Origin of the sequence: uncultured Alistipes sp., from assembly GCF_949296715.1 — a bacterium.
Classification (GTDB): Bacteria; Bacteroidota; Bacteroidia; order Bacteroidales; family Rikenellaceae; genus Alistipes.
In genome coordinates this window covers 1-53,169 of record NZ_CASFQD010000046.1, presented here as the reverse complement: position 1 = coordinate 53,169, position 53,169 = coordinate 1, and the positions used below count along the sequence as shown (strand labels likewise).

The window sequence follows — 53,169 nt, the reverse complement described above, 5'->3', positions numbered from 1 at the left end:
TCGTTTTTTTCGTTTTTTTGACATAAAAACAGAGATTAGTAGAAACCGGTTTCTACTAATCTCTGTTTTATCCTCCTAACTGCCAAATATTAAGTCGGTTACATTTTATATCTCCAACCAATTTTGGCATCATTACCAAAAAACAGGCCCCGGAACCGCGATTCCGGGGCACGACATAGACGGGGTGGGAGAGTGATGCGGCTACTCCTCGTCGTCGTAGAGGACCGCCTCCATCAGGTCGTCCAGCTCGCGGCGCTCCTTCTTCGTCGGGCGCCCCGTGCCGCGGTCGCGGAAGACGAAGATCGTCTCGCGCGGCACGTTGAGCTTGTCGAGCTCCTCCTGCGGCGTGATGTCGAGGCAGTAGGCCGGGACGTTTTTGGCCGGCTGGCGGCTCGACACCAGGTCGAGCACCTTGTAGGAGTAGGTCACCGCCTGCCGGCGCACGCTGATGCGGTCGCCGATCTTCACCTCGCGCGAGGGCTTGGCGTAGGAGTCGTTGACCGTGACCTTGTTGTTGCGGATGGCCTCCGCGGCGTCGCTGCGGGTCTTGAACACCCGCACGGCCCAGAGGTATTTGTCGAGTCTTACTTCGTCCATAAAGCGTCTATTTTTCGTACAACGATTCGCTGCGGGGCCGGTCGTGCGACTGCTCGTCGTTCTGGCGGCTGACACCCAGAATCATGCCCAGCGCCACGGAGGTGAAGAGCACCGAGGAGCCGCCGCGCGAGATGAGCGGCAGGGTCTGCCCCGTCTCGGGGATGAGGTTTACGGTGACCATGATGTGCAGCAGCGCCTGACAGGTGATGAGCAGCGCAAGCCCCAGCACCAGCAGCCCCGGGAAGGCCGTGCCGCAGCGGCGGAAAATCTCGATCGCCCGGAAGAAGATCCACAGGTAGAGCACCAGCAGCACCACGGCCAGCACGATGCCGTACTCCTCAACGAAGAAGGCATAGGCATAGTCGCTCTCGGGGTGGATCATCTCCACGCGCATGGCGCTCTGTCCGGCCCCTTCGCCGAGCAGACCGCCGTTGTGGATGGCGATCATCGAACGTTCGGTGTCGGAGAGGTGTTCGACGGGCTTGTCGCGCTGCGACTGGGTCCAGAGGTGTATCCAGGTCGCCATACGTCCCTCGGCCGTCTCGCTGCGCCCGAGGTTGAGGGTCACGATGAGCACGACGCCCGCAGCGGCCAGCCCCAGGAGTTTCATCAGCTCGCGGAACCGCACGCGCCCGATGAGCATCATGACCCACGAGGCGGCGAAGACCAGCACGGCCGACGAGGTGTGGGCCGGGAAGATCACCAGACAGGAGGCGATCATCGGCATAAGGATGGGCCACGTGCCCTCGCGCCAGATGCGCCGCTGCTCGGGCGACGAGCGCCACGTCCAGAAGCGCAGCGAGGGGACGATGCGGATGCGGTCGATCTTCGACTGGCGTCCGGCGAGCTGCTGCGCAAGGAAGAGCACCGTGGCGACCTTCAGCGCCTCGGAGGGCTGGAACTGGAAGGGGCCGAGGGGTATCCAGCGCGCCGCGCCGTTGGTCGTGGCGCCGATGAAGTAGACGGCCACGGTGAGCAGCAGCGAGAGGAAGTAGACCGGGCGGGTGAAGTAGTTGTAGATGCGGCAGTCGATCTTGTGCACGAAGACCATGATGCCGAGGCTCACGACGAGGATCATCACCTGCTGCTGGAGGAAATGGGAGGTCGACCGCACGGTGTGGGCGTCGTAGGCCATCTTGGCCGTCGACGAGTAGACCACCAGCACGGAGATCACCGACAGCACGACGATGATGATCCACAGCACGCGGTCGCCCGAGAAGAGCCGCCGGTGCGGATGCGTGGCGTCGGCCCCGGGCGCCTGCGTCCGGGCCGCATCGAAGGCTCCGGTGCGCAACGTGCGCGTGCGGCGGGTTCCGGCTGCAGCCGCATCGTCCGTCCGATCCGCCCCTTCGGCACGGGGGTATGTACGCGGGTCGTCGTTCATCGCATCACGCCTTTTCCGTTACCCACGCCTTGAAGAGTTCGCCGCGGTTCTCGTAGTTGCGGAAGAGGTCGAAGCTCGCGCAGGCGGGCGACAGCAGCACGGCGTCGCCGCTGCGGGCCGCCCGTTTGGCCGCCGTCATCGCCTCGTCAAGCGACGAGGTCGACACGACCTCGGGCACCACGCCCGTGAACTCGCGCACGAGCTTCTCGTTGTCGAGCCCCATGCAGACCAGCGTATGGACCTTCGCCCGGGCGAACTCCTTGAGCGGCGTGTAGTCGTTGCCCTTGTCCGTGCCGCCGGCGATCCACACCACGGGGCGCGTCATGCTCTCCAACGCATAGTAGACCGAATCGACGTTCGTCGCCTTCGAGTCGTTGATCCACAGCACGCCGCCGCGCTCGGCGACGGGTTCGAGGCGGTGCTCCACCGGCGCGAAGCCGTAGAGCGAGCGGCGCACCGATTCGGGGTCGACACCCGCGGCGAGGGTTGCCAGCGCCGCCGCCATGGCGTTGTAGGCGTTATGCAGCCCCTTGATTTGCAGTTTCGACGTGTCGATCTCAACCGAGCGGTCGCCCACGGCCGCCGTGAAGCTCCCGTCCAGCAGGAAGGCGTCGCCCGCGGCGCTCGCCACGGCGTTCTTCGCCGCGAAGGGCAGCTGCCGCACCCGCAGGTCGTATTTGGGCAGCTCGCGCCAGATCACCTCGTCGTCGCCCGAGTAGACGAACCAGTCGCGCGAGGTCTGGTTCTGCGTGATGCGCATCTTGGCGTCGACGTAGTTCTGGAAGCAGTGGTCGTAGCGGTCCAGGTGGTCGGGCGTGATGTTCATCAGCACGCCGATGTGGGCCCGGAAGCGGAACATGCCGTCGAGTTGGAACGAGCTCAACTCGAGCACGTACCAGTCGTAGTCGCCCGTGGCGACGCTGTAGGCGAAGCTCTCGCCGATGTTGCCGCCCAGGGCGACGTTCATCCCGGCGTCGCGCATGATCTTGTAGATGAGCGACGTCGTGGTGGTCTTGCCGTTCGAGCCGGTGATGCAGATGCAGCGCGCACGGCCCATGTAGCGGCCCGCGAACTCCATTTCGGAGATCACCGGAATGCCCCGCTCGCGGATGCGCCGCACGATGGGCGCCGTGTCGGGAATGCCGGGCGACTTGATGACCTCCGAGGCCTGCAGGATGCGCTCCTCGCTGTGGCCGCCCTCCTCGTAGGGGACCTGCCACTCGTCGAGACGCGCGCGGAAGCGCTCGGCAATGTGTCCCGCATCGGAGAGCAGGACGTCAAAACCCTTCTTTTTGGCGAGGATCGCGGAGCCGTAGCCGCTGATTCCGCCGCCCAGTACGACGATCTTTTTCATACGTGTATCTCCCTTTTATCGTATCTTCAGCGTGACGAGCGTGATGGCTGCCAGCAGCAGCGAAATGATCCAGAAGCGCGTGACGATCTTCGTCTCGAAGAGGCCCTTCTTCTGGTAGTGGTGGTGCACCGGGGCCATGAGCAGCAGGCGCCGCCCCTCGCCGTACTTGCGGCGCGTGTACTTGAAGTAGCTGACCTGCAGCATCACCGAGCAGCTCTCGTAGAGGAAGACGCCGCAGAGCAGCGGCAGCAGCAGCTCCTTGCGGATGCAGAGGGCGAAGACGGCTATCACGCCGCCGATGGCCAGCGAGCCCGTGTCGCCCATGAATATCTGCGCCGGGAAGGAGTTGTACCAGAGGAAGCCGACGAGGGCCCCGACGAACGCCGCGGCAAAGACGACCAGTTCGCCGCTCTGCGGGATGTACATGATGTTGAGGTAGTCGGCGTAGACGATGTGTCCCGAGAGGTAGGCCAGCACGCCCAGCACGGCGACAATCGGCACCGAGACGCCCGTGGCCAGGCCGTCGAGGCCGTCCGTGAGGTTGGCGCCGTTCGACACGGCCGTGACGACGAAGATCGCCACCAGCACGTAGAGCAGCCACATCAGGATGTTGTCGCCGCCCGTGAGCCAGCCGTAGTCGAACTCGTTGTTCTTGACGAAGGGGATGGTCGTCTTGGTGGTCTTCGTGCTCTCGGAGTCGATCAGCACGTTGCGCTGCACGGTCTGCACGACCGTGCCGTCGGCGTCGTAGTAGACCGTCTCGACGGGCTGCGTGGTCTTCTCGCGCACGACGATGTCGCCCGAGAGCCACATCGTCGTGCCGACGATGATGCCCAGGCCGACCTGCCCGACGATCTTGAAGCGTCCCTTGAGCCCCTCCTTGCGGTGGCGGAAGACCTTGATGTAGTCGTCCAGCCCGCCGATCAGCCCCAGCCAGACGGTCGAGACGAGCATCAGCTGCACGTAGACGTTGTCCAGGCGCCCGAACAGCAGCGTCGGGATGAGAATGGCAATCAGGATGATGACGCCGCCCATCGTCGGGGTGCCGCGCTTCTGCAGCTGCCCCTCGAGGCCGAGGTCGCGGATCTCCTCGCCGATCTGCTTGCGGCGCAGGAAGTCGATGATCGTGCGGCCGAAGATGATGACGATCAGCAGCGCGAGGATGATCGCCGCCGCCGCACGGAACGAGATGTACTGGAACATGCCCGACCCGGGAAAGTCGTAGGCCTCGTCCAGATAACGGAAAAGATGATACAACATGGATGTCTATCGTTTGTTTTCAATGTAGGATTCGAAATTGCGGCGCACCTCCTCGCGGTCGTCGAAGTGGTGCTTCACGTCACCGACGATCTGGTAGGTCTCGTGCCCTTTGCCGGCGATGAGGATCACGTCGCCGGGCCGTGCGAGCAGGACGGCCGTGCGGATCGCCTCGGCGCGGTCGGCCAGGCGCAGGTAGCGCGCCCCGGGCTCCAGCCCGGCGACCATCTCGTCGAGGATCGCCTCGGGATTCTCGTGGCGCGGGTTGTCCGAGGTGAAGATCGCCGTCGCGGCGTACTTCACGGCGATCTGCGCCATCTCGGGGCGCTTCGTGCGGTCGCGGTCGCCGCCGCAGCCGCACACCACCAGCAGCTGTTGCTGCGGCGTGCGCAGCTCCTCGATCGTCTGGATGACGTTCTCCAGCGCATCGGGCGTATGGGCGTAGTCCACCACGGCCGTCGTGCCGTTCGACGCACGGATGACCTCGAAGCGGCCGCTCACGGCGTGCAGCGTGCTCAATACGCGCAGCACCTCGTCGCGGTCGAGCCCCAGCAGTACGGCGGCGCCGTAGACGGCCGTCAGGTTGTAGGCGTTGAAGCGCCCGAGCAGCCCGACCCACAGCTCGCGCCCGTCGAGGCGCAGCAGCATGCCGTCGAGGTGCATCTCGACGATCCGGCAGCGGAAGTCGGCCATCGCACGCAGCGAGTAGGTGTGCACCTCGGCGCGGGTGTTCTGCACCATGACGCGGCCGTTGCGGTCGTCCGTGTTCGTCAGCGCGAAGGCCCCGGCGGGCAGGTGGTCGAAGAAGAGCTTTTTGGCCCGGATGTACTCGGCAAAGGTCTTGTGGTAGTCGAGGTGGTCGTGCGTGATGTTCGAGAAGATGCCGCCCGCGAAGTCGAGGCCCCGCGTGCGCTCCTGCACGATGGCGTGCGACGAGCACTCCATGAAGCAGTATTCGCACCCGGCGTCGGCCATCTCGCGCATCAGGGCGTTCAGGCGGATCGAGTCGGGCGTCGTGTGGGTCGCCGGCAGCGTGCGCTCCTCGATGCGGTAGACCACCGTCGAGATGAGCCCCGCACGGTAGCCCATCGCCCGCACCAGGTCGAAGAGCAGCGTCACGGTCGTGGTCTTGCCGTTCGTACCAGTGATGCCGACGAGCTTCAGCTCGCGGCTCGGATGGTCGTAGAAGGCCGCGGCCATGTCGGCCATCGCCCCCTGCGAATCCTTCACGACGACAAAGGTCACCCCCGCAGGGCGCTCCTCGGGCAGGCGCTCGCAGACCACCGCCGCGGCTCCCGCCGTGACGGCCGCGGAGATGAAGGCGTGGCCGTCGCACTGCGTGCCCGGCACGGCGAAGAAGCAGCAGCCCGCCGCCGCGGCCCGCGAATCGTAGACGAGCGACCCGACGGCGACCTGCGTATCGCCCCATGTCGCCTCGACGGGCGTATTTTCGAGAAGTTCGGATAACTTTTTCATTCTCTGTCAATTCAATGTTATGCTGACCGTCGCTCCGGGCGAGATGCGCTGCCCGGCGGCGATACTCTGTCTTGTTACGGCCCCCTCGCCCGTGAAGCGGACATGCAGCCCGCGGCTCTCGAGCAGGAAGAGGGCATCCTTCAGCCCCATGCCCCGCACGTCGGGCATCACGTCCCGCCGGTCGGGCAGCGAGGCGATCGTCACCTCGGAGAGGCTGTCCACCGTCACGCGGCCCCAGCCCGTGCGCTCGTCGTAGCTGACGTCGGGCGAGAAGCGTCCCGCCACACGGCGTATCTGGGCGATCTCTCCGCCCTTGATCCGTTCGGGGTAGCGGCGCGGGCCCTGCTGTTCGACACGCCCGTACCACTCCTGCCCGCAATTGTAGATGTAGTCCACCACACGCTTGACGACCGGCCCCGCCAGCGGACCGCCGTAGTAGGCCTTGCCGGCCTGCGCGCGCGTCTCGATGGTGGTCAGTACCGTATAGCGGGGTTCGTCGGCCGGGAAGAAGGCGATCATCGAACCCAGATAGTGGCGCCCGGGCTCCTTGCGCGGCTCGGTGATCTGCGCCGTACCGGTCTTCGCGGCGACGCGCACGTGCGTCGTGTCGCGGAAGAAGGCGCTCGCCGTACCCCGCGTGCAGACCGCCTGGAGGCAGCGGGTCACCTCGCGCAGCGTCGACCGCGAGCAGATCGACGAGGCGATCGTGCGGCTCTCGAAACGCTCCTCGACGCGGTCGCCGCGCCGCAGTTCGCGGATCAGCACCGGCGAGATCATCCGCCCGCCGTTGGCGATGGCGTTGTAGAAGGTGATCATCTGGATCGGCGCCAGCTTCACGCGGTAGCCGTAGGCCATCTTCACGAGCATCACGCCGGGGTCGGCGACCTTCCAGTCGCGGGTGATCTCGGGCGCCCGCTCGCCGAGGCGCTCCAGCCCGACGGTCTCGCCCAGGTGGAGCTGCTCGTGCAGGAAGCGGCTGTAGTCGAACTTCCTGCCCGTGGCGCCGTAGCGGTCCCAGACCGCCTCGGCAAAGTAGACGTTCGACGAGGCGGCCACGGCCTGCCGGAAGTCGATGACGTGGTCGCCGCGGTGCGAGTCGCGGATGTTCGTCGCGGGACCGATCTTGACCGGGTCGCCGTTGTGCACGTCGTAGGTCGTCTCGGGCGACATGTGCGCGTCGTCGAGCAGCAGCAGCATCGACGCCAGCTTGAAGGTCGAACCCGGCTCCATGCAGCGGCCCAGCGCGTAGTTCTCGCGTTCGGAGTAGCTGCCGTCGCCGTTGCGCCCGAGGTTCGCCAGGGCGAGAATCTCGCCCGTGCGGGTCTCCATGACGATGGTCGTGCCCCACGTGGCGTTCTGCCGCTCGAGCTGGCTCCGCAGCGCCCTGTCGGCCACATCCTGAATATCCAGGTCGAGCGTCGTCACCACGTTCAGCCCGTCCTCGGGCTCCTCGTGCCCGGCCCCGGCCACCCGGCCGTAGAAGCCGCGGGCGATGCGCTGCCGCACGGCGAAGCCGTCGCGTCCGGAGAGTTCGCGGCGGTAGCTGTCCTCGATGCCGTAGTTGCCGAAGAGCGTGTCGCCCTTGCTGTCGGGACGTCCGTAATAGCCCTTGTCGCCGATCGTGCGGCGCGCCAGCCCGCCCTGCGGATAGACGCGGTCGTCGCGCTCGACAAGGCGGTAGACCATGCCCATGTTCCAGTTCAGCAGCGGATAGCGGCGCAGCGTCTGCCACTCGGCATAGTCCACCTCGCGGGGAAAGATGTTGACGAGCCGGTGGTCGCGGATCGTGTCGTAGATGCGTTTGGTGACGGTCGCATCGCCGCGGATCCAGTCCACAAGCCGTGCGAAAAGCCCCTCCGACCGGTAGAAGGTCGTGTCGCGTTCGTTGGTCAGGCGGTAGGTGTTGCGGGCGTGGCTCTGCTTCTCCCGGAAAAACCGGGCGTACTCCGCGGCGGAACGGTCCTTGAAGTAGGCCGAAAGGAGCTTGGCGAGCGAGTCGCTCTGCTCGCGAAACCGCTTCGTGTCGGCCAGGCCGTCGGACGCGAAGTCGAAGGCCGCCTGGTAGCGGAAGATCGAGACGGCGAGCGGTTCGCCGTCTCGCGAGAGGATCGCGCCCCGGCGCGCGGGGATCACCTCCTCAGTGAAGATGCGGTTCGAGAGGCGCGCGGCGTTGTAGGCCACTTCGCCGCTGAAGAGCTGCACCCACACCAGCCGCAGGAGCACGACGCCGCCCGCGAGGATGAACAGCACGTAAAGCAGCCGCACCCGCAGCAGGATGTCGCTCTTGATCTTCGAAGGTTCGCGTTTCATGTTCAGTTGTCGATGATTTCACCCGGGGCGGGCGGATCGATGAGTTCGATGCCACGGCGGCGCAGCTCCTCGACGACGGCCGAATGGGTCGTGCGGTCGAAACGCTGCTCCTCAAGGCGGATCGAGCGCTCGCGCAGCACCTGCACCTCGCGTTCGAGCCGCGCGTACTTCATGTCCAGATGCAGCGACCAGAACATCGCCATGATGCTCAACAGGAACATCCCGGCGATGCAGCCCATGTAGGGGTAGTACTGCGAGACACCCCGGCGCAGCAGAATCGTACCCGAGACCAGCTGCCAGAGGGTGCTCGACGCGCGGCGTTCGGCCTTGCGGCGGCGCTCCTCCTCGGCTTCGCGTTCGGCGGCCTCCCACTCCTCGTCCTCGCGCAGGTCGTCGTCGGCCTCGCCCCGCTCCATGCGGCGCACCTCGCGCCGGATGCGGCGGGCCAGTTCGGCCTCGGCCTCACGCCGCGCCTGCTCCTCGGGGGAGACGGGATCGAATTCGTGGTCGGGCAGCATGATCATCCGTTTTTCAGTGCGGCGCGCAGCCTGGCCGAGCGCGACCGGGGGTTGCGCTCCAGCTCTTCGGCCGCGGGAACCACGGCCTTGCGCGTCAATATCGTGAACGGCTCCTGTGTCCGTCCATAAAAATCCTTCTCTACCACCCCGGTGAAGTTGCCGCTGCGCAGAAAGTTCTTCACCAGCCGGTCCTCGAGCGAGTGGTAGGAGATGACCACCAGCCGCCCGCCGGGCCGCAGCACCTTGAGGCTCTGCTCGAGGGCCATCTTCAGCGCCTCCATCTCGCCGTTGACCTCGATGCGCAGCGCCTGGAAGAGCTTGGTCAGGAACTTCGCTCCATCGCGTTTCGGCGTGCAGGGCTGCACGGCGGCAACCAGCTGCGCCGTCGTCGTGATCGGCGCCGCGGCGCGCGCCCGCACGAGGCATCCGGCCACCTTCCACGGGGTCTCCACCTCGCCCCAGTCGCCCACGACGCGCGTCAACTCCTCGGCCGTGTAACCGTTGACCACGTCGGCGGCCGTCAGCCGTCCGCGCCGGTTCATGCGCATGTCGAGCGGCGCCTCGCCGCGGAACGAGAAGCCCCGCTCCACGGCGTCGAAGTGGTGCGACGAGACACCCAGATCGGCCAGAATGCCGTCCACCTGCCGCACGCCCCGCAGGCGCAGCGCCCCGCGCAGAAAGCGGAAATTGCTCTCCACGTAACAGAAACGGGGGTCGTCGGGACAGTTCGCGCGCGTATCGGCATCCTGGTCGAAGCCGTAGAGACGCCCTTCGGGACCGAGCAGCGAGAGAATCCGCCGCGAGTGGCCGCCGCCGCCGAACGTCAGGTCGGCGTAGACCCCGTCGGGACGCACTCCCAGCAGCTCCACGGACTCCCCGAGCAGGACGGGAACATGGTATTCGGGTGCTGTCATTCGGATAAAGTCGATTTGGGCGTAAAGTTAGCGTTTTTTCGAAAAAGAATACCTATATTTGTCGTTATAAATTTTTTTCCGCACGTTCCCATGCCCCAGATAGACATCGGCGCCGTACTGAAAGCCAAGGCACCCCGACTGGCCCGCTGGATTCCCCGGCCGGCGGTAGGGTGGCTGCGCCGCACGATCCACGAAAAGGAGATCAACTACATCCTGCAACACTACTGGTCGCTCCCGCCGCAGGAGTTCATCCGCGCCTGCTTCAGCCAGTGGCAGGTGAGCTACTCGATCGAGGGGCTCGAGGGGCTCGACCCCGCGGGCCGCTACCTCTTCGTCTCGAACCACCCCTTCGGCGGCATGGACGGCATGATGCTGGCCGACAAGCTCATCGACCGCTTCGGCGACGTGCGCGTGGTAGTCAACGACCTGCTGATGTACGTCGAACCGCTCCAGCCGCTCTGGATTCCGGTCAACAAGCACGGTGCGCAGAACGCGGCCTACGCCCGCAAGATGGAGGACGAGTTTTTCGGCGAACGGCAGATCCTGACCTTCCCGGCCGGGCTCTGCTCGCGCCGCATCGACGGCCGCGTGACCGACCCCGAGTGGAAGATCAACTTCCTGAAAAAAGCCTACGCCTCGCAGCGGCAGATCGTCCCGGTTTTCGTCGAGGGGCGGCTCTCGAACTTTTTTTACCGGGTGGACCGGTTGCGAAAGGCCCTGGGCATCAAGTTCAACATCGAGATGCTGTGGCTTCCCGACGAGATGTTCTCGCAGAAGGGCAAGCATTTCCGCATCATCGTCGGCGACCCGATCCCGGTTGCGGAGCTCCAGGCGAGCGGTTCGCTGCGCGAGCAGGCCGAATATGTACGCAAAAAGGCCTATTTTTTGGAAAAAAAGCTCTCCGACAGGACAAAAAAGCGCTAAAAAAGCCCTATTTTTGTCTCAAGAGACATGCAAGCTACCGTTATGAAACCCATCATCCCGCCCGTTGACAGGGAACTGCTCCGTGCGGAACTCACACCCGAGCGCAAGGTCCGCGATACGAACAAGGCCGGCAACGAAATCTACGTCTTCTCGGCGGCGGAATGCCCGTCGCTCATGCGCGAGGTGGGCCGCCTACGCGAGGAGGCCTTCCGCGGCGCCGGAGGCGGCACGGGCGAAGAGGTCGACATCGACGAAGAGGATACGGCCGGCGACGGCTACTACCAGCTCATCGTCTGGGACCCCGCCGCCGAACAGATCGTGGGCGGCTACCGGTTCATCGTCTGCACGACACCGAACCCGCGCCACCTCTCGACCGAGCACTACTTCCGCTTCAGCGACCGTTTCCGCCGCAAATACCTGCCCCATACGATCGAACTGGGCCGCTCGTTCGTGCAGCGCGCCTACCAGGCCCGCGGCAACGTCAAGAGCATCTATGCGCTCGACAACCTCTGGGACGGCATCGGCGCCCTAATCGTGTTGAGCCCCCGCTCGAAATACCTCTTCGGCAAGGTCACCATGTACACGACCTACAAGTCCGTGGCGCGCAACGCCCTGATCTGGTTCCTGCGCCGCTACTTCCCCGACCGCGAGGGGCTGGTCGAGGGCATCCGTCCGCTGCAGCTCGATCTGGACGACCCCTACTACGAGGAGCTCTTCAACGGCGAAACCTACATGGACAACTACCATATCCTGATCCAGAAGATCCGGGAGTTCAACGAGAACATCCCGCCGCTGATCAACGCCTACATGAACCTCTCGCCCACGATGCGGGTCTTCGACACCGTTTCGAACCCCGATTTCGGCGGGGTGGAGGAGACGGGCATCCTGGTGACGATCCGCGACATCTATCCCGAGAAACGGCAGCGCTACACCCGCTGGAAAGGGTGGCGTGCCAACCTCAAGCACCGCCGCGAAGAGTTCGGCGAGCGGCTGCGCGAACACCTCGAACGGATCAAGAGCGAACGCAGCATGAAACGCAGGGAACGGCCGTAGACCGTTCCTTTTTTTTGCCCGCCCGCGAAGCACGTGCCGCGCAGGCCGGACGACGGAAGCCGGACGGCGGGGGCACAAAAAAACTCCGCACGGGGCGGAGTCCAGGCAAACAATTGTTTAACTAAAAAATCACCGACGGTGACCGGCGGAACGTCATTCGTCCGTCTGTTGCGTCGTATCAGAAGAGGAGGAGTCGGCCGTGCCGCACTTCTCATCGGTGCAATCTCCCTTGCTTTCACCATCCTTTCCGGCCTTCTCCTCCTTTGTCGTTTCATCCGATGCCGCTTCGGGCGCCTGTACGGAAACCTCCTGTCCGGCCGGTTCCGTCGTCTCGGGCTGCTGGGCATATGTCATACCTCCTGCCATCATCATCAGCGCCGCCATCATCACAACTCTCTTTTTCATGGCTTTCAAATTTTAAGGTTAAACATCCTTTTTTCGGAGCCGGTCACTTTCGCAACCGCCTTCGCTTCCTGAAAGTCCAAGCCTTGTGCCACAGCGGCAGAATTATGACAATATGCTGTCTGTCAAAGCAATATATACGAAACCCGTAATCCGGCACCTTGTGGAAAAGTGTGGAACGACAGTGTGGAATGTGGATTTTTTCCACACCGGTCCGTCTATTCGATGCCGTAGAGGTGCAGCTTGTTGTAGAGCGTCTTGCGGTCGATGCCGAGCAGTTTCGCGGCCTGCGACTTGTTGCCGCCCGCCGCGGCGAGGGCACGGCGTATCTGCTCCTCCTCGCCGGCGGGGTCGCGCAGCGAGAGGGTGGAGGGTGCAGTGTTTCCGGCGATCTCGGCCGGAAGTTCGCGGCAGGTGACGTATTCGTCCTGCGCAAGGAGCGTCGCCGACATGACGACATTTTTCAGCTGGCGCAGGTTGCCCGGCCAGTCGTAGCGCGTGAGGGCTGCGGCGGCCGCGGCGTCGAAGCCCACGAGGTGCTTGTCCAGCTCGCGGTTGGCCTGGTCGAGGAAGAAGTCGGCAAAGAGCAGGATATCCTCGGGCATCTCGCGCAGGCAGGGCATGCGCAGGGTGAACTCGTTGATCCGGTGGTAGAGGTCGGCGCGGAACGTGCCGCGGGCGATGGCGGCCTCGAGGTCCTCGTTCGTCGCCGCCACGAGGCGGATGTCGACCGGAATCTCGCGCGTGCTGCCCACGGGGCGGATGCGCCGCTCCTGCAGGGCGCGCAGCAGCTGCACCTGCGTCTCATAGGTGAGGTTGCCCACCTCGTCCAGGAAGAGCGTACCGCCGTTCGCGGCCTCGAAGGCGCCCGTCTTGTCGCTCAACGCCCCGGTGAAGGAGCCCTTGACATGGCCGAAGAACTCCGATGCGGCCAGCTCGCGCGGAATAGCCCCGCAGTCGACCGCCACAAAGGGCTTGCCGGCCCGCTTGCTGCTGCGGTGGATGAGCTGCGCGACATGCTCCTTGCCCGTGCCGCTGGCGCCGTTGACCAGCACCGACATGTTGGTCGGCGCCACGAGCCGCACGTATTCATACAGCCGCCGCGACACGTCGCTGTGGCCTTCGATATAATTGGGTATCTCCGTTCCGGCCTTTGCGCTCCGGGAGTTTTTCTTCTCCGCGGGAGCGGATGCCGCCGGGGCTCCGGCGGCCGCTTCGGGCGAGTCGATCGCCTCGCGGATCTTCTTGAGCAGTTCGTCGGGATTGACCGGCTTGGCCACGTAGTCGCAGGCCCCGAGCTTCATGCTGCGCACGGCATTCTGAATCTCGGCGTAACCCGTCATGACGATCACCCGCTCGCGCCGCCCGCGGCCGACAAGCCACTGGAGCAGGGCGATGCCGTCCTCGTCCGGAAGGCGCATGTCGCTCAACACGAGGGCATACTCCTGCTTCTCGAGCGCCGTGCGGGCAGCACCCACGCTGCCGACCGTCGCCACGTCGAAGCCCCGTTTCGAAAGCCACGTGCGCAGCATCAACGCGAAGGTGATGTCGTCGTCTACGATCAGTATCCGTTCCATAACGTCACAAAGATAGGAAAAGCCGTCGGCATATCCAAGTCCGAGGGAAAAAGGCGCTTCACGGCGCACCCGGGCGGGATCAGCAGCTGCTGCGGGCGGCGGCGGCGATTCCGTCGATGCGTTCGAGCGCCGCACGGAGCTCCTGCCTCAACAGGTCGTCCGGCACTCCGTCGAAACGCTCGGCCCGCCGCAGCACGGCGGCGACCTCCGCGGCGCCGATCATCGTGAAGATGGGCAACATCTTGTGCGCCACGGCCTTCAGGGCGGCGGCATCGTCCGTCTCGAGGGCCCGGCGCAGCGCCCCGGCATTGGCTTCGGTCTGCTCGGCAAAGGAGACGAGAATATCCCGCGCCGCCTCCGGATCGTCGCCCGCATAGGCCGTCAGGGCGCCGAAATCGACCCCTTCTCCGCCGGACGCGGGGCTGTCGGGCACCGTTTCCCGGGCATCGGAGGGCGACTCCTCCGCCCCGACACTGCCATCGCCCGTCGCCGCACGGATCGCGGCAAGCAGTTCGCCGCAGGTAAAAGGCTTGCGCAGGCAGGCCGCAAAGCCCCGAGCGGCAAAGTCGGCGGGCTGCATCTCCCCGCGGGCCGAGACCGCGACGACGGGCAGCGACGCATCGACCCGGTGTACGGCGTCCAGCACGCTGAACCCGTCGGCCGAGGGCATCTGAATGTCGGTCAGCACCAGATCGAAGCGGCTCTCCGCCACGATCCGCCCCGCATATTCGGGATAGGCGCAGCTCTCGGTCTCGATACCCGCCCGGCGGCACATCGCCGCCGTCATGTCGAGCTGCAGGGGATCGTCGTCGACAAGCAGCACGCGCAGCCCCGCCCGCACATCGGTGAGGGGCTCGGCCCGGGGCTGCTCCGCCCCGGCATCGTCCGCCGCACCGACCGGCACCGAGACGATGAAGCGGCTCCCCTCGCCGAGGCGGCTTTCGAGTGAAATCCTGCCTCCGAGCAGTTTGACAAGCCGGTCGACGATCGACAGTCCGAGACCGAAGCCGTCGACACCCTGTGCCGAGCGCAGCCGCACAAACTCCTCGAAAATCCGCTCCTTCTCCTCGCGGCCGATGCCGCGGCCGGTGTCGCGCACGGAGAAGATCAGCAGCCCGTCGTCCAGATCGACATGCACCGTCACCGAACCCCGGTCGGTAAATTTCAGGGCGTTGGAGATCAGGTTCTCGGCAATCTGCCGGATGCGCACCGCGTCGCCCGTCACGCCGGCGGAGGCCGACTTTTCGACGTCGAGATGCAGTCCGAGCCCCTTGGCGGCCGCCTGCGCGGCGAATCCCGAGAGGATCGTCTCGAAGAGCTGCGCGGAGTTGAACGCCACGGCATTGACCTCCATCTTGTTGATGTCGAGCCGGTAGAAGTCCAGCAGGCTGTTGACCAGCCGCAAGAGGTGTTCCGACGACTCCTTCATGTTGCGCAGGTAGAGCTCCTCGCGCTTGCCGTCGGTCAGGCGCGAAAGCAGGTCGATGTAGCCCATTACGGAGCCGAGCGGCGCCTTGATGTCGTGCGTGATGGCCAGCATGAGCTTTTCGCGCGCGGCCAGCAGCGCCTCGTTGTCGCGGTTGGCGCGCTCCAGCTCGCGGCGGTAGCGGTTGCTGCGGTTGATGTCGCGCCACAGCACCGCCACGAAGACGAGCATGAGCAGCACGGCCGCCGTGGCTATGCCGCCCAGCACCTGCGACGAGCGCTGCCGCAGCGCGGCGTTGCGTTCGATGCGCCGCAGGAGGAAATCCGTCTCCTCGGCCTCGTAGTCCATGATCAGGCGGTAGATCTTGGCATTGACCAGTTCGTTGTTGTAGCGCAGCAACTGACCCTGCCGCCACGCCTCGTCGTAGATGCCGATGCGCTCGCTCGTGACGCTGTCCTGCAGGGCGCGCAACACCACGGCAATCGTATCCTTGACGGCCTGCGGCGAGACCGCACCGACAAATTCCCGCCGGGAGATCACGATGCTCGAATCCTCCTCACGCGGGCTGAACAGGTCGGCCAGCCGCCGGAAGAAACGGCGCTTGCTCCGCGGCACGGAGACCGTGTCGGAGTGCACGACGCTGCGCATGACGACCGCCGTGTCGGCATCGCCGGCCGAATCGGCCGATTCGAGCAGCTGGCGGATGTTCTTGTCGAGCAGGCTGGCCGTGCCGCCCGAACGGATCGAACGCCACAGGCTCATCGTGCGCTGCTCCTTGTCGGCGATCAGGCGCACGATGCTGTCCAGACGCAGGGTCTGGATCGAATCGGCATCCCCGGAGAGGGCCCGCAGCGAGTCGATGCAGGCGCCGACGGTCCGCAGCTCGCGTTTGTAGCGCGCCTCGTAGGACTGGTAGCCGGCAATCATCAGCTGGCCGAAGCTCTCGGCCTGGTAGAGATGGTAGAGGGTCTGGTTCACGGCGCGGCGCTTGACCTGCAACAGGGCATAGTTCTCGTCCGGCGTCGAAAAACGGACCACCGACCGGTAGACGTAGCCCACCGAAAGGATGCAGACGACGACCAGGATCGCGTAGCCTGCCACGATCTTCGTCTTGACGAATTTCGACTCTTTCCTGCGTGTATTCACCCTCCAAAGATACGAAAAGTAAGCGCCGGGACAAACAAATAATCCCGTTTTCGGGGTTCGGACCGCATCCCACCGGCTGCAAGCGGCGCAAAAGGACGATCCGCGGACCCCTTCCGACGGCAGGGATACAGACAGGAAGGCACCCTTTTTACGAAGGGTGCCTTCCTGTTTTCCGCAACCGGCGTTCCTACTGCAACTCCAGCTTGCAGGGCGAATACATCAGCACACCCTGCAGGCGCGTGGCTTCGCGCACCCGGTTGTACTCCTTCATCATGTCGCCCAACTCGGAACGCAGGAACGAGGTGCGGATGCTTGCGCTCAACGACGAGAAGAGGGCCGCAAATCCCGTCGGAGTCTCCAGCACCTCGGTGATGCGGTAGTTGTCGCCCAGCCCGGCCTTGTCCACGGCCTGTGCGATGGCCATCTTCAGGCCGCCGCAGGCATCCACGAGACCGATTTCGAGGGCATCCTCGCCCGACCATACGCGGCCGCCGGCAATCTCGAGCACACGGTCGATCGGAAGGTTGCGTCCCTCGGCCACGTTGTTCGTGAAGGTCGCATAGACCTTGTCCACGCCGCGCATGATCGTAGCCCGTTCGGTCGGCGTCAGGGGAGCCAGCTGTCCCATGCCGGCCGAGGTGTTGCTCTTCACGCCGTCGAGCGTGATGCCCAGTTTGTTCTTCAGCGCGTCGCGCGTATCGAGGTACATGCCGAAAACTCCGATCGAACCAGTCAGCGTCAGCCGGTCGGCGACGATCACGTCGGCCGGGCAGGAGATGTAGTACCCGCCGCTGGCGGCGTAGGAGCCCATTGACACGATGACGGGTTTCTCGGCCCGCAGCAGCTCGATCTCGCGCCAGATCACATCCGACGCCAGGGCACTGCCGCCCGGCGAGTTGACGCGCAGCACGACGGCCTTGACCTTCTCGTCGGCACGCACGCCGGCAATCGTCCGTGCGAGCGAATTGCCGTAAATCTCCATGCCGTAGCCCTCGCCGTCGACGATCTGCCCCTCGGCATAGACGATGGCCACCTGGTCGGCCGAGAGGTTCTTCAGGTCGGCACCCACCTGCGAGGCGTACTCGCCCAGCGTCACGAAGCGGTACTCGCCCTGCGCATCGGCCTCGACACCCAGTTCGGCGAAGACATCGTTCATCTGGTCCTCATAGAGCAGCCCGTCCACGAAGCGGTTTTCCAGCGCCTCCTCGGGCAGCGAGACCTCCAGCCGGTCGGTCAGCCGGTTCAGCTGCGCCAGGTCGATACCCCGGGCTTCGGCCACCGTCGAGGCGATCGTCCCCCACATCGAGTTGACCAGCTCCTGCATCTGCTCGCGGTTGGCGTCCGACATCCGGTTGAGAATATAGGGCTCCACGGCGCTCTTGTACCTGCAGACCGTCGGGCGGAAGACCTCGGCCCTGATGTCGAGCTTGTCGAGCAGCCCCTTGTAGAACATCAGGTTAAAGGAGAGTCCCGACCAGTCGATCATGCCTTCGGGCTGCATGTAGATGCGGTCGGCCGCCGTAGCCAGGTAGTACTGACCCTGCGAATAGACCTCGTTGTAGGAGACGACGAACTTGCCGCTCTGCCTGAAATCCTCGATCGCCGCGCGCAGCTCCTCGAGCAGCGCCGTACCCGTGACGCCGCCGCGGCCGTTCATGCGCAGGTAGATACCCTTGATGCGGGGATCGGCCGCAGCCGTCTCGATGGTCCGCAGCACGCGGAAGAGCGGGAGTTGCGGCGTGGACTCCATCGTCGTGAAGTCGATGCCCGCAAAGGGGTTCGACGAGGGGGAGTCGGTGATCAGCTCCGAAAAGTCGATCTTCAGCACCGTCTCCGGCAGGACCGTCACGGGCTTCTCCATCGAGAGCGATCCGATGATCCCCAGAATGGCGAAGAGCCAGAGGAAAAATACCACGACCGACCCCACGACGAAGGCGAGCAGTCCGGCAAGAAAAGTCTTGATGAAATTCATAACAGTAGCTATTTTATGCGTTAATTGGTCACTCGGATGTACAAAGATAATCATATTTCTTGAAAAACAAATAAAATTTATCGTTTTACGATAAAATAATTTGAGAAATTCTATGGAATCGTTGAAAATAACGTTATCTTTGCCGAAGACAAACCTTTAATCGTATGGAAGAGCATATCAAACGGCTGCTCGGACAGGTCGTCCACCCCGAAACGGGCGAAGATATCATAACGAGCGGTTTCGTGGAGCATATCGGGGCCGCCGACGGCAAGGCGACCGTCGTGCTGCGCTTCGCCAAGAGCCGCGACCCCTTCGCGGTCAAGATCAAGAACCAGGTCGAGAGCCTGTTGCGGGAGGCTTTCCCGGGTGCCGAGGTGCTCGTCGTCGTCAAGGAGGGCGGGCAGCCCCCGCGTCCGGAGCCCAAGCTGAAAACCGCGACCGGAGCCATTGCCAAGATCATCGCCGTCGCCTCGGGCAAGGGCGGCGTGGGCAAGTCGACCGTCACGGCCAACCTGGCCGTCGCCCTGCGCAACATGGGCTTCCGTGTCGGCGTGCTCGATGCCGACATCTACGGCCCCTCGCAGCCCAGGATGTTCGGCGTGGAGGGCTATCTGCCCGACGCCGTCGAGGAGGAGGGCGTCGACCGCATCATCCCGGCCGTGGCCGGCGACATCCGCCTCATGTCGATCGGCTTCTTCATCAAGCCGACCGACGCGCTGCTGTGGCGCGGCGCCATGGCGACCAATGCCCTCAAGCAGCTGATCCACCAGACGAAGTGGGGCACGCTGGACTTCCTGCTGCTCGACCTGCCTCCCGGCACGGGCGACGTGCACCTGTCGATCATCAACGAACTGAAGATCGACGCCGCGGTGATCGTCTCGACGCCGCAGCAAATCGCTGTGGCCGACGTGCTGCGCGGCGTGGAGATGTTCCGCAACCCCAACGTGCAGATTCCCGTGGCGGGCATCATCGAGAACATGGCGTGGTTCACGCCCGAGGAGTTGCCCGACAACCGCTACTACCTCTTCGGACGGGGCGGCGCACGCCGCTTTGCCGAGGAGTACGGCGTGGACTTCCTGGGCGAGGTGCCCATCGTACAGTCGATCATGGAGGGTAGCGAGGAGGGACGTCCCGCGGCCGGCATCGACCCGCGCGTGGAGAAGTGGTACCGCGAGATTGCCGATAAGGTTGTCGGCAAGGTGATGAAAAGTTGATGACAACCTGTTCGGAACCCTGTTGAAAAGTGACGATAAAAAATGAAAAATCCGGGGTCCGGAAATTTGCATTTTCCGAAAAGGAGCGGGTATATGCAAAATTTCCGCGCTTCCAAAAAAAGTTTTCACATTTTACCGTCCGGCGAAACGGGGCCGAAAGTGGACGGAATGTTGAGAAAGAAATGCTGTCGATATGTTGAAAACAGTTTTCACCAATTGTCGATTTCTTATTTTTTCTTTTGACTTTCAGAAAAATAAAAGAAAATAATATCAAAAGAGGAACGACAGTCTGTTGAAAAGAAAAAAACAAAAAAGTTGTGCACACTGTCAACAGCCTTTATTTCTTTTCTTATTTCATTATTAAAATTAAATTGAATTAAAAAATAAAAAGAAAAGCAAACGATGAAGGTCGATAACTCCGCGGAGCTCCGCAGCCGCATCGAAGCGCTCAAGCGCGAAAAGCGCGCCGTGATCCTGGCGCACTACTACACGACGCCCGAAGTGCAGCAGATCGCCGACTTCCTCGGCGACTCGCTGGCCCTCTCGGTCAAGGCTCAGTCGGTCGATGCCGACATCATCCTCTTCGCCGGCGTGCACTTCATGGCCGAGACGGCCAAGGTGCTCTGCCCCGACAAGAAGGTGCTCATCCCCTGCCCCGAGGCGGGGTGCTCGCTCGCCGAGTCGTGCGACGCAAAGGATTTTGCCGCCTTCAAGAGCCGCTACCCCGGCCACAAGGTGGTCTCCTATGTCAATACGACGGTCGGTGTCAAGGCCCTGACGGATGTCTGCTGCACCTCGTCGAACGCCCTGAAGGTCGTCGAGTCGATCCCCGCCGACGTGCCCGTCATCTTCGCCCCGGACCGCAACCTCGGCTCCTATATACAGAAGTTGACCGGACGGCAGAACATGGTGCTGTGGAACGGCGCCTGCCACGTGCACGAGGAGTTCTCGCTCGAGAAGTTGCTGGCGCTCAAGCGCGGGCACCCGGCGGCAAAGGTCGTCGTGCACCCCGAGTGCCGCTCCTACATCGTCGAAGTGGCCGACTTCGTAGGTTCCACGGCCGCGATTCTCGACTACTGCGGCGCGTGCGGCGCCGACGAGTTCATCGTCGTGACCGAGTCGGGCATCCTTGCCGAGATGAAGAAGCGCTACCCCGGCAAAAACTTCATCCCGGCGCCTCCCGACGACGAGAGCTGCGCCTGCAACAACTGCAAGTACATGAAGATGGTGACGTTGGAGAACATCGCCGCGTGCCTCGAGAACGAGGCGCCGGAGATCACGCTCGACGAGGAGGTGCGGCGTGCGGCCGAGCGTTCGATCCTCAACATGATCGCTATCCGCTAAATCCCTATATTCTACAGGTTCAGCAAAACAAAAACAACAAATTTTACTGACATGAAGAGACTTGTTTTACTTTTGGCTGCGGCGTGCATGACCCTGACGGCCGCGGCGGACGAGGGCATGTGGCTGCTGCCCTACCTGCAGCGCATGAACATCAAGCAGATGAAGGAGCGCGGCTGCAAACTCTCGGCCGAGGAGATCTACAGCGTCAACCACTCCTCGCTCAAGGATGCCGTCGTCATCTTCGGCGGCGGATGCACGGGCGAGATCGTCTCGCCCGAGGGACTGCTCTTTACGAACCACCACTGCGGCTACGCCTCGATCCAGAGCCTCTCGTCGGTCGAGCACGACTACCTGAAGTACGGTTTCTGGGCGATGTCGAATGCCGAGGAGCTGCCCGCTCCGGGGCTGGAGGTGCGCTTCGTGCGCCATATCGCCGATGTGACGGCCGACATCGTGGGCAACGTCCCCTCGACGGCCGGTGAAGAGGAGTACGACCGCATCACCGGGGAGAACATTGCTGCGCTGAAGGAGCGCCTGCAGGAGGAGAACCCCGGCATGGAGATCGAAATCGAATCCTTCTTCGGCGGCAACCAGTTCTTCGCGTTCGTCATGGAGGTCTACACGGATGTCCGCCTGGTGGGCACGCCCCCTTCGTCGATCGGCAAGTTCGGCGGGGATACCGACAACTGGATGTGGCCGCGCCATACGGGCGATTTTTCGATCTTCCGCGTCTATGCCGGACCGGACAACCGTCCGGCGGACTATTCGCCCGAAAACCGCCCCTACAGGGCCGAGAAATACCTGAAGGTCTCGCTCGACGGATACGACCGCGGCGACTTCGCCATGGTGATGGGCTTCCCCGGCTCGACCGAGCGCTACATGACCTCCTACGAGATCGACAACCTGCTCGGGTCGGAGAACCCGCAGCGCATCTTCATCCGCGGCGAGCGGCAGGCGATCCTCTGGGAGGACATGATGGCCGACGATGCCGTGCGCATCCAGTATGCCTCGAAATACGCCCGTTCGTCGAACTACTGGAAGAATTCGATCGGCATGTCGCGCGGACTGGAGAAACTCGGCGTAAAGGCCCGGAAGCAGGCGCAGGAGGCTTCGTTCCAGGCATGGGCCGAAAAGAATACGCTGCCCGAGGAGGGATACATCGACGCGCTGGAGAAGATCCGCCGCGCCGAGGAGGCCGGAGGTCCGGTCTATGCCGGCGTGCAGTACCTCACGGAGGCGTTTCTCGGGGCTGTTGAGCTGCTGTCGCCCGTCCGACAGTTCATCGACATGGAGAAGCTGGCCGTGAAGGAGCACATCGAGAATCCCGATGCGGTGAAGGCGCGGCTTGCTGACTGGTACAAGGACTACAATCCGGCTACGGACCGCAAGGTGGCCAGGCGCATGCTGACGATTGCCCGCGAGCAGATGAAGGAGCTGCCGTCGTTCTATGCGGATATAATCGACAAGGAGTTCGGCGGTGACATCAATGCCTATGTGGATTATCTCTACGACCATTCGCTCTTTGCCTCCGGGGAGCAGGTGCTGGCGCTCATTGACGACTATGCCCCCGGGAAGATCGCCGACGATCCGGCTGTGGCGCTGGCTGCTTCGGTCTGGGCGAAGTACCTCGAACTTGGCAAGGCCTACCGCGAGGCTCACAAGGGATATGCCGAGGGCAAGCGCAAGTACATTGCCGGTCTGATGCTGCAGCAGCCCCGCAAGGCGTGGGCGCCGGATGCGAACTTCACGATCCGCCTGACCTACGGCAACGTGCTGCCCTACTCGCCCGCCGACGGCATCGAGTACAGCTACTATACGACGCTCAAGGGCGTGATGGAGAAGGAGGACCCGAAGAACCCCGCCGAGTTCACCGTGCCCGAACGGCTGAAGGAGCTCTACGCGGCGCGTGATTTCGGCCCCTATGCCAATGCGAAGGGCGAGATGCCCGTGGCCTTCCTCTCGAACCTCGACATTACGGGCGGCAACTCCGGATCGCCCGTGCTGAATGCCCGCGGCGAGCTGATCGGCCTGGCCTTCGACGGTAACTGGGAGGCGATGTCGGGCGACGTGGCCTTCGAACCCGACCTGCAGCGCATGATCGCCGTGGATGTGCGCTACGTGCTCTTCATCATCGACAAGTTCGCCGACGCAGGCTGGCTCCTCGACGAGATGGAGATCGTCGGCCGCTGATTCCGCCTCCCCATCAGTCAAAAAGACCCGCAACATCCGGTTGCGGGTCTTTTTTTGCCGCGTGTTTCCGCGTGCGGAGTACGGCGCATGCCGGGTCTCTTCATATTCGTTAACAAAAACGGCGCTTTGCTTTTCGTTTCGGACAAAAATTACTAATTTTGACAGAAATTAGTAAGATTGCATCTGTAATATATGGCAAAAGAGTTCAAACGTTATCTTGTCACTTCGGCACTCCCCTATGCCAACGGTCCGGTGCACATCGGCCACCTGGCGGGAGTCTACATACCTTCGGACATCTATACGCGCTACCTGCGGCTGCGCGGGCGCGACGTCATTTCGGTCTGCGGGTCGGACGAGCACGGCGTGCCCATCACGATCAAGGCCCGCAAGGAGGGCGTCACGCCGCAGGAGATTGTCGACCGCTACCATACCCTCATCAAGCGTTCGTTCGAGCGGCTGGGCATGTCGTTCGACATCTATTCGCGCACGTCTTCGAAAACGCACGCCGTGACGGCTTCGGATTTCTTCCGCAAGCTCTACGACGAGGGCAAGTTCATCGAGCGCACTTCGATGCAGTACTACGACGAGGAGGCGCAGACGTTCCTCGCCGACCGCTACATCGTCGGCACGTGCCCCAAGTGCGGCAACGACCGCGCCTATGGTGACCAGTGCGAGAAATGCGGCTCGACGCTCTCGCCCGACGAACTGATTGAGCCGCACAGCGCCGTGTCGGGATCGGTACCCGTGAAGCGCGAGACGAAACACTGGTATCTGCCGCTGGATCAGTACGAAGGATTCCTCCGCGAGTGGATTTTGGAGGGGCACAGGGAGTGGAAGTCGAACGTCTACGGGCAGTGCAAGAGCTGGCTCGACGGCGGCCTGCAGCCGCGTGCCGTGAGCCGCGACCTGGACTGGGGCATCCCCGTTCCGGTCGAGGGGGCCGAGGGCAAGGTGCTCTACGTCTGGTTCGACGCGCCGATCGGCTACATCTCCGCCACGAAGGACCTGACGCCCGACTGGGAGAAGTACTGGAAGTCGGAGGATACGAAGATGGTCCACTTCATCGGCAAGGACAACATCGTCTTCCACTGCATCGTCTTCCCGTCGATGCTCAAGGCCCACGGCGGCTACATCCTGCCCGAGAATGTCCCGGCCAACGAGTTCCTGAACCTCGAGGGCGACAAGATTTCGACCTCGCGCAACTGGGCCGTCTGGCTGCACGAATACCTCGACGAGTTCCCCGGCAAGGAGGATGTGCTGCGCTATGTGCTCTGCGCCAATGCCCCCGAGACGAAGGACAATGACTTCACGTGGAAGGATTTTCAGGCCCGCAACAACAACGAACTGGTCGCCGTGCTGGGCAACTTCGTCAACCGGGCCCTCGTGCTGACGAAGAAATACTACGGCGGCAAGGTGCCCGCCTGCGGTGATCTGAACGACTACGACCGTGCCACGATCGCCGAAATGGCCGCCGTGCGCGGGTCGCTCGAGAGCAATATCGAGAACTACCACTTCCGCGAGGCGCTGAAGGATGCCATGAACATCGCCCGCATCGGAAACAAATACCTCGCCGACACCGAGCCGTGGAAAGTCGTCAAGAGCGATCCCGCCCGTGTGGAGACGATTCTCAATGTGGCGCTCCAGATCACGGCCAACACGGCAATCGCCATCGAGCCCTTCATGCCCTTCTCCGCGGAGAAGATTCTCCGGATGCTGGCCGTGGAGAAGTTCGGCTGGGAGCGTCTCGGTGCCATGGACCTCGTCGAGGCGGGCCACGAAATCGGTGAACCCGCGCTGCTCTTCGAGAAGATCGAGGACGACGTGATCCAGCGTCAGTTGGACAAACTGGCTGCCACGAAGGAGGCCAATCAGGCTGCGGAAGCTGCGCAAAATGTTGAACCACAGAAAGATACCATACAGTTCGACGATTTTCAGAAGATGGATATCCGCGTCTCGACGATCCTTTCGGCCGAGAAGGTGGCCAAGACGAAGAAGCTGTTGAAACTGAAGGTCGACACGGGTATCGACCAGCGCGAAATCGTCTCGGGCATTGCCGAGCACTTCATACCCGAGGAGCTGGTCGGCCGTCAGGTACTGGTGCTCGTCAATCTGGCACCCCGTGAACTGAAAGGCACCCTTTCGCGCGGCATGATCCTCATGGCCGAGGATGCTTCGGGCAAGCTGCGGCTGCTCGAACCCAACGAAAAAACCAACAACGGCGCCATCGTCGGATGACCCACCGGGACTGCGGATCGCACGATCTGCCGTCCCTTTTTTCCGGGTACGAAGCCGGAAACATGAAAATGAACAACACCTTAAAACAGATCGTATATGGAAAACATGGATTGGAGTGCCCTGGGCTTTAACTACTACAAGACCGACTGGAATGTCCGTTTTTACTACACGGACGGCAAGTGGAGCGAAATGGAGGTCACCGATGACGAGTACATCAAGATGCACATGTCGGCATCGTGCCTGCACTATGGTATCGAATTGTTCGAGGGTCTCAAGGCCTTCCGCGGTGTCGACGGCAAGGTACGCCTTTTCCGTGTCGATGAGAATGCGCGGCGTCTGCAGTCTTCGGCCGAGCGCCTCTGCCTGCCGGTTCCGAGCCTCGAGATGATTATCGACGCCTGCGTCGAGGTGGTCCGCCGCAACGAGCGTTTCATCCCGCCCTACGGCACGGGAGCTTCGCTGTATCTGCGTCCCGTGATGTTCGGCACGACGGCCGGTCTGGGTGTGAAGCCTGCGAAGGATGCCCTGCTGATCGTCTACTGCTCGCCCGTCGGCGCCTACTTCAAGTCGGGTATCAAGCCGATTCTGGTCGCTATTGACCGTGAACAGGACCGCGCTGCTCCACGTGGAACAGGCGACGTGAAGGTCGGCGGAAACTATGCTGCCAGCCTCTTCTCGGGCGAAAAGGCCCATACGCTGGGTTACTCGAACGTCATGTACCTCGATGCTGCCGAGCACAAGTATATCGAGGAGTGCGGCGCCGCCAACTTCTTCGGCATCAAGGAGGGCAAGTACATCACGCCGAAATCGCCCTCGGTGCTGCCGTCGATCACGAACAAGAGCCTGCGTCAACTGGCTGCCGACATGGGGCTGGTTGTCGAGGAGCGTCGGATTCCCGTCGAGGAGCTTTCGACTTTTGAGGAGTGCGGTGCCTGCGGTACGGCTGCCGTCATCTCCCCTATCGGAAAGATTTTCGACATGCAGACCAATGACGTTTATGAATACGGTTCGGAAGTCGGCATGGTTTCGCTCGAACTCTACAACCGCCTGCAGGATATCCAGTACGGACGTGCCGAAGATAAGTACGGCTGGTGCACCTTTGTAGAGTAAAGTTATCTGTATATGAAAAGAGAGAGTGGATAGATTTCTATCCACTCTCTCTTTTTTGTTGTATGTTTTTTTGTAAATTTCTCCTGTTTTTTACCTTTTACCTTTCACCTTTCACTTTAATTATGTTCCACGTGGAACACTCTTTAGAATGTTTGTTGTGATAGGATGGCTTACCTTCCGAATTTAACCAACAACACATTGACGTCCGCGGGTGACACGCCCGGAATGCGCGATGCCTGTCCAATGGTCTGCGGGTGGATGCGCGTGAGCTTCTGCCGCGCTTCGATCGTCAAGGCGTTCATCGAATGGTAGTCGAAGTCCTCGGGAATACGGATATTCTCCAATCGGTGCAGTTTCTCCGCAATAAACTTCTCTCGTTCGATATATCCCCGGTATTTGATCTGAATTTCCGCTTCTTCGATTGCTTCCGCGTCAATTTTGTTCGATTCGATGAATTTTCGCAGTTTCGGCAATACCTCCATCAGCGAAACGAAGGTAACGTTGTTGCGCATGAGGATGTCATACAGCTTTCTCCCCTGCGTCAACGGCTCTGATCCGACCGATTTCAAATAATCGCAAATTTCGTCTGCCTTGATGCTCTGCCGGTGCGCATAGGCTACAAGCGATTCTACGGCTGATTTTTTTTGGAGAAATTCCTCGTATCTTTTCTTCGTTACGAGCCCGATTTCATAGCCGAGCGGAGTGAGCCGCAGGTCGGCATTGTCCTGCCGGAGCAGAATGCGGTACTCGGCGCGCGAGGTAAACATGCGGTAGGGTTCATCGACCCCCTTCGTTACGAGGTCGTCGATCAGCACGCCGATGTAGGCTTCGTCGCGCGACAGAACGACCGGCTCCTCCCCTTTCAGCTTGCGGTGGGCATTGATGCCTGCCATGAGCCCCTGGGCGGCCGCCTCCTCGTATCCGGTCGTGCCGTTGACCTGCCCGGCGAAGAAAAGTCCCGAAACAAGCTTCGTTTCGAGCGAGTGGTGCAGCTGCGTCGGCGGAAAATAGTCGTATTCGATGGCGTAGCCCGGGCGGTAGATGTGCACGTCCTCCAGACCCCGGATCTGTCGCAGCGCCCGCCACTGCACCTCCCAGGGCAGCGACGAGGAGAAGCCGTTGAGGTAGTATTCGTTTGTGGTGCGTCCTTCGGGTTCGAGGAAGAGCTGATGCTGATCCTTGTCGGCAAAGGTCCTCAACTTGTCTTCGATCGAGGGGCAGTAACGCGGGCCGATTCCCTTGATCGTGCCGTTGAAAAGCGGCGAAAGGGCGAATCCGCTGCGCAGGGTTTCGTGTACGGCCTCTGAAGTGTAGACCAGAAAACAGGGGAGTTGGTCCTTAACAGCTTGTGTGTCAGAGGAGAAGGAAAATTTGGCGGGATTTTCGTCTCCGTATTGCGGTTCGAGGGCTTCGAAATTGATCGTGCGGGCATCGAGGCGCGCCGGGGTGCCGGTCTTCATACGGCCAGACTCGAATCCGATCCGCTGCAGGCACTCCGTGATGCCGTGCGAGGCGGCGTCCCCTGCCCTGCCACCTTCGGCGTGGGCGGTGCCGCAGTGCATTTCGCCCTCGAGGAAGGTTCCGGCCGTCAGCACCACGGCGCGGCACGTGAACTCCACCCCCATGCGGGTGCGGACGCCCCGCACGGCCGGTGTCTCGTCGAAGAGCAGCTCTGTGGCGGCGTCCTGCCAGATGTAGAGGTGGCGCGTGTTTTCGAGTGTGCGGCGCCACTCCTCCGAGAAGCGCGTCTTGTCGCATTGTGCCCGCGGGCTCCACATTGCGGCTCCTTTCGAGCGGTTGAGCATCCGGAACTGCACGGTCGTGAGGTCCGTGATACGTCCCATCTGACCGCCTAAAGCATCTATCTCTCTGACAATCTGTCCTTTGGCTACTCCTCCGACAGCCGGGTTGCACGACATGGAGGCCATTTTCGTCATGTCCATCGTCAGGAGCAGGGTCCGTGAGCCGAGCCGTGCAGCCGCGGCGGCGGCCTCGCATCCGGCATGTCCCCCGCCGATGACGATAATATCGTAGTCGAGCGTCATGGTTCTGCGACAGGTGATTTCGTGGTGTTTGTCGGTTTGCGGACCTGCGACGTCCGCTTTACTCTCTGTTCTCCCAGAATTTCAGGTATTTGTCCTCCTTGCGGTGCATCTGGGCATTGGTGCGCGGCGTTTTGTCGCCCTGCCCGCAGAGGTGCAGCACGCCGTGGACCACGACCCGCCGCATCTCCTGCAGGCGCGTGGCTCCATATTGGCGGGCATTGTCCGCGACGGTCTCCACGTCGATGAAGATGTCGCCCGCAATCGTGTGCGTGCCGCGGCGGTCGCTGTAGTCGAAGGTGATGACATCCGTGTAGTAATCGTGTCCGAGGTACTGGCGGTTCATCTCGAGCAGCCGCGCTGCGGAGCAGAAGATGTAGCTCACCTCGCCGAGGGCGTATCCCTCCGCATTGGCCACTTCGCACAGCCACTCCGTCGTCAGCTTCTTTTGCGGCAGGCGGTAGTTGCAGTCGTCGGTATAGTATCGTACAGCCATTTTTCAGCTATTGAACAGTTCTTTTTCGTCTCTCTTTCCGTCCGGCCGGTGCGGATCGTGCAGTGCGAAGGCCTTTTTTGTCCGGTCACTTGCGGCCCTCCCCCGGCTCTTCCGCGCCTGTTTTCGGCCGTTTTCGGCCTTTTCTGCCCCGCTTTTCTCCGGACCGGAACCCTCTGCTGTTGCGGCGGGAAAAAACTCCGGACCGCCTCTTTCCGCGGCTTATTTGCGGAAGCAGTTTTCGGCCCGCAGCTTCTCGTTCGGGTTCGGCGGGTAGATGCCGAAGACGAGTTTGTACTCCGTCTCCATCGTCATGACGTCGAGCGCCGAGCCGATGGTGCCCAACTGCTGGTTGCGCGCCACCTTCTGGTTCTTCTCCACGCAGACCGTCCCCATGTTGGCATAGGAGGTGATGTATTCGCCGTGCGCCACGTAGACGTCGTATTTGCTTGTGATGCGGTTGCGCTTGATGTCGACAACCTTGCCTTCGTAGATCGAGATGACCTGCGCGCCCTTGGGTCCCGTGATCTCGGCGATGTTCTCCTTGTAGCGTTTCACGCGCCCTCCGGCCACGGGCAGGCGCAGTCCCGTCGTCTTGGTCGAGAACGACGCACCGGCCGTGTTGCCCTTCGTGAGCTTGCGCAGCTCGTTGATGGCCACGTCCAGCTGCTGCTCCTGCGAGAGCTTGCGCTGCAGGGCCGACTTCTCCTTTTGCGAGAGCTGCCGGATGCTCGCCCGGGCGTTGCGGGCGTCGCGTTCGAGGCTCTGTTTCTGCGACGCGAGCTTGCGCGTCACCGAGTCGAGCGAGCGGTTGCGCAGGTCGAGCTCCTCCTTTTCGCGCCGTACCCGATCGCTCAGGTCGGCAATCTCGTGCAGCTTGCGTTCGCGCAGAGAGGCCATCTCGCGCAGGGCGGCAATGCGCCGCGCCACGTCGCGGAAGTCGCGCGCCGAGAAGATGTAGGTCAGGTAGTCGTTGTGGCGGTAGTTGCGCCACGCCTCGCGGACCATCGCGGCATACTGGTCGCGGTTGCGGGTGAGCGAAGCGCTCAGATTCCCCGCCACGCTGTCCTTGCGGGCAATCTCCTCGCGAAGCATCCCCGCCTGCTTCTCGGTCTCTTCGAGCAGCTGGTTGCGCGACTCGATCTGCCGGGCCAGCCTTCCGACCCGCTCCTCGGTCGCCGCGCGCCCCTTCTTCAGGCGTGCGATCTCCTGCTCTTCGTTCGCGATCTTCTTTTCGAGGGCCGCGATGACGCGTTTCTGCGCCTCGATCTTGTCGATGTTCTGCGCCGAGGCGCCTGCGGCGGTCAGCAGCAGTACGGAGAGCAGTATGTAGAGCGGTTTCATCATCGCGCGGGCTTTTCGGCCGATGGAGTCGATTCCATGCGGCGGCGGATTTCGGCGGCATCGTACCCCGCATCGAGGGCCTTTTGCCAGTAGAACTCGGCCGAGAAGCGGTCGCCCAGGGCATTGAGGATGTCGCCGTAGTGCGCAAACAGCTCCGGATTGCCGTGTTCGTCGAAGGCCACGGCCTGCTGGATCGCCTGTTTGGCCTCGTCGAGGCGCCCCAGGCGGTAGAGCACCCAGGCATAGGTGTCCAGGTAGGTGGGGTTCTTCTCCGAGGAGGCCATCACGCGTGTCGCCATTTCGAGCGCCCGCTCCAGATCGCGTCCCTCGACGGAGAGGAAGTAGGCGTAGTTGTTCAGCACCAGGGCGTTATCGCGCCAGTAGCCGAGGCTGCGGTCGTAGGCGTCGTAGCACGCCTTCAGGGCCTTGCGCGGCGATTTGCTCCGCGGCCGTTTCACCTTCGCCGAGTCTTTCTTCCCCTCTTCGGCCACCTGGTACCACGTGTCGCCGATCATGCCCCAGATCACGCTGCGCAGCGAGTCCGTTTCGGCGTAGCGGAGCGACTGACGGTAGGTGCGGATCGCCTTTTCGGGCTCCTTGAGCCGGATGAAGGCGTTGCCGCGGGCGAGGTGCAGGTCCAGGTCCCGGGGGAAGAGCTCCAGCGCCCGGCCGACGTAGTGCATCATCGAGTCGGCGTGCTGTTGGTAGCTCTCGATGTCGATGACCGCCTGGAAGAAGGACTTGATGGGCGGTCTGTCCGCCAGGTGCAGCTTGTAGAGCGTCAGTGCCCGCTCCAGCTCGCCCGAGGCGATCAGGTGTCCGGCGTAGAGCTCCACGACGCGCGGATCGTTCGGGTAGCGGATGGCCAGCGTCGAGGCGAGGTCGTTGAGCTGGAAGTAGTACTGGCGGTAGAAGTTGATGTCGGAGGTGAACTGCTCGAAGCGCCGGATCTTCGTCTCGAGCGGCATGTCGTCCGACTCGAAGAGCCGCCGAGTCACCTCGAGCAGCCTGCGGTAGTTGCGCTTCGTGGTGTGGAAGTCGGCCAGCGACATGAGCGTCCGGATATCCGTCGAATCGATCTTCAGGGCGCAGTCGTACTCGGCCAGCGCCAGCGAATCCTTGCCCGAGATGCCGTAGAGTTCGGCCAGCGCCACGTGGTGCGCCGCCTCGTAGGGAACCTCTTCGACCAGTGCGCGCGCCTCGTCGATGGCCTTGTCGGTCTGCCTCGTCGCAATGAGCAGCTGCCGCTTCATCGCACTCAGGTAGGGAATGCGCCCGAAGCGCATCTCGGCCGAGTCGAGCGTCGCGAGCGCCATGTAGGGGTCGTCGTTCTGCTCGTAGAGGGCCGCCAGCAGGCGGTAGTTGTCCGGCTCCTTGGGGTATTCGACCTGAAGACGGCGGTAGACGTCGAGCGCCTCGCGGTAGCGTTCGGCGAGGATGAGCGTCTGTCCGTAGAGCTGGTGGTACCAGCGGTTCGTCGTGTCGATCCGGTAGGCCGTGCGGGCCAGCTCGACCGCCTCGTCGGGCGAGGCGTACATGCCGCTGACCCCCAGTTCGTAGTAGGCCGGGGCGAAGAGCGAATCGTGCCGGATCGCCTCGTGAAAGAGCTCCCGGGCCCGGACCGAATCGCGGGTGATGGCGTTCTGCTTGATTCCCTCGGTGTAGAGGTAGACGCTGCGCAGCGAATCGGGCCATTCGGGCGCCTGCACGCTCCCCTTCCCGGCGACGAAAGCCGTTGAGAAGAGCAGGCAGAGCGCCGTGATCGCCGTGAGCCGTTTCATGCCGCGGTGGGGGTTAGAGTGCCTCGTCGAACTGGTGGAGGAAGCGCACGTCGTTCTCGAAGTAGAGCCGCAGGTCCTTGACGCCGTACTTGAGCATGGCGATGCGCTCGATGCCCATGCCAAAGGCGAATCCGGAGTATTTCTCCGGGTCGATATTGTTGGCCTTCAATACGTTGGGATCGACCATGCCGCATCCCATGATCTCGAGCCATCCCGTCCCCTTGCAGACCGCGCAGCCCTTGCCGCCGCAGAGGTTGCACGAGACGTCGACCTCGGCCGACGGTTCGGTGAAGGGGAAGTAGGAGGGACGCATGCGGATGGCCGTCTGTTCGCCGAAGACCTCCTTGGCGAAGTAGAGCAGCGACTGCTTCATGTCGGCGAACGAGACCCCCTCGTCGACGTAGAGACCCTCGATCTGGTGGAAGATGCAGTGTGCGCGGTAGGAGATCGCCTCGTTGCGGAAGACGCGCCCCGGGCAGATGACGCGGATCGGGGGCTTCTGGCGCTCCATCGTGCGGACCTGGATCGACGAGGTGTGCGTGCGCAGCAGGATGTCGGGATCCTTCTCGATGAAGAAGGTGTCCTGCATGTCGCGCGCCGGATGCTCGGGCGGGAAGTTCAGCGCCGAGAAGACGTGCCAGTCGTCCTCGATCTCGGGACCGTCGGCCACGGTGTAGCCCAGGCGCGAGAAGACCTCGACGATCTGGTTCTTGACGAGCGAGATGGGGTGGCGCGAGCCGAGGTGCTCGGCCGTGCCGGGACGGGTCATGTCCCCGATGGTCTCGTGACGCTCGGAGGCGGCGTCGCGCAGCTGTTCGCGCAGCGTGTTGATGCGCTCGGTCGCCTCCTGCTTGAGGCGGTTGAGCTGCTGTCCCAGCTCGCGCTTGAGCTCGGGAGCCACCGTCTTGAACTCCTCCATCAGGGCGTTCAGTTCGCCCTTCTTGCCGAGAATCTTGATGCGGAACTCTTCGAGCTCGGCGGCAGCCTGGGGTTTGAATTCCTCCACACGTCGGAGGAGTTCATTGATTTTGTCGATCATATTTTGTCCGTTTTTCTTTTTTGCGTACTTTTGAAAAATACTTTGTAACATGCAAAGTTATAAAAAATTTGAGATATGTTGCGTAAAACCCTCTCATTTGTCCTCTCCGTCTTTCTCTTTGCGACGGCGTCGGCCCAGCGGGTCGGGGTCGTGCTGAGCGGCGGCGGGGCCAAGGGGCTCTACCATATCGGCGTGCTGGAGGCGCTCGAGCAGAACGGCATCCCGATCGACTGCGTGGCCGGCACCTCGATGGGGTCGATCATCGCGGCGATGTACGCCGCCGGGTATTCACCCGCCGAGATGCGCGCCATCGTCTCGTCGGGAGCCGTGCGCGAGTGGGTTTCGGGCCGGATCGACCCGAATGTCTACATGCCCTATTATCGGCAGATCGGCCGGATGCCGGGCTTCCTGAACGTGCGCGTCGACCTGAGCCGCCCCGGCGGCCAGCGCGTCCAGGTGCCGACGAACCTGCTCTCGTCGACGCAGATCGACATGGCGCTCACGGAGCTCTTCGCTCCGGCAACGGCCGCCTCGGGGGGCGATTTCGACCGCCTGATGGTCCCCTTCCTCTGCGTGGCGAGCGACATGAACCACCGCGGACCGGTGGTCATGCGCAGCGGCGATTTGAGCGAGGCGGTCCGGGCGTCGATGTCCATTCCGCTGGTTTTCAAGCCGGTGAAGCTCGACTCGATGCTGCTTTACGACGGCGGCATCTACGACAACTTCCCCTGGCACCCCCTGGACGAGGATTTCCGGCCCGATCTGATCATCGGGTCGATCTGCACGGCCGGCAACGTCCCGCCGAGCGAGCGCACCAGCATCCTCGACCAGGCCTTCATGCTGGCGATGCTCGATACGGACTATACGCTGCCCGGGGAGCGGAGCCTGACGATCCGTCGGGCGGTCGATGCCGGGATGCTCGACTTCGACCGCGCCGTGGAGATCATGGATGCGGGCTATGCCGACGCCATGGCGCAGATGCCGCAGCTGCTCGAAAAGGTGCGCGAGCGCCGCACGCCGGAAGAGTACGAGGCCCGGCGCCGGGCCTTCCGGGCACGCTGCCCGCAGCTCGTGTTCAACGACTACCGGATCGAGGGGCTCGACCCCTCGACGCGCGAGTACCTGCGCGATTACCTCCACCTGGACCGCCGCACGCCGGGCGTGCAGCGTCCGATGCGGTTCGCGGAGTTGCGCGACAACCTCTACAACGTCCTTTCGGGCGGCGATTTCACGATGGAGCTCCCGAAGGCCGTCTACGACAGCACGACGCACCGCTACTCCTTCCGCGCGCACCTCGAGACGAAGCCCAACTTCAAGGTCTCGATCGGCGGCAACGTCTCCTCGACGGTCTTCAACCAGGCCTACATCGGCATCAACTACCAGAAGATCGGCCGCGTGGGCCACAGCCTGGGAGCGGACCTCTACCTCGGCCCGCTCTACACGTGGGGAGCGCTCGGCGGGCGGGCCGATTTCTACCTGCGCGAACCGATCTACCTGGACTATGCCTACAACTTCTCGGTGCGCGACTTCCGGCGCGGGGCCTTCGGCAACGTCACGCGCGTGGACAACACGCTCTACGTGAAGAACAGCGAAAGCTTCTTCACGCTGGGGCTCGGCACGCCGCTGACGCTGCGCAGCGTCGTTGCGCTGCGGGCCAACGCCGGCCACATCAACTACCACTACGGTTCGGACAACCGGCAGGTCGAGGAGGACGACCATACGCGCTTCTCGTTCTTTGCCCTGAAGGCCGAGGTGGCGCGCAACACGCTCGACAAGTTCCTCTACCCGCGGCGCGGTTCGGACCTGCACTTCTCGGCCATCTACGTGACGGGGCGCGACAAGTATGCCCCGGCGGAGGTCGACCGCTTCCTTTCGCGTCGCACGCGCCACTGGTTCGGCGGCCGCTTCACGTGGGACAAGTATTTCGACATTCCGCCCGTCAGCTGGTTTTCGTTCGGATTCAATATCGACGCCGTGCTGACGAACCACCCCGACTTCACGACACCGGGCGCGACGCTCATGTCGATGCCCGTCTACGCGCCCATCCCCCATGCAAAGATGGTCTACATGCCCGATTTTCGGGCCGAACGCTTCGTCGCCGGGGGCGTGATGCCGACCTTCGACCTGATGCCCAACTTCTTCCTGCGCACGGGCTTCTACGCCATGATGCGCAACAAGCGGTCGTTCGTCCCCGTGGCGCTGGCCGACCGTCCCGACCGGCGCTGGCACTATATCGCCGAGGCGCTGCTGGTCTACCACACGCCCATCGGTCCGGTGAGTCTCGCGCTGACGAAATACGACCTCGATTCGTGGCGGAACATGTACCTGACTTTCAATTTCGGCTACACCATCTTCGCCCCGAAGGGCACCTTCTATTGACCGGCTCCGGTCGGGTGGGAGGACGGCGTGATCCGCCGCCCCGTGACGAAAAAAGGGACGACCCTCCAATCGGGGTCGTCCCTTTTCTGCTGCGGGTCCGGTCGGCGGGATACCCTGCCGCCGCAACCGCTCTTACCAGATGATTACGCGCTCCTCAGCCGGCATGAACATCTCGCCGTCGGTGATGCCGAAGGCTTCGTAGAAGCTCTCGAGGTTGCGCAGCGTGGCGTTCACGCGCCACTTGCCCAGCGAGTGCACGTCGAGCTTCGTCAGGCGGGCGATCTCCTCGTCGCGGATGTTCTGCGCCCAGAGCGTGGCGTAGGCCAGGTAGAAGCGCTGTGCATCGGTAAAGCCGTCGATCGGAGCCGGGGCCTGCTTGCCCTCGAGCGAGTTCTGGTAAGCCGTCCAGGCGACGCGCAGGCCGCCCTGATCAGCGATGTTCTCACCCAGCGAGAGGGCGCCGTTGGCGTGGAGCGCCGGCTGGCCGTCCCGGGCGGGCAGCACCTCGATGGCGTCGAACTGCTTGACCAGAATGTCCGTCTTGGCCTTGAAGGCGGCGGCGTCTTCGTCGGTCCACCAGTTGTTCATGTTGCCGTCCTTGTCGAAGTTGCGGCCCTGGTCGTCGAATCCGTGGGTCATCTCGTGGCCGATCACCACGCCGATGGCGCCGTAGTTGACCGCATCGTCGGCATCCGGATTGTAGAAGGGAGGCTGGAGAATGGCGGCCGGGAAGCAGATCTCGTTGGTCGTCGGGTTGTAGTAGGCGTTGACCGTTTGCGGCGACATCTGCCACTTGGCCCGGTCGACGGGCTTGTTCAGCTCGGCGATGTTGTCGGCCGTGTACCAGCGGTTGGCCTCGACGATGTTCTCCCAGTAGCTCTTCAGCGGGTCGATCTCGAGCGTCGAGTAGTCCTTCCACTTGTCGGGATAGCCGATTTTCACGGTGAAGGCGGCGAGCTTCTCCTGGGCCTTGGCCTTCGTGGCGTCCGACATCCAGTCGAGGGCGTCGATGTGCTGCGAGAGGGCCTTCTGCAGGTTCTTCACCAGGGCGAGCATGCGCTCCTTGTCCTTGGCGGGGAAGTACTTGGCGACGTACATCTCGCCCACGGCCTCCGAGAGGGTGCTGTTGGGTACCGACATGGCGCGCTTCCAGCGGGGCTTCTGCTCCTGCGTGCCCGACATCGTCCGGCCGTAGAAGTCGAACGAGGCGTCGATGAAGTCGTCGCTCAGGTACGAGGCGGCGGCGTTGATGTACTGGGCGGCCAGGTAGTAGCGGATGTTCTCCAGCGGGGCCTTCTTCAGAATCTCGTTGGCGTTGGCGACGGCCGACGGCGTGGTGACGATGATCGTCTCGAAGTCACCGATGCCCATCTCTTTGTAGTAGGTTGCCCAGTCGATGGCGTCGTATGCCTTCTCGAAGTCGGCCTTCGACATCGGGTTGTACATCGCCGGGATGTTGCGCAGCTCGACGTTCGACCACGACTTCTCGGCCAGCTGCGTCTCGACCTCCATCACGCCTGCGACGGCCTTCTCGATTTCGGTCTCGGGAACGCCGGCCAGACGGAAGATGCGGCCCAGGTACTCCCTGTAGGCGGTGCGGATGTGCTCGTTCTCGGGCGTGAGGTAGTAGTCGCGGTCACCCATCGCGAGGCCCGACTGCGAGGCGTAGAGGGCGTTCGCGTTGCTGTTCATCAGGTCGGCCTCCACGCCGATGCCGAAGAAGGGGTTGGCGACGGTCATGTGCAGCCGTGCGATGGCTTTGGTGAGCTGCGAGCGGTCGGCAATCGAGAGCAGCTCGTCGACCTTGGCCTTGATCGGGGCGGCGCCCTCGGCATTCAGGCGTGCGGAGTCGAGGCCCATCTTGTAGAGGTCCGAAATCTTCTGCTCGACGCTGCCGGCGGCAGCCTCCATCTTCGTCATCTCCGAGAAGAGGGCGTTGATGCGCTTCTCGTTGTTGTCGCGCAGCACGTCGAACGAGCCGTAGCGCGAATATTCGGGTTTGAGCGGGTTCTTGGCCTGCCAGCCGCCCGTGGCGTACTGGTAGAAATCGGCATTCGGAGCGACCGTGAGGTCGAAGTTCGTCGTGTCGATGGCCGGGGTTTTGGTTGTCGTATTCTGACAGCTTGCCATACAGGCCATGGCGGCGAAAATCAAAATCTTTTTCATGGTTGTTCGGGTTTTATGTGTGAAACAGGGACCTCCGGGGTGCCCGGACGTCCCTGTTTCGGATCGTTGTCTGGTCCGGGCTGCCTACTTGGCGATCGCTTCGACGCCGGGCAGGGTTCCGAACTCGATGTATTCGAGCAGGGCGCCGCCGCCGGTCGAGATGTAGGATACCTGGTCGGCCAGGCCGAACTTGTTGATGCAGGCTACCGAGTCGCCGCCGCCGATGAGCGAGTAGGCGCCGTTCTTCGTAGCCTCGGCGATGGCCAGGGCCACCTCCTTCGAGCCGGTTGCGAACTTGTCGATTTCGAAGACACCCACGGGACCGTTCCAGAGGATGGTCTTGCAGCCGAGGATGTGCTCGCGGAAGCGCTTCTTGCCCTCGTCGGCGATGTCGACACCCTCCCATCCGTCGGGAATGTTGTCGGCCGGAGCCGTCGAGGTGTTGGCGTCGGCCGAGAAGGCGTCGGCAATCAGGGCGTCGGGCGACATGACGAGCTGCACGCCCTTCTGCTTGGCCAGCTCGAGGATTTCGAGGGCCACGGGGAACATGTCGGGCTCGCAGATCGAGTTGCCGACCTTGCCGCCCTGTGCGGCTGCGAAGGTGTAGGTCATGCCGCCGCCGATGATGATCGAGTCAACCTTCTCGATGAGGGCCTTGATGACGCCGATCTTCGACGAAACCTTCGAACCGCCCACGATGGCGCAGAACGGGTGCTGCGGGGCCTCCATGAGCGACGAGATGGCCTTGACCTCCTTCTCCATCAGGTAGCCGAACATCTTGTCGTTGGGGAACTCCTTGGCGATCAGGTAGGTCGAAGCGTGCTTGCGGTGTGCCGTACCGAATGCGTCGTTGATGTAGCAGTCGGCATACGAAGCGAGCTTCTTGACAAACTCCTTCTGCGGACCCTCCTTCAGGGCCTTCTTGGCAGCGTCCTTCTCCTCCTTGGTGGCGTCCTCGGCCAGGCCGCGGGGCTTGCCCTCCTCCTCGGCGTAGAAACGCAGGTTCTCAAGCAGCACGACCTCGCCCGGCTTGACGTTCTTGCAGAGCTCGGCAGCCTTCTCGCCCATGCAGTCGCCGGCGAACTGTACCTTCACGCCGAGGTTCTTCTCGATGGCCGGTACGATCTGCTCGAGCGAGTATTTCATATCGGGATTCTTCTTCGGACGTCCCATGTGCGACATGAGAATCACGGCGCCGCCCTCGGCGAGCACCTTCTTGATCGTCGGCATGGCGGCACGGATACGGGTGTCGTCCGTCACTTCGCCCTTCTCGTTGACGGGCACGTTGAAATCCACGCGGATAATCGCGCGCTTGCCCTTGAAATCGTAGTTGTCGATCGAAATCATAGTTTTTGGACTTTAATATTGATGTTGTTGAACTTTGTATTCCTAATCCGTCGCAAATTTAGGAAATAATTTCAAGAAACTGTTATTCGGATAACAGAAAAAAATGGTTCCCGAACAAAAACCGGGCCCCGATTTTCGGTCGGAGCCCGGTTTCCGGCAGGAATCAGTACTTGTAGCGCACCCACTTGAGCAACTCCTTGAAGGTGGGTTTCTTGCCGTACATGAAGATACCCACGCGGTAGATTTTGCCGGCGAACCAGACCATCGCCACGAACGAGGCGTAGAGCACGACGAGCGAGAGGACAATCTCCCAGAGGGGAATGTCGTAGGGGATGCGGGCCATCATCACGACGGGCGACGTGAAGGGGATGATCGAGAACCAGAAGGCCAGCGACGAGTTGGGGTCCTTGATGACGGCGAGCATCATCATCAGCGCGAGGATAATCGGCAGCGTGACGGGCATTTGCAGCTGCGAGGCGTCCTGGACGTTGTCCACGGCCGAGCCCACGGCGGCGAACATGGCCGAGTAGAGCAGGTAGCCGCCGAAGACGAAGAGCAGCAGGCAGACGAAGATTTTGAGGATGTAGCCCGTGTCGGTGACGGCGGCCACGGCCTGCAGCATCTCGGGGTCCATGTCGCCCATCGCCGCGGCGTCGGGCATCCCCTGCTGCATGGCCTGCACGCCGGCCATCATCTCGGCGGGCATGAGCTGCGGCAGGGCAATCGCCCCGACGGCGAAGATCAGCACGCCCCAGATGAGCACCTGGACCACGGCCACGAGGGCCACGCCGAGAATCTTGCCCAGCATCAGGTCGAAGGGCCGCACGGAGGAGACCACCACCTCGAGCACGCGGTTGTTCTTCTCCTCGATGACCGACTGCATGACCATCGAGCCGTAAATCAGCAGGAACATGTAGAGCACGAAGCCGAGGATGTAGCCGGCGGCCGTGGCGACGGTCGACGACTGGGCCTGCGAATCGGCCTCCTGCGACTTGTCGTTGCGGAAGGTTTGCAGCGTGACGGTGGTCTTCACCTCGTTGAGAATCTGCTGGAGGTTGTCGATGTGGTATGCCTTGAGCTTCTCGGCCTCGAGAATATCCTCGATTTGCCCGGTGATGTTGCTCTCGATGGAGAGCGACGACGACGAATTGGCATAGAGTCTCACGTTGGCGGGGTTCTCGAGGATGTCGCTCCCGATGTAGAGCACGCCGAAGTGGTCGGTCAGCGCGCGGCGCGCCTCGTCGGTCGAAAGGTCGGTCGGCTCGAAGCGCAGCTCCTCGTCGCTCCGGAGCTGCGGGGCCACCAGGCCGCTGTCGTCGATTACGGCGATTGTCTTCTGCTCCCCCTTGGAGTACTCCATGATGAGCGCCGGGGCAATCATCAGGACGATCATCAGCACGGGCATGAGAATCGTGGTGATGATGAAGGACTTTTTGCGCACGCGTTCGTTGAACTCGCGCTGGATTATGATGGATACGTTGGACATGGTGTGTAGGTTTTATCGGTTCTCTTTCTCTTCTGTTTTCCGGGTGCGAAGGTCGTGCCGGAGCAGCAGGATGCCGCCGCACAGCATGATCGAGGCCGGTACGGGCAGGAGGGTGCCCTCCTCGCTCTTCAGGCCGTGAATCATCCCGTACATGCCGAATCCCAGGCACAGGCCGGCAAGCGTCCGCAGGGCGGCCCGTCCGGGGCGCTGCGGATTTCGCTGTCCGGTCTCTTCGTTTCCCCTTTTCATGGCGGAATGTTCTAAAGCTGTCCGTTCACGGCGCGGATGAAGATGTCGTTCATCGAGGGGATGATTTCGCGGAACGAGCGCAGCTCGACGGCCCGGTTTGCGGCGTCGATCACCTGCCGCACCTCCTCGTCGTGCTCGACGTGGAGCTTGAGCGTGCGGTAGACCGACTCCTCGGCGGCACCCTCGAGTATCTCGCAGCGGCCCTCGATGGCGCGGCGCAGGTCGGCCTCCTCGCCGCGGTAGGCCACCTCGAAGATGTTGGCGCCGTGGCGGCGGCGGATTTCGTCGACGCGTCCCGAGAGGATGTTCTTCGACTTGTTGATGAGCGTGATGTGGTCGCAAATCTCCTCGACCGATGACATGTTGTGCGTCGAGAAGATTACCGTGGACCCCTTGTCGCGCAGGGCGAGAATCTCCTCCTTGAGCAGGTTGGCGTTGATCGGGTCGAAGCCCGAGAAGGGCTCGTCGAAGATCAGCAGCTCGGGTTCGTGCAGCACCGTGACGATGAACTGCACCTTCTGGGCCATGCCCTTCGAGAGCTCCTCGATTTTCTTGTCCCACCACCCTTCGATGCCGAACTTGACGAACCACTTTTTGAGCCGTGCGACGGCTTCGCGGCGCGAAAGTCCCTTCAGGCGGGCGAAGAAGACGGCCTGTTCGCCGACCTTCATCTTCTTGTAGAGACCCCGCTCCTCGGGCAGGTAGCCGATGCGGCGGACATCCTCGGGGGCGATTTCGCGCCCGCCGAGCAGCACGCGGCCCGTGTCGGGGGCCGTGATGCGGTTGATGATGCGGATGAGCGTCGTCTTGCCGGCGCCGTTGGGTCCGAGCAGCCCGTAGACCGATCCTTTGGGAATCGAGAGCGATACGTCGTCGAGTGCCGTATGTTCGGCATAGCGTTTGGTGACGTGTTCTACTGTGAGCAAATCCATTTTTTCGGATATTTGGTGTTTTCGGAAGATTTCGAAGGCAAATATAGCCAAAAAAATTTGAGTAACAAGAAAAATTTATTGTTTTTCGATAAATTTTCTGCTGACGGGCGCAGCGTCGGGGTGCCGGAGAGCAGGGGCGGACCATGCGGCGGGGGCGGCTGTCGGACGGCGGGTGTCTGTTCCGCAACACGCGGCGGGTCTGTCGGAGTGCCGGGGGCGGACAATACGGCGGGGGCTGCCGTCGGCGGAGGCGGGTATCTGTTCTTCGGTGCGATCGTGGGTCTGTCGGAGAATCAAGGCGGATGTTGCGGCGGCCATTCACCGGCGGAGGCGGCGCCCGGTGCGGCACTCCGCTTTCGCCGTTTTTCCGCTTTCTGCCGGGTGCGGTGCGAGAAAAGCACCCCGACATGCGGCCGAACCCGCTTTTTTGCCTATCTTTGCAGGTATATGGCAGTAATCAGATTGACCAAGGAATTTTCCTTCGAGGCGGCCCACGCGCTCGACGGATACGACGGCCCCTGCCGCGAGATTCACGGACACTCCTACCGGCTGTTTGTGACGGTCAAGGGCTCGCCGCAGGCGGACGACGCCGACCCCAAATGCGGCATGGTGATGGATTTCGGCGTCCTGAAACGGATCGTCAACGAGGAGATCGTCTCGCGCTTCGACCATGCGCTCGTGCTGCGCGGTTCGGCGGGCAACGACTCCCTGCGCGGGGTGCTTTCCGCGCGCTTCGGCAACATCGTGACGGTCCCCTACCAGCCGACGTGCGAGAACATGCTCGACGACTTCGCCCGCCGCATCCGGGCCCGGCTGCCCGAGGGGGTGGCGCTCTGGTCGCTGCGCCTGCACGAGACGGCCACCTCGTTCGCCGAGTGGTTCGCCGAGGACAACCGCTGACGCCGCCGGTCCGCACCGCACACCCACCCCGCCGGCCGCCTGCCCGCCGTGCGGCGGAAAAACATTGCAACGTATGAAAAAACTCTTTCTGGTCGACGCCTATGCGTTGATATTCAAGTATTACTACGCCTTTCTGGGGCGCCCCATGCGCAACCGCTCCGGGATGAACACCTCGGTGGTCTTCGGCTTCGTGAAGTTCCTGCGCGACATCCTCAAGCGCGAGCGTCCCGATCTGCTGGGCGTGGCGTTCGACCCTCCCGGCGGGAGCTTCCGCCGCGAAATCTACCCCGAGTACAAGGCCAACCGCGCGGAGACCCCCGAGGACATCATCCTCTCGGTCCCCTATGTCAAGCGGGTGCTGCATGCGATGTGCATCCCGATCCTGGAGGTCGAAGGCTTCGAGGCCGACGATGTGATCGGCACCCTCTCGCAGCAGGGCGCCGCGGCGGGCTACGAGGTCTACATGGTGACGCCCGACAAGGACTACGGGCAGCTCGTGCGCGACAACTGCCGCATCTACAAGCAGAAGGGTGCCGACGGCAGCATCGAGATCGTCGACCGCGAGGCCATCCGCGCCCGCTACGGCATTGACGACCCGGTGCTCGTGCGCGACATCCTCGCGCTGTGGGGCGACGCCTCGGACAACATCCCCGGCGTGCCGGGCATCGGCGAGAAGAGCGCCTGCAAGCTGGTGCAGGAGTGGGGCACCGTGGAGAACATCCTGGGAAACGTCTCCCGCATCAAGGGCAAGCAGGGCGAGAAGATCGCCGCATGGTGTGACCGCCTGCGGCTGGCCAAGACGCTGACGACGATCCGCCTCGACGTGCCGATCCCCTTCCGCGAGGAGGAGCTCACGGTCTGCGAGCCCCACCTCGACGAGCTGCGCGCCCTCTTTGCGGAGCTGGACTTCAAGGCCTTTCTGAACGATTTGTCGAACCTCGCGCCCGCCGAGCCGCTGCCCGACGGTCCGCGGCAGGAGGCGCAGACGCAGTTGGCCGAGATGGCCCGTGCGAAGTCCGCGGCGGCGAAGCGCGCGGCCCTTGCCGGGCAGGGCAGCCTCTTCGACGAACCGGTGGCGGCGCCGCAGCCTGCTGCCGAAGCCCCCGCGGCGCCTGCGGCGGAAGCGGCGGCCGAAGCCGACAGCCCGCAGCCGCACACGGCGCAGAACACGCCCCACGACTACCGCCTCGTCACGGATGCCGCGCAGCTGCGCGCGGTCGTGGCTGAGGTCGCGCGCTACGGCGAATTCTGCTTCGACACCGAGACCACGGGCTTCGACATCTTCAACGACCGCATCGTCGGGCTGTCGCTCGCCGTCGTGCCGCACGAGGCGTGGTACGTCCCCTTCCGCGAGGAGACCGCGGCCGAGTATGCCGCGATCGTGCGTCCGCTCTTCGAGAACGAGCGCATCGCCAAGATCGGCCAGAACATCAAGTTCGACCTGATGGTGCTGCGCCGCATCGGCGTGGAGGTCCGCGGCCGGCTCTACGACACGATGATCCTCCACTACCTGCTCGATCCCGAGTCGCGGCACAACATGAATGCCCTGGCGGAGCGCTACCTCGACTACCGGCCCATCGAGATCGAGACGCTCATCGGCAAGGGGCAGAAGCAGCTGACGATGGACATGGTCAACGTCGAGCGCGTCAAGGAGTACGCCGCCGAGGATGCCGACATCACGTTGCAGCTCAAGCAGGTGCTCTACCCGATGGTCGAGCGCATCGGTCTGCAGCACCTCTATTCCGAGATCGAGGAGCCGATGATCGGGGTGCTGGCCGACATCGAGATGGCGGGCGTGCGCATCGACTGCGACGCGCTGGCCGAATACGCTGTCGAGCTGAACCGCCGGCTCTCCGAACTCGAGCAGCAGATTCGCACCGAGGCCGGGGAGCCGACGCTCAACATCAACTCGACGCGGCAGCTGGGCGAGGTGCTCTTCGCGAAGATGCGCATCGCCGAGAAGCCCAAGATGACGCGCACCAAGCAGTTCTGCACCGACGAGGAGTACCTCCAGACCTTCGCCCACCGCTACCGCATCGTGGACCTCGTGCTCGAATACCGCGGTGTGAAGAAGCTCCTGTCGACCTACGTCGAGGCGCTGCCGCAGCTGGTCAACCGCACGACGGGGCGCATCCACACCTCCTTCAACCAGGCCGTGACGGCCACCGGGCGCCTCTCGTCGACGAATCCCAACCTGCAGAACATTCCCGTGCGCGACGAGATGGGGCGCCGCATCCGCAAGGCCTTCATCCCCTCGGACGACGACCACCTGCTGCTCTCGGCCGACTACAGCCAGGTCGAGCTGCGGCTGATGGCCCACCTCTCGGGCGACGAGTCGCTCATCGCGGCCTTCGAGCACGGCGAGGACATCCACGCCGCGACGGCCGCACGGCTCTTCCACAAGCAGCTCGACGAGGTGACGCCCGAGGAGCGGCGGCGCGCCAAGACGGCCAATTTCGGCATCATCTACGGCATCTCGTCCTTCGGCCTGAGCCAGCGCCTCGAAATCCCCCGCAAGGAGGCCCGCGAGATCATCGACGGCTACTTCGAGTCCTACCCCAAGGTCAAGGAGTACATGGACCGCGTCGTGGCAAAGGCCAAGGAGGAGGGCTTCGTCTCGACGATCTTCGGGCGGCGGCGCTACCTGAACGACATCGCCTCGCAGAATGCCGTGGCCCGCGGTCTGGCCGAACGCAACGCCGTGAACGCCCCGATCCAGGGCTCGGCGGCCGACATCATGAAGATCGCCATGATCAACGTCCACCGCCGCTTCGCTGCCGAGGGCATCCGCTCGCGCGTCATCCTGCAGGTGCACGACGAACTGGTCGTCGACATGCTCCGCACGGAGCAGGAGGCCGTTACGCGCATCGTTACCGAGTGCATGGAGTCGGCCGCGCGGCTCAAGGTGCGGCTGATCGCCGATGCCGGCGTGGGTAACAACTGGCTCGAGGCCCACTGACGGGCGGACCCGGAATGGAAAAGGCGGGACCTCAAGCAGAGGTCCCGCCTTTTCGGTTTGTTGCGGTCGTCCGGCTATTGGGCGTCGGAGAGCACCGGGATGCCCTTGGCGGCGTCGTAGACGTAGCTGACCTGTACGAGCGAGGCGATTGCCGAATTGGCGATGGCGGCGTTCATCTGTTCGATGGCGGCTTCGAATCCCGCCTGGTCGAGGCTCGCGAAGGCCTCGCAGCCGGCGAGTTCCTCGCTGATGCCGCCCTTTTTCGACCCCCAGTAGGCCCCCGTGCAGACTGCCGCCTCGGAATACCCGGCCACGCCTTTGGCCGAGCCGTCCGTGATGGCGAAGTCGCTCTCGACGAGGGCGTAGCATCCGTGCATGAAGGCCGGAATCTCCATGACTACGGGCCAGATCATCGAATAGCCCGAAAAATTGCCGACGATGCCGCCCGCATGGGCCGTATAGCCCGATCCGCTGTTGGGTGCGATCTCCACGCGGCCGTTGCAGAGGGCGTAGCACCCGATCAGATAGGAGTAGTTGTCACCCGAGAGCACCATGCCGGCCACACCGCCGAAGTTCGTGCGGTCGGAGGTGATCCGGACGCTGGCGGACTCGTCCCAGTCGGCGTGGCAGCCGGCCGTGAGGATGCTGCCCAGACCCGCGATGCCGCCCGCATTGACGTTGGTCGTGGCGTCGCTGACCTGCGACGTGATGTCGATCGCGGCGGAGATCGAGGCCTTGCAGGCCGAGATGATGGCACTCGCAGCCGAGCCGTAGATGCCGCCGACGTTGACGTCGGAGTAGTTGTCCGTCTGCCCGATCGTCAGCGTGCCGCCCAGTTCGGCCGTGGCGAGCGTCACGGCTCCCTGGCTGCTTCCCGAGAGTGTGCCGGCGATGCCGCCGAAGTTGATCGTGCCGCCGCTGCGGATCGTGGCGTCGCCCGAGAATTTCGCAAAGCAGTCGGTGACCGAGGCCCCCGAGTTGCCGCAGACGAGGCCCGCATTGCAGTTGGCGGCCCCGCCGTCGGGAATGCGCAGCGCACCGCCGAATTCGACGTTGCAGCTCTCGATCGCCGCGTCGGTCACCGATCCGGCGATGCCGCCCGTCTGCGCGTAGATGTAGTAGCCTTCGGGAACGGCGGTGAAGGCGCATTCGAGCGCTCCTGTTCCGTTGAACGAGCAGTGGGTGATGCGTCCGCCGTTCATGGCACCGACGATGCCGCCCGCCATCGAGATCGTGCCGCCCGAGGTGGAGAGCTGGTCGCCGTCGCCGAGCGTGACGTTGCAGTAGTCGATGTTGCCCGACTCGGCCATGCCGCAGATGCCGCCCGCATCGGCTTCACCTTGCGTGTCGGGGCCGCACGAGGCCGAGACGGATCCCCGGAACGTGCAGGATTCGATGGCGCCCGATCCGGGACGCGTGTTCATGCCGTCTTCGTAGGCGATGATGTTGAATCCGGCGATGCCGCCCGCCAGCACGTAGCTTTTGTCGGCCGCCGTGGTCGCGGCACGGACCGATCCCGCGACATTGAGGTTGCGGATCGTGCCGTCGTTCACGCCGAACAGACCGGCGCTCGTGAAGGTCGTTTCGCCCGTGAGCTCCACCTTCAGGCCGGAGATCGTGTGTCCGTTTCCGTCGAAGACGCCCTGGAATGCCCGGTCGGGATTCTCGTAGGGGTAGCGGCCGTCCTCGGGTCCGAGGCCGATCGGGGTCCAGTTCTCATACTCCGAGAGGTCGATGTCCGCCGTCAGCGCATAGTGCACGCCCGCGTCGCTGTACCCGCTCTCGCGGTTGTTGACGACCTGCGCCAGCAGGGCGAGGTGCGACGGCCGCGTGATCCGGTAGGGGTCTTCCCCGGTGCCCGTGCCGCCGTCGAACGCCTCGGCCACGGCGCGGTCGAGGGTCCGGAAGGTCGTCCAGGCGCTCCACTCCGAATCGCTGTAGTTCCCTGCGGAGACAATCGCCCGCACCCGCACGGCGTATTCACTGTAGGGCTCGAGCCCCGTGAGCTCATAGCGGGGCTGCTCGACGACGGTCTCGAAGGCGTATCCCGTCTCGTTGCCGGCCTGCAGTTCATAGCGCGAGGCTTTTTCGACGGCGGCCCATTCGAGTTGCAGCGAGGTTTCCGTCGGGGTCGCTTCGATGGTCTGGGGTGTGGGGAGCTGTACGATGTCGGCCTTGTCCCTGGAGCAGGAGACGGCCAGCAGCAGGGCGGCTGCCGGAAGAATCCGCCGGAGCCGCGATACGAGGTGTTGTTCCATTCTTTGATGAGGATTTAAGGTCATGAAAACAAATGTATGAATTTTATCCTCTCTCAACCCTGCTTCGGGGCTTTATGGCGTACTCTTCGCGGTATTCCGGACATTTTGTGCCGCAAACGGCCGTCGGAACGAAAAAAACAAGCCGGGCCCACTCTCCGTGGCCCGGCTTTGTCGGCAGGGATGCGGTGTCAGAACGACACGCCGACGCGCACGCCGAAGTTGTTGAGGCGGTTGACCGAATAGGTCAGCACGTCGTTGCTGTTGGTGGCGTAGCTGTAGTAGACGGCCACGTGGAAGCCCAGCCGGTAGTCCGGACGCGGGAAGATCGAGAAGCCGAGCTCGGGCGAGAGGTAGAAGCCCCACGAATCGTCGTACTGCTTGACAACGTAGTAGTAGGAGGACATTTCGGTCCAGCAGGCACCCAGCCTGAGTCCGACATAGGGTTGGAAGACGCTTTCGGTCAGCCAGTTGTAGCGCGTCGCAACGCCGAAAGGCAGCTGGAAGAGCGCATGTTTCTGGTTGGTTGTCAGCGCGGCGCCGTCCCCGAGGTCGAGCGTCTGGCGCGGAATCTTCTCCAGGTTGGTCTGGTAGGAGATGAAGGCGCCGACGGTCATCGCGGGCGTGACGAAGTAACCGCCCTCGAAGTTCATGCCCCAGCCCGAGGTCTCGTCGGCGAATCCGTTGTCGAGGGGCACGCCCAGCTGCCAGTCGATGTTCATGTAGGTGTTCGGGAAGACCTGCGCCTTGGCAGGGATTGCGGCGGCGAAGAGCAGGGCGCCGAGCGCGAGTACACGGAGGTATTTCGATGTTTTCATAATCGGTCGATGTTTTGCGGTTGGACTATTTGGTCAGGTAGGGCGACTGGTCGAAGGCCTGTTCGACGGCCGCGAGCGTGCGCTGCTGGTTCAGCTCCTCGTTCGAGGTGAGCAGCCCGCCGATGAAGCTGTCCCAGATGACGGGCAGTTTGCGGTCGGCGGCCTCTTCGGCCTCGAGGTCGACCATCTCGATGAGCAGCGAGCCGGCCGTGTAGCCGTAGTAGACACTGTAGGGGTAGTGCCATCCGCCCCAGTTGCCCCAGTAGCCGGGGGTCCAGTAGTAGGGGTAGTACCACCACCAGAACGGGTTGTCGTACCCGACGAAGTAGGTCACCTGCTTCACGTAGCTCATCTGGATGCCGACGTTGGCGGCCTGCTTGTCCTCCGAGCGCACGTAGCCTGCGGCGTCCATGCGGGCGACGACCGCATCGACGATTTCGAGGGCGTCGGCATCCTTCCAATACTCGGTCTTGTCGTTGCTGCCGATGACGAGGATGCTGTCGGGGATGAAATAGGTCTCCACGGCGGCGAAATCGGCCTTGGTGTCGTGAGCCGTGTAGACCAGGTACTCCTTGTGAAGGTCCGAAGTCGAGGGCTCCTTCTGGCACGCGCTGACCGCAACTGCTGCGAGTGCGATAGCGATGAAACGTAAATTTTTGACGGTCATGTTTTTTGATTTTTAGGTTTGCGTCTGTGCCCCGGGTTTCAAAATCCGTTCCGAAGCGGGCGTTTTCCGCACCGCAGCCCGAATCGGATACAAAGAGGCCCTTTTTCGACGCGGCGCCGGCGCCGGGCATGAAAAAGGCGGGAGACACCCGAAAAAGGATGTCTCCCGCTGCGTTTTGTCTTTTGTCTTCTGTTCCCTGCCGCTGGTCTCTTGTTGTTTGCCGCCGGTCTCCTGTTGTTTGCCGCCTGCTGCCTGTCGTTGCGCCCTTTTTGCCGGAGACCTGCCGCAGCAGCGGCACGGCCCGCACCGGACGGCTACCGGTAGCGGTGCGAGATGAGGGTCATGAACTCCTCGCGCGTGCGGTGGTCGGAGAGGAAGATGCCCGTGAAGGCCGAGGTCGTCGTGGCCGACTGCTGCTTCTCGATGCCGCGCATCTGCATGCACATGTGGCTTGCCTCGATGACCACGGCCACGCCCATCGGCGCGAGGGCCTCCTGGATGCAGTCGCGGATCTGCACCGTGAGCCGCTCCTGCACCTGCAGGCGGCGGGCGAAGCATTCCACGACGCGGGCGATCTTCGAGAGCCCCGTGATGTAGCCGTTGGGGATGTAGGCGACGTGCGCCTTGCCGTAGAAGGGCAGCATGTGGTGCTCGCAGAGCGAGTAGAGCTCGATGTCCTTGACGAGGACCATCTGCTTGTACTCCTCGCGGAAGGTCGCCGAGCGGATGATCTCCAGCGGGTTTTCGTCGTATCCCTTCGTCAGGAACGACATGGCCTTGGCCACGCGCTCCGGGGTCTTGAGCAGCCCTTCGCGCGCGGGGTCCTCGCCCAGCAGGCGGAGGATTGCGGCGTAGTGCTCCTTCAGCGCCTCGACGGTCGCGGCGTCGAAGCGCTCCTCTTTCGTATAGGTTGTCATTGCGGTCTTCTCCATGGGAGGGCAAAGGTAGTTATTCCGTCGGTCAATTCCAAGTCCGGGCTCGTTTACGCTTCGCCGCGCAGGATCAGGTCCATGATGCGCGACGTGCGGGCCGCCGAGACGCCCGTCGAGGGGCATTGTCCCACACCGCGCAGCTCGTCGACGATCGTGCCGATCAGCGGGCCCTGGATGTGCTCGGGCGGCTCGAAGGCGAAGCGTTCGGTGCCGGCGGGGGTGGTCAGCTCCAGCGGCTCGAACGAGAAGGTCGCCAGGTGGAGCGTCCCCCGGCTGCCGGTGATGCGGATCGAGTCGGCGCGCTCGGCTTCGGGTGCGACGAAACACCAGGTGCCCGTCCCGGCGACGCCCGAGCGGAAGCGGAACGACGCCGTGACGGTGTCGGCCACCTCGTAGAGCCCGCCGCGGTTGACGGCGCAGCCCTGCGCATGGTCGATCTCGCCGAGCAGGAAGTCGAGGATGTCGAGCGTGTGGGGCGCCATGTCGCAGAAGTACCCCTCGCCGCCCGTCTCGCGGCGCAGGCGCCAGGGCAGGTGCGCGGCGTCGCGGTCCTCCGGGGCGGCGGGGCGCAGGTAGCGCACCTCGACGGTGAGCGGCGTGCCGATCGCCCCGGCGTCGAGCAGCTCCCTGGCCTTCACGAAGTAGGGCAGCGCCCGGCGGTAATAGGCGACAAAGAGGGGCTGACGGGCCCGGTCGGCCGCGGCGATCATCTCCCGGCACTCGGCGTAGGTCATCGCCATGGGCTTCTCGACGTAGACGGGCTTCCCGGCCGCGAGCACGCGCAGCGTCAGCTCGCGGTGCGAGGCGGGCGGCGTGGCGATGTAGACGATGTCGACCTCCGGGTCGGCGATCAGCGCGTCGGCATCGGTGTAGGTGCGGGCGACGCCGTGGCGCCGCGCGAAGTCGAGCAGCCGCTCGCGGTCGCGCCGCATGACGGCGACGAGCGACGAATGGGCGGTCTTGTACATCGGCGGGCCGCTCTTGCGCTCGCAGACGTCGCCGCAGCCGAGGATTCCCCAGCGGACATTCTCCAGTTTCATCGTGACGGTCTGTTTTCGGAATTATTCCCTGACGTATTCGTGCAGGAAGGTCGCGAGCTTGCGCACGGCGCGGGCGCGGTGCGAGACGGCGTTCTTCTCTTCGGTGGTCATCTGCGCGAAGGTGCGGTCGTAGCCGTCGGGTCGGAAGAGCGGGTCGTAGCCGAAGCCTTCGTGGCCCGTTTCGTGGTCGATGATCTGCCCCTCGACCACCCCCTCGAAGAGGTATTCGCGGCCGCCGAGAATCAGCGCCACGACCGTGCGGAAGCGGGCCCGGCGGTTCTCCTTGCCTGCGAGGTTCCGCAGCAGCAGGCGGTTGTTGGCCGCGAAGTCGTGGCCGTCGGTGGCGTAGCGCGCCGAGTGGACGCCCGGGGCGCCGCCGAGCGCCTCGACCTCGAGACCCGTGTCGTCGGCAAAGCAGTCGAGGCCCGTGCGTTCGTAGAGGTAGCGGGCCTTCTGCAGGGCGTTGCCCTCGAGTGTCGGCTGCGTCTCGGGAATCTCCTCCGTGACGCCGCAGTCGCGCGGCGTGACAAGGGTATAGCTGTCGCCCAGCACGGCCTGCACCTCCGCGAGCTTGTGGGCGTTGTTCGTGGCGAAAAGAATCTTCATCTCTATTCTATGATTCGATGGCGGTTTGCATGTTGCGGGTGTAAAGGTACGCTAATTTTCCGGATTTCCGAGCGCATAGCGTCGGCGGAAGGTCTCCTCGATCTCGCGCTCCGCGCGGCGGAACTCCGTGCGGTCGTAGCGGCGGCGGATACACCCGCCGTCCATCAGGTAGAGGTCGTCGCACAGGGGTTCGATCGTCGCAAGCACGTGCGAGCTGACCAGCACCGTGCGTCCCTCGCTGCCCAGGGCGAGAATCAGCTGCTGCGCGACGTAGAGGCTCTCGATGTCGAGCCCGTTGAAGGGCTCGTCGAGCAGCACGAGCCGCTTGCGCTGCATGAGCACGGCCGTCAGGGCCAGCTTGCGGCGCGTCCCCTCGGAGCAGTTCTCGATCGGGGTGTCGAGCGGCAGGCGGAAGCGGCGGATGCACGGCGCGGGGTCGAACGACGGGTGGTAGTGGGCCACCAGATCGAGGTAGTCGCGTCCCGTCATGCCGGGGTAGAAGCTGTTGACGCTCTCGAGGTAGGCGATGTCGCGGCGGCGCAGCGGACGGCCGTCGAGGGTGATGCTCCCGCCCGCGGGGGCGACGAAGCCGTAGAGGGTGTTCATCAGCGTGGTCTTGCCCGCGCCGTTGATCCCCACCAGCCCGTGCACGGCGTTCTGCGGGAGGTGCATCGTCACGCCGTCGAGCACGGTCCGGCCGCCGAGGCGGACGCGCAGCGAGTCAATCGTAATCATACAGGTAGCGGTTCAGGTTCCTTTCGGCCCGGAGCGCGTGGCTCACGAGCATGGCGAGCGTTATGGGCAGCAGCGGCCAGACGATGAAGCCTGCGAGCCCGAGCATCGAGGCGGTCGAGGCCGCGGCTTCGGGGGCGGCGGGGTCGTAGACGGCGTATTTGGCCAGCACGCCGTAGACGAGCAGCAGGGCCGAGAGCGGAGCCCAGAGCGCCGCGAGCCAGAGCCCCTCGGGGTGGAGCAGTGCCGCGAGCAGCGCAAAAGGGGCCGCAAGCAGGAAGTAGTTGCGGCAGGCCGTGCGGATCTTCGCCGTGAGCAGGCGCGCCGGGGACTTCTCGGGCAGCAGCAGGAGTTCGAGCGGCTCGTTGCGCGTATAGAGGCTCACGCAGCAGAGGGCCGCAAGATAGAGGGCCGGGAATCCGAGGTAGGGAAGCAGCGTGCAGAGCAGCACGCCGGTGGCGAGCAGCACCGTGGCTATGGGCCGGCGGCGCAGTCCGGCCGTCCACTCCGGGGAGTAGCCCAGGCGGGCGATGCGCACGATCCGCCCGGCGTAGACGGGGGCGTGCGGCTGCGGGAGCAGCGCCACGGCGGCCGCCGCG

40 protein-coding genes are annotated in these 53,169 nt (G+C 63.3%); 10 read left to right on the top strand and 30 right to left on the bottom strand.

The genetic code is table 11. The annotated features are described in order from the left end of the window. Positions 1-201 precede the first annotated feature (201 nt). The 8 genes from Q1Y33_RS07005 to rsmH are packed head-to-tail and all read right to left on the bottom strand — an operon-like array spanning position 202 to position 9,810. Complete coding sequence (locus tag Q1Y33_RS07005) at positions 202-597, bottom strand: RNA-binding S4 domain-containing protein (RefSeq protein WP_300799028.1); 396 nt, start codon at positions 595-597, stop codon at positions 202-204. A 7-nt stretch (positions 598-604) separates the two neighbouring features. Then, a complete protein-coding gene (locus Q1Y33_RS07000) occupies positions 605-1,981 on the bottom strand; it encodes an FtsW/RodA/SpoVE family cell cycle protein (protein WP_300799027.1) in 1,377 nt (458 codons plus the stop codon). 4 nt (positions 1,982-1,985) lie between these two features. Beyond that, positions 1,986-3,335 (bottom strand): UDP-N-acetylmuramoyl-L-alanine--D-glutamate ligase, encoded by a 1,350-nt coding sequence (gene murD, locus Q1Y33_RS06995; protein WP_300799026.1) that lies wholly within the window; start codon positions 3,333-3,335, stop codon positions 1,986-1,988. A 15-nt stretch (positions 3,336-3,350) separates the two neighbouring features. Continuing rightward, positions 3,351-4,595, bottom strand: a complete 1,245-nt coding sequence (mraY, locus tag Q1Y33_RS06990; RefSeq protein ID WP_300799025.1) for a phospho-N-acetylmuramoyl-pentapeptide-transferase — start codon at positions 4,593-4,595, stop codon at positions 3,351-3,353. Between the two features lie 6 nt (positions 4,596-4,601). Then, positions 4,602-6,068 carry a UDP-N-acetylmuramoyl-L-alanyl-D-glutamate--2,6-diaminopimelate ligase gene (locus Q1Y33_RS06985; RefSeq protein WP_300799024.1) on the bottom strand — a complete coding sequence of 489 codons (1,467 nt, stop codon included), beginning with the start codon at positions 6,066-6,068 and terminating at the stop codon, positions 4,602-4,604. A 6-nt stretch (positions 6,069-6,074) separates the two neighbouring features. After that, on the bottom strand, positions 6,075-8,378 hold the full coding sequence (locus Q1Y33_RS06980; RefSeq protein WP_300799023.1) for a penicillin-binding transpeptidase domain-containing protein: 2,304 nt from the start codon (positions 8,376-8,378) through the stop codon (positions 6,075-6,077). Positions 8,379-8,380: 2 nt separating this feature from the next. Continuing rightward, entirely contained in the window at positions 8,381-8,896 is a 516-nt protein-coding gene (locus Q1Y33_RS06975) for a hypothetical protein (protein WP_300799022.1), read from the bottom strand. A gap of 2 nt (positions 8,897-8,898) precedes the next feature. Further along, positions 8,899-9,810, bottom strand: coding sequence for a 16S rRNA (cytosine(1402)-N(4))-methyltransferase RsmH (gene rsmH, locus Q1Y33_RS06970; RefSeq protein ID WP_300799021.1), 912 nt, complete (start codon positions 9,808-9,810; stop codon positions 8,899-8,901). A gap of 90 nt (positions 9,811-9,900) precedes the next feature. Here rsmH and Q1Y33_RS06965 point away from each other — a divergent pair, with 90 nt between their 5' ends. Then, on the top strand, positions 9,901-10,734 hold the full coding sequence (locus tag Q1Y33_RS06965; protein ID WP_300799020.1) for an acyltransferase: 834 nt from the start codon (positions 9,901-9,903) through the stop codon (positions 10,732-10,734). Positions 10,735-10,776: 42 nt separating this feature from the next. Beyond that, positions 10,777-11,787 (top strand): GNAT family N-acetyltransferase, encoded by a 1,011-nt coding sequence (locus Q1Y33_RS06960; protein ID WP_300799019.1) that lies wholly within the window; start codon positions 10,777-10,779, stop codon positions 11,785-11,787. Between the two features lie 153 nt (positions 11,788-11,940). Here the strand turns inward: Q1Y33_RS06960 and Q1Y33_RS06955 are convergent, their stop codons facing one another. The 4 genes from Q1Y33_RS06955 to sppA form a co-directional block, all read right to left on the bottom strand. Then, entirely contained in the window at positions 11,941-12,192 is a 252-nt protein-coding gene (locus Q1Y33_RS06955; protein WP_300799018.1) for a hypothetical protein, read from the bottom strand. Positions 12,193-12,407: 215 nt separating this feature from the next. Then, positions 12,408-13,766 carry a sigma-54 dependent transcriptional regulator gene (locus Q1Y33_RS06950; protein WP_300799017.1) on the bottom strand — a complete coding sequence of 453 codons (1,359 nt, stop codon included), beginning with the start codon at positions 13,764-13,766 and terminating at the stop codon, positions 12,408-12,410. Positions 13,767-13,845: 79 nt separating this feature from the next. After that, positions 13,846-16,338 (bottom strand): ATP-binding protein, encoded by a 2,493-nt coding sequence (locus tag Q1Y33_RS06945; RefSeq protein ID WP_300799016.1) that lies wholly within the window; start codon positions 16,336-16,338, stop codon positions 13,846-13,848. 187 nt (positions 16,339-16,525) lie between these two features. Then, entirely contained in the window at positions 16,526-18,310 is a 1,785-nt protein-coding gene (gene sppA, locus Q1Y33_RS06940) for a signal peptide peptidase SppA (protein WP_300799015.1), read from the bottom strand. Positions 18,311-18,474: 164 nt separating this feature from the next. Here sppA and Q1Y33_RS06935 point away from each other — a divergent pair, with 164 nt between their 5' ends. The 5 genes from Q1Y33_RS06935 (at position 18,475) to Q1Y33_RS06915 (ending at position 26,403) form a co-directional block, all read left to right on the top strand. Next, positions 18,475-19,524, top strand: coding sequence for an Mrp/NBP35 family ATP-binding protein (locus tag Q1Y33_RS06935; protein WP_300799014.1), 1,050 nt, complete (start codon positions 18,475-18,477; stop codon positions 19,522-19,524). A gap of 402 nt (positions 19,525-19,926) precedes the next feature. Further along, positions 19,927-20,868 (top strand): quinolinate synthase NadA, encoded by a 942-nt coding sequence (gene nadA / locus Q1Y33_RS06930; protein WP_300799013.1) that lies wholly within the window; start codon positions 19,927-19,929, stop codon positions 20,866-20,868. 51 nt (positions 20,869-20,919) lie between these two features. Further along, entirely contained in the window at positions 20,920-23,058 is a 2,139-nt protein-coding gene (locus Q1Y33_RS06925; protein ID WP_300799012.1) for a S46 family peptidase, read from the top strand. Between the two features lie 192 nt (positions 23,059-23,250). After that, entirely contained in the window at positions 23,251-25,293 is a 2,043-nt protein-coding gene (gene metG / locus Q1Y33_RS06920; RefSeq protein ID WP_300799011.1) for a methionine--tRNA ligase, read from the top strand. 96 nt (positions 25,294-25,389) lie between these two features. Then, the gene (locus Q1Y33_RS06915; RefSeq protein WP_300799010.1) at positions 25,390-26,403 is read left to right on the top strand and encodes a branched-chain amino acid aminotransferase; all 1,014 of its coding nucleotides are present in this window, start codon (positions 25,390-25,392) and stop codon (positions 26,401-26,403) included. 170 nt (positions 26,404-26,573) lie between these two features. On the opposite strand, the gene mnmG is transcribed toward Q1Y33_RS06915, so the two are convergent. The 5 genes from mnmG to pheS all read right to left on the bottom strand — a co-directional run bounded on the left by mnmG (position 26,574) and on the right by pheS (position 33,102). Then, positions 26,574-28,448, bottom strand: coding sequence for a tRNA uridine-5-carboxymethylaminomethyl(34) synthesis enzyme MnmG (gene mnmG, locus Q1Y33_RS06910; RefSeq protein WP_300799009.1), 1,875 nt, complete (start codon positions 28,446-28,448; stop codon positions 26,574-26,576). A gap of 58 nt (positions 28,449-28,506) precedes the next feature. Continuing rightward, positions 28,507-28,941: an rRNA maturation RNase YbeY gene (gene ybeY / locus Q1Y33_RS06905; protein WP_300799008.1), complete on the bottom strand. Its 435-nt coding sequence runs from the start codon at positions 28,939-28,941 to the stop codon at positions 28,507-28,509. A gap of 219 nt (positions 28,942-29,160) precedes the next feature. Continuing rightward, positions 29,161-30,282, bottom strand: a complete 1,122-nt coding sequence (locus Q1Y33_RS06900) for a peptidoglycan DD-metalloendopeptidase family protein (RefSeq protein ID WP_300799007.1) — start codon at positions 30,280-30,282, stop codon at positions 29,161-29,163. Then, positions 30,282-32,063, bottom strand: coding sequence for a hypothetical protein (locus Q1Y33_RS06895; protein ID WP_300799006.1), 1,782 nt, complete (start codon positions 32,061-32,063; stop codon positions 30,282-30,284). The genes Q1Y33_RS06900 and Q1Y33_RS06895 overlap by 1 nt, the downstream gene beginning before the upstream one ends. 13 nt (positions 32,064-32,076) lie before the next feature. Further along, the gene (pheS, locus tag Q1Y33_RS06890) at positions 32,077-33,102 is read right to left on the bottom strand and encodes a phenylalanine--tRNA ligase subunit alpha (protein WP_300799005.1); all 1,026 of its coding nucleotides are present in this window, start codon (positions 33,100-33,102) and stop codon (positions 32,077-32,079) included. Between the two features lie 75 nt (positions 33,103-33,177). On the opposite strand from pheS, the gene Q1Y33_RS06885 reads away from it, so the two are divergent. Continuing rightward, positions 33,178-35,481, top strand: coding sequence for a patatin-like phospholipase family protein (locus Q1Y33_RS06885; RefSeq protein ID WP_300799004.1), 2,304 nt, complete (start codon positions 33,178-33,180; stop codon positions 35,479-35,481). Positions 35,482-35,613: 132 nt separating this feature from the next. On the opposite strand, the gene Q1Y33_RS06880 is transcribed toward Q1Y33_RS06885, so the two are convergent. From Q1Y33_RS06880 to Q1Y33_RS06860, 5 genes are all read right to left on the bottom strand, one after another. Continuing rightward, entirely contained in the window at positions 35,614-37,611 is a 1,998-nt protein-coding gene (locus Q1Y33_RS06880) for a M13 family metallopeptidase (RefSeq protein ID WP_300799031.1), read from the bottom strand. Between the two features lie 120 nt (positions 37,612-37,731). Beyond that, positions 37,732-38,994 (bottom strand): phosphoglycerate kinase, encoded by a 1,263-nt coding sequence (locus Q1Y33_RS06875; RefSeq protein WP_300799003.1) that lies wholly within the window; start codon positions 38,992-38,994, stop codon positions 37,732-37,734. Positions 38,995-39,157: 163 nt separating this feature from the next. After that, the gene (locus Q1Y33_RS06870) at positions 39,158-40,480 is read right to left on the bottom strand and encodes an ABC transporter permease (RefSeq protein WP_300799002.1); all 1,323 of its coding nucleotides are present in this window, start codon (positions 40,478-40,480) and stop codon (positions 39,158-39,160) included. Positions 40,481-40,492: 12 nt separating this feature from the next. Then, positions 40,493-40,729 carry a hypothetical protein gene (locus tag Q1Y33_RS06865; protein WP_300799001.1) on the bottom strand — a complete coding sequence of 79 codons (237 nt, stop codon included), beginning with the start codon at positions 40,727-40,729 and terminating at the stop codon, positions 40,493-40,495. Positions 40,730-40,740: 11 nt separating this feature from the next. Next, positions 40,741-41,661, bottom strand: coding sequence for an ATP-binding cassette domain-containing protein (locus tag Q1Y33_RS06860; RefSeq protein ID WP_300799000.1), 921 nt, complete (start codon positions 41,659-41,661; stop codon positions 40,741-40,743). A 447-nt stretch (positions 41,662-42,108) separates the two neighbouring features. Between Q1Y33_RS06860 and Q1Y33_RS06855 the strand changes: the two genes are divergently transcribed. Both Q1Y33_RS06855 and polA read left to right on the top strand, forming a co-directional pair. After that, entirely contained in the window at positions 42,109-42,561 is a 453-nt protein-coding gene (locus tag Q1Y33_RS06855; protein ID WP_300798999.1) for a 6-carboxytetrahydropterin synthase, read from the top strand. Between the two features lie 73 nt (positions 42,562-42,634). Continuing rightward, positions 42,635-45,520, top strand: coding sequence for a DNA polymerase I (gene polA / locus Q1Y33_RS06850; RefSeq protein ID WP_300798998.1), 2,886 nt, complete (start codon positions 42,635-42,637; stop codon positions 45,518-45,520). 74 nt (positions 45,521-45,594) lie between these two features. On the opposite strand, the gene Q1Y33_RS06845 is transcribed toward polA, so the two are convergent. The 8 genes from Q1Y33_RS06845 to Q1Y33_RS06810 all read right to left on the bottom strand — a co-directional run. Then, on the bottom strand, positions 45,595-47,778 hold the full coding sequence (locus Q1Y33_RS06845) for a fibronectin type III domain-containing protein (RefSeq protein WP_300798997.1): 2,184 nt from the start codon (positions 47,776-47,778) through the stop codon (positions 45,595-45,597). Between the two features lie 188 nt (positions 47,779-47,966). After that, positions 47,967-48,593 (bottom strand): outer membrane beta-barrel protein, encoded by a 627-nt coding sequence (locus Q1Y33_RS06840; RefSeq protein WP_300798996.1) that lies wholly within the window; start codon positions 48,591-48,593, stop codon positions 47,967-47,969. A gap of 25 nt (positions 48,594-48,618) precedes the next feature. Continuing rightward, positions 48,619-49,260, bottom strand: a complete 642-nt coding sequence (locus Q1Y33_RS06835) for a DUF4136 domain-containing protein (RefSeq protein ID WP_300798995.1) — start codon at positions 49,258-49,260, stop codon at positions 48,619-48,621. A gap of 314 nt (positions 49,261-49,574) precedes the next feature. Next, the gene (gene folE / locus Q1Y33_RS06830) at positions 49,575-50,192 is read right to left on the bottom strand and encodes a GTP cyclohydrolase I FolE (RefSeq protein ID WP_296111838.1); all 618 of its coding nucleotides are present in this window, start codon (positions 50,190-50,192) and stop codon (positions 49,575-49,577) included. Positions 50,193-50,242: 50 nt separating this feature from the next. Beyond that, positions 50,243-51,232 carry a Gfo/Idh/MocA family oxidoreductase gene (locus tag Q1Y33_RS06825; protein ID WP_363322802.1) on the bottom strand — a complete coding sequence of 330 codons (990 nt, stop codon included), beginning with the start codon at positions 51,230-51,232 and terminating at the stop codon, positions 50,243-50,245. A gap of 21 nt (positions 51,233-51,253) precedes the next feature. Next, a complete protein-coding gene (gene rdgB, locus Q1Y33_RS06820; RefSeq protein ID WP_300798994.1) occupies positions 51,254-51,838 on the bottom strand; it encodes an RdgB/HAM1 family non-canonical purine NTP pyrophosphatase in 585 nt (194 codons plus the stop codon). Positions 51,839-51,889: 51 nt separating this feature from the next. Beyond that, positions 51,890-52,573 carry an ATP-binding cassette domain-containing protein gene (locus Q1Y33_RS06815; protein WP_300798993.1) on the bottom strand — a complete coding sequence of 228 codons (684 nt, stop codon included), beginning with the start codon at positions 52,571-52,573 and terminating at the stop codon, positions 51,890-51,892. After that, a partial coding sequence (locus Q1Y33_RS06810; protein WP_363322801.1) for a hypothetical protein occupies positions 52,560-53,169 on the bottom strand: 610 nt, incomplete at its 5' end. The genes Q1Y33_RS06810 and Q1Y33_RS06815, both read right to left, overlap by 14 nt.

Excerpts from the sequence above, each read along its gene's own strand:
- Q1Y33_RS07005 (WP_300799028.1), bottom strand. The coding sequence starts at position 597 with ATGGACGAAGTAAGACTCGACAAATACCTCTGGGCCGTGCGGGTGTTC.
- Q1Y33_RS07000 (WP_300799027.1), bottom strand. The coding sequence starts at position 1,981 with ATGAACGACGACCCGCGTACATACCCCCGTGCCGAAGGGGCGGATCGG.
- murD (WP_300799026.1), bottom strand. The coding sequence starts at position 3,335 with ATGAAAAAGATCGTCGTACTGGGCGGCGGAATCAGCGGCTACGGCTCC.
- mraY (WP_300799025.1), bottom strand. The coding sequence starts at position 4,595 with ATGTTGTATCATCTTTTCCGTTATCTGGACGAGGCCTACGACTTTCCC.
- Q1Y33_RS06985 (WP_300799024.1), bottom strand. The coding sequence starts at position 6,068 with ATGAAAAAGTTATCCGAACTTCTCGAAAATACGCCCGTCGAGGCGACA.
- Q1Y33_RS06980 (WP_300799023.1), bottom strand. The coding sequence starts at position 8,378 with ATGAAACGCGAACCTTCGAAGATCAAGAGCGACATCCTGCTGCGGGTG.
- Q1Y33_RS06975 (WP_300799022.1), bottom strand. The coding sequence starts at position 8,896 with ATGCTGCCCGACCACGAATTCGATCCCGTCTCCCCCGAGGAGCAGGCG.
- rsmH (WP_300799021.1), bottom strand. The coding sequence starts at position 9,810 with ATGACAGCACCCGAATACCATGTTCCCGTCCTGCTCGGGGAGTCCGTG.
- Q1Y33_RS06965 (WP_300799020.1), top strand. The coding sequence starts at position 9,901 with ATGCCCCAGATAGACATCGGCGCCGTACTGAAAGCCAAGGCACCCCGA.
- Q1Y33_RS06960 (WP_300799019.1), top strand. The coding sequence starts at position 10,777 with ATGAAACCCATCATCCCGCCCGTTGACAGGGAACTGCTCCGTGCGGAA.
- Q1Y33_RS06955 (WP_300799018.1), bottom strand. The coding sequence starts at position 12,192 with ATGAAAAAGAGAGTTGTGATGATGGCGGCGCTGATGATGATGGCAGGA.
- Q1Y33_RS06950 (WP_300799017.1), bottom strand. The coding sequence starts at position 13,766 with ATGGAACGGATACTGATCGTAGACGACGACATCACCTTCGCGTTGATG.
- sppA (WP_300799015.1), bottom strand. The coding sequence starts at position 18,310 with ATGAATTTCATCAAGACTTTTCTTGCCGGACTGCTCGCCTTCGTCGTG.
- Q1Y33_RS06935 (WP_300799014.1), top strand. The coding sequence starts at position 18,475 with ATGGAAGAGCATATCAAACGGCTGCTCGGACAGGTCGTCCACCCCGAA.
- nadA (WP_300799013.1), top strand. The coding sequence starts at position 19,927 with ATGAAGGTCGATAACTCCGCGGAGCTCCGCAGCCGCATCGAAGCGCTC.
- Q1Y33_RS06925 (WP_300799012.1), top strand. The coding sequence starts at position 20,920 with ATGAAGAGACTTGTTTTACTTTTGGCTGCGGCGTGCATGACCCTGACG.
- metG (WP_300799011.1), top strand. The coding sequence starts at position 23,251 with ATGGCAAAAGAGTTCAAACGTTATCTTGTCACTTCGGCACTCCCCTAT.
- Q1Y33_RS06915 (WP_300799010.1), top strand. The coding sequence starts at position 25,390 with ATGGAAAACATGGATTGGAGTGCCCTGGGCTTTAACTACTACAAGACC.
- mnmG (WP_300799009.1), bottom strand. The coding sequence starts at position 28,448 with ATGACGCTCGACTACGATATTATCGTCATCGGCGGGGGACATGCCGGA.
- ybeY (WP_300799008.1), bottom strand. The coding sequence starts at position 28,941 with ATGGCTGTACGATACTATACCGACGACTGCAACTACCGCCTGCCGCAA.
- Q1Y33_RS06900 (WP_300799007.1), bottom strand. The coding sequence starts at position 30,282 with ATGAAACCGCTCTACATACTGCTCTCCGTACTGCTGCTGACCGCCGCA.
- Q1Y33_RS06895 (WP_300799006.1), bottom strand. The coding sequence starts at position 32,063 with ATGAAACGGCTCACGGCGATCACGGCGCTCTGCCTGCTCTTCTCAACG.
- pheS (WP_300799005.1), bottom strand. The coding sequence starts at position 33,102 with ATGATCGACAAAATCAATGAACTCCTCCGACGTGTGGAGGAATTCAAA.
- Q1Y33_RS06885 (WP_300799004.1), top strand. The coding sequence starts at position 33,178 with ATGTTGCGTAAAACCCTCTCATTTGTCCTCTCCGTCTTTCTCTTTGCG.
- Q1Y33_RS06880 (WP_300799031.1), bottom strand. The coding sequence starts at position 37,611 with ATGGCAAGCTGTCAGAATACGACAACCAAAACCCCGGCCATCGACACG.
- Q1Y33_RS06875 (WP_300799003.1), bottom strand. The coding sequence starts at position 38,994 with ATGATTTCGATCGACAACTACGATTTCAAGGGCAAGCGCGCGATTATC.
- Q1Y33_RS06870 (WP_300799002.1), bottom strand. The coding sequence starts at position 40,480 with ATGTCCAACGTATCCATCATAATCCAGCGCGAGTTCAACGAACGCGTG.
- Q1Y33_RS06865 (WP_300799001.1), bottom strand. The coding sequence starts at position 40,729 with ATGAAAAGGGGAAACGAAGAGACCGGACAGCGAAATCCGCAGCGCCCC.
- Q1Y33_RS06860 (WP_300799000.1), bottom strand. The coding sequence starts at position 41,661 with ATGGATTTGCTCACAGTAGAACACGTCACCAAACGCTATGCCGAACAT.
- Q1Y33_RS06855 (WP_300798999.1), top strand. The coding sequence starts at position 42,109 with ATGGCAGTAATCAGATTGACCAAGGAATTTTCCTTCGAGGCGGCCCAC.
- polA (WP_300798998.1), top strand. The coding sequence starts at position 42,635 with ATGAAAAAACTCTTTCTGGTCGACGCCTATGCGTTGATATTCAAGTAT.
- Q1Y33_RS06845 (WP_300798997.1), bottom strand. The coding sequence starts at position 47,778 with ATGGAACAACACCTCGTATCGCGGCTCCGGCGGATTCTTCCGGCAGCC.
- Q1Y33_RS06840 (WP_300798996.1), bottom strand. The coding sequence starts at position 48,593 with ATGAAAACATCGAAATACCTCCGTGTACTCGCGCTCGGCGCCCTGCTC.
- Q1Y33_RS06835 (WP_300798995.1), bottom strand. The coding sequence starts at position 49,260 with ATGACCGTCAAAAATTTACGTTTCATCGCTATCGCACTCGCAGCAGTT.
- folE (WP_296111838.1), bottom strand. The coding sequence starts at position 50,192 with ATGGAGAAGACCGCAATGACAACCTATACGAAAGAGGAGCGCTTCGAC.
- Q1Y33_RS06825 (WP_363322802.1), bottom strand. The coding sequence starts at position 51,232 with ATGAAACTGGAGAATGTCCGCTGGGGAATCCTCGGCTGCGGCGACGTC.
- rdgB (WP_300798994.1), bottom strand. The coding sequence starts at position 51,838 with ATGAAGATTCTTTTCGCCACGAACAACGCCCACAAGCTCGCGGAGGTG.
- Q1Y33_RS06815 (WP_300798993.1), bottom strand. The coding sequence starts at position 52,573 with ATGATTACGATTGACTCGCTGCGCGTCCGCCTCGGCGGCCGGACCGTG.